Annotated in this window: 53 protein-coding genes (1 of these 53 cut by a window edge); 30 read left to right on the forward strand and 23 right to left on the reverse strand. The window is 60.0% G+C overall.

Annotated elements, in window-relative coordinates; translation table 11 throughout:
- A partial coding sequence (locus tag AC1RKH_RS07380; protein ID WP_493184043.1) for a beta strand repeat-containing protein occupies positions 1-3,355 on the forward strand: 3,355 nt, incomplete at its 5' end.
- 79 nt (positions 3,356-3,434) lie between these two features.
- The gene (locus AC1RKH_RS07385; protein WP_493063740.1) at positions 3,435-3,797 is read left to right on the forward strand and encodes a transposase; all 363 of its coding nucleotides are present in this window, start codon (positions 3,435-3,437) and stop codon (positions 3,795-3,797) included.
- A 322-nt stretch (positions 3,798-4,119) separates the two neighbouring features.
- Here AC1RKH_RS07385 and AC1RKH_RS07390 read toward each other — a convergent pair whose 3' ends face one another.
- The 4 genes from AC1RKH_RS07390 to AC1RKH_RS07405 form a co-directional block, all read right to left on the reverse strand.
- The gene (locus AC1RKH_RS07390; RefSeq protein ID WP_493063739.1) at positions 4,120-5,064 is read right to left on the reverse strand and encodes a class I SAM-dependent methyltransferase; all 945 of its coding nucleotides are present in this window, start codon (positions 5,062-5,064) and stop codon (positions 4,120-4,122) included.
- Positions 5,065-5,198: 134 nt separating this feature from the next.
- Positions 5,199-7,139 (reverse strand): cyclic di-GMP receptor LapD, encoded by a 1,941-nt coding sequence (lapD, locus tag AC1RKH_RS07395; protein WP_493063738.1) that lies wholly within the window; start codon positions 7,137-7,139, stop codon positions 5,199-5,201.
- A 177-nt stretch (positions 7,140-7,316) separates the two neighbouring features.
- A complete protein-coding gene (locus AC1RKH_RS07400) occupies positions 7,317-7,712 on the reverse strand; it encodes a YbaN family protein (RefSeq protein WP_493063737.1) in 396 nt (131 codons plus the stop codon).
- Positions 7,713-7,722: 10 nt separating this feature from the next.
- A complete protein-coding gene (locus AC1RKH_RS07405; RefSeq protein ID WP_493063736.1) occupies positions 7,723-8,310 on the reverse strand; it encodes a UPF0149 family protein in 588 nt (195 codons plus the stop codon).
- A gap of 276 nt (positions 8,311-8,586) precedes the next feature.
- Here AC1RKH_RS07405 and recQ point away from each other — a divergent pair, with 276 nt between their 5' ends.
- From recQ to AC1RKH_RS07425, 4 genes are all read left to right on the forward strand, one after another.
- Positions 8,587-10,716 (forward strand): DNA helicase RecQ, encoded by a 2,130-nt coding sequence (gene recQ / locus AC1RKH_RS07410; protein ID WP_493063735.1) that lies wholly within the window; start codon positions 8,587-8,589, stop codon positions 10,714-10,716.
- Positions 10,717-10,834: 118 nt separating this feature from the next.
- Positions 10,835-11,269 carry a MarR family transcriptional regulator gene (locus AC1RKH_RS07415; RefSeq protein WP_123423387.1) on the forward strand — a complete coding sequence of 145 codons (435 nt, stop codon included), beginning with the start codon at positions 10,835-10,837 and terminating at the stop codon, positions 11,267-11,269.
- Positions 11,270-11,395: 126 nt separating this feature from the next.
- A complete protein-coding gene (locus AC1RKH_RS07420; RefSeq protein ID WP_493063734.1) occupies positions 11,396-13,039 on the forward strand; it encodes a motility hub landmark protein FimV in 1,644 nt (547 codons plus the stop codon).
- Positions 13,040-13,095: 56 nt separating this feature from the next.
- The gene (locus AC1RKH_RS07425; protein WP_493063733.1) at positions 13,096-13,383 is read left to right on the forward strand and encodes an Rdx family protein; all 288 of its coding nucleotides are present in this window, start codon (positions 13,096-13,098) and stop codon (positions 13,381-13,383) included.
- On the opposite strand, the gene AC1RKH_RS07430 is transcribed toward AC1RKH_RS07425, so the two are convergent.
- On the reverse strand, positions 13,377-14,270 hold the full coding sequence (locus tag AC1RKH_RS07430) for a DMT family transporter (protein ID WP_493063732.1): 894 nt from the start codon (positions 14,268-14,270) through the stop codon (positions 13,377-13,379). The genes AC1RKH_RS07425 and AC1RKH_RS07430 overlap by 7 nt on opposite strands.
- Before the next feature lie 91 nt (positions 14,271-14,361).
- Entirely contained in the window at positions 14,362-15,120 is a 759-nt protein-coding gene (locus tag AC1RKH_RS07435; protein ID WP_493063731.1) for a helix-turn-helix transcriptional regulator, read from the reverse strand.
- Positions 15,121-15,254: 134 nt separating this feature from the next.
- Here AC1RKH_RS07435 and AC1RKH_RS07440 point away from each other — a divergent pair, with 134 nt between their 5' ends.
- Positions 15,255-16,076 (forward strand): UDP-2,3-diacylglucosamine diphosphatase, encoded by an 822-nt coding sequence (locus AC1RKH_RS07440; protein ID WP_493063730.1) that lies wholly within the window; start codon positions 15,255-15,257, stop codon positions 16,074-16,076.
- Between the two features lie 79 nt (positions 16,077-16,155).
- Here the strand turns inward: AC1RKH_RS07440 and AC1RKH_RS07445 are convergent, their stop codons facing one another.
- Together AC1RKH_RS07445 and AC1RKH_RS07450 are read right to left on the reverse strand one after the other, a co-directional pair.
- On the reverse strand, positions 16,156-16,746 hold the full coding sequence (locus tag AC1RKH_RS07445; RefSeq protein ID WP_493063729.1) for an HD domain-containing protein: 591 nt from the start codon (positions 16,744-16,746) through the stop codon (positions 16,156-16,158).
- A gap of 98 nt (positions 16,747-16,844) precedes the next feature.
- Positions 16,845-17,156: an Mpo1-like protein gene (locus AC1RKH_RS07450; protein WP_493063728.1), complete on the reverse strand. Its 312-nt coding sequence runs from the start codon at positions 17,154-17,156 to the stop codon at positions 16,845-16,847.
- A gap of 161 nt (positions 17,157-17,317) precedes the next feature.
- On the opposite strand from AC1RKH_RS07450, the gene AC1RKH_RS07455 reads away from it, so the two are divergent.
- Positions 17,318-18,379 carry an AraC family transcriptional regulator gene (locus tag AC1RKH_RS07455; protein WP_493063727.1) on the forward strand — a complete coding sequence of 354 codons (1,062 nt, stop codon included), beginning with the start codon at positions 17,318-17,320 and terminating at the stop codon, positions 18,377-18,379.
- Here the strand turns inward: AC1RKH_RS07455 and AC1RKH_RS07460 are convergent.
- The gene (locus AC1RKH_RS07460; protein ID WP_493063726.1) at positions 18,336-19,790 is read right to left on the reverse strand and encodes a TrkH family potassium uptake protein; all 1,455 of its coding nucleotides are present in this window, start codon (positions 19,788-19,790) and stop codon (positions 18,336-18,338) included. The genes AC1RKH_RS07455 and AC1RKH_RS07460 overlap by 44 nt on opposite strands.
- 121 nt (positions 19,791-19,911) lie before the next feature.
- On the opposite strand from AC1RKH_RS07460, the gene AC1RKH_RS07465 reads away from it, so the two are divergent.
- Positions 19,912-20,478 (forward strand): NAD(P)H nitroreductase, encoded by a 567-nt coding sequence (locus tag AC1RKH_RS07465; protein ID WP_493063725.1) that lies wholly within the window; start codon positions 19,912-19,914, stop codon positions 20,476-20,478.
- Between the two features lie 124 nt (positions 20,479-20,602).
- Here the strand turns inward: AC1RKH_RS07465 and AC1RKH_RS07470 are convergent, their stop codons facing one another.
- The 6 genes from AC1RKH_RS07470 to AC1RKH_RS07495 all read right to left on the reverse strand — a co-directional run bounded on the left by AC1RKH_RS07470 (position 20,603) and on the right by AC1RKH_RS07495 (position 24,723).
- On the reverse strand, positions 20,603-21,955 hold the full coding sequence (locus AC1RKH_RS07470; RefSeq protein ID WP_493063724.1) for a sensor histidine kinase: 1,353 nt from the start codon (positions 21,953-21,955) through the stop codon (positions 20,603-20,605).
- Between the two features lie 67 nt (positions 21,956-22,022).
- Positions 22,023-22,463 carry a Spy/CpxP family protein refolding chaperone gene (locus AC1RKH_RS07475; protein WP_123423375.1) on the reverse strand — a complete coding sequence of 147 codons (441 nt, stop codon included), beginning with the start codon at positions 22,461-22,463 and terminating at the stop codon, positions 22,023-22,025.
- A 158-nt stretch (positions 22,464-22,621) separates the two neighbouring features.
- The gene (locus AC1RKH_RS07480) at positions 22,622-23,299 is read right to left on the reverse strand and encodes a response regulator transcription factor (protein ID WP_493063723.1); all 678 of its coding nucleotides are present in this window, start codon (positions 23,297-23,299) and stop codon (positions 22,622-22,624) included.
- Positions 23,300-23,306: 7 nt separating this feature from the next.
- Positions 23,307-23,717, reverse strand: coding sequence for an SH3 domain-containing protein (locus AC1RKH_RS07485; protein WP_123583955.1), 411 nt, complete (start codon positions 23,715-23,717; stop codon positions 23,307-23,309).
- Between the two features lie 108 nt (positions 23,718-23,825).
- Positions 23,826-24,125 carry a YciI family protein gene (locus tag AC1RKH_RS07490; RefSeq protein ID WP_123423372.1) on the reverse strand — a complete coding sequence of 100 codons (300 nt, stop codon included), beginning with the start codon at positions 24,123-24,125 and terminating at the stop codon, positions 23,826-23,828.
- A gap of 1 nt (position 24,126) precedes the next feature.
- Positions 24,127-24,723: a septation protein A gene (locus AC1RKH_RS07495; RefSeq protein WP_123423371.1), complete on the reverse strand. Its 597-nt coding sequence runs from the start codon at positions 24,721-24,723 to the stop codon at positions 24,127-24,129.
- 87 nt (positions 24,724-24,810) lie between these two features.
- Here AC1RKH_RS07495 and AC1RKH_RS07500 point away from each other — a divergent pair, with 87 nt between their 5' ends.
- From AC1RKH_RS07500 to rluB, 5 genes are all read left to right on the forward strand, one after another.
- Positions 24,811-25,674: a PHP domain-containing protein gene (locus AC1RKH_RS07500; protein ID WP_123423370.1), complete on the forward strand. Its 864-nt coding sequence runs from the start codon at positions 24,811-24,813 to the stop codon at positions 25,672-25,674.
- A gap of 13 nt (positions 25,675-25,687) precedes the next feature.
- Positions 25,688-26,317 carry an L-threonylcarbamoyladenylate synthase gene (locus tag AC1RKH_RS07505; protein WP_493063722.1) on the forward strand — a complete coding sequence of 210 codons (630 nt, stop codon included), beginning with the start codon at positions 25,688-25,690 and terminating at the stop codon, positions 26,315-26,317.
- Positions 26,318-27,136 (forward strand): segregation and condensation protein A, encoded by an 819-nt coding sequence (locus AC1RKH_RS07510; RefSeq protein WP_493063721.1) that lies wholly within the window; start codon positions 26,318-26,320, stop codon positions 27,134-27,136.
- 12 nt (positions 27,137-27,148) lie between these two features.
- Positions 27,149-28,132 carry an SMC-Scp complex subunit ScpB gene (scpB, locus tag AC1RKH_RS07515; RefSeq protein WP_493063720.1) on the forward strand — a complete coding sequence of 328 codons (984 nt, stop codon included), beginning with the start codon at positions 27,149-27,151 and terminating at the stop codon, positions 28,130-28,132.
- Between the two features lie 298 nt (positions 28,133-28,430).
- Entirely contained in the window at positions 28,431-29,714 is a 1,284-nt protein-coding gene (rluB, locus tag AC1RKH_RS07520; RefSeq protein ID WP_493063719.1) for a 23S rRNA pseudouridine(2605) synthase RluB, read from the forward strand.
- Positions 29,715-29,914: 200 nt separating this feature from the next.
- On the opposite strand, the gene AC1RKH_RS07525 is transcribed toward rluB, so the two are convergent.
- Both AC1RKH_RS07525 and AC1RKH_RS07530 read right to left on the reverse strand, forming a co-directional pair.
- Positions 29,915-30,877, reverse strand: a complete 963-nt coding sequence (locus AC1RKH_RS07525; RefSeq protein ID WP_493063718.1) for a M29 family metallopeptidase — start codon at positions 30,875-30,877, stop codon at positions 29,915-29,917.
- A 67-nt stretch (positions 30,878-30,944) separates the two neighbouring features.
- On the reverse strand, positions 30,945-31,082 hold the full coding sequence (locus tag AC1RKH_RS07530) for a hypothetical protein (protein WP_185015267.1): 138 nt from the start codon (positions 31,080-31,082) through the stop codon (positions 30,945-30,947).
- A gap of 951 nt (positions 31,083-32,033) precedes the next feature.
- On the opposite strand from AC1RKH_RS07530, the gene AC1RKH_RS07535 reads away from it, so the two are divergent.
- Together AC1RKH_RS07535 and arfB are read left to right on the forward strand one after the other, a co-directional pair.
- The gene (locus AC1RKH_RS07535; RefSeq protein WP_493063717.1) at positions 32,034-33,455 is read left to right on the forward strand and encodes an amino acid permease; all 1,422 of its coding nucleotides are present in this window, start codon (positions 32,034-32,036) and stop codon (positions 33,453-33,455) included.
- Positions 33,456-33,685: 230 nt separating this feature from the next.
- The gene (gene arfB, locus AC1RKH_RS07540; RefSeq protein WP_071551323.1) at positions 33,686-34,099 is read left to right on the forward strand and encodes an alternative ribosome rescue aminoacyl-tRNA hydrolase ArfB; all 414 of its coding nucleotides are present in this window, start codon (positions 33,686-33,688) and stop codon (positions 34,097-34,099) included.
- Here the strand turns inward: arfB and AC1RKH_RS07545 are convergent.
- The 6 genes from AC1RKH_RS07545 to phhA all read right to left on the reverse strand — a co-directional run bounded on the left by AC1RKH_RS07545 (position 34,096) and on the right by phhA (position 38,480).
- Entirely contained in the window at positions 34,096-35,310 is a 1,215-nt protein-coding gene (locus AC1RKH_RS07545; RefSeq protein ID WP_493063716.1) for an MFS transporter, read from the reverse strand. The genes arfB and AC1RKH_RS07545 overlap by 4 nt on opposite strands.
- Positions 35,311-35,425: 115 nt before the next feature.
- Entirely contained in the window at positions 35,426-35,608 is a 183-nt protein-coding gene (locus AC1RKH_RS07550) for a hypothetical protein (protein ID WP_493063715.1), read from the reverse strand.
- Positions 35,609-35,682: 74 nt separating this feature from the next.
- A complete protein-coding gene (locus tag AC1RKH_RS07555) occupies positions 35,683-35,814 on the reverse strand; it encodes a hypothetical protein (protein ID WP_256676601.1) in 132 nt (43 codons plus the stop codon).
- Positions 35,815-36,070: 256 nt separating this feature from the next.
- Positions 36,071-37,264 carry an amino acid aminotransferase gene (locus tag AC1RKH_RS07560; protein WP_493063714.1) on the reverse strand — a complete coding sequence of 398 codons (1,194 nt, stop codon included), beginning with the start codon at positions 37,262-37,264 and terminating at the stop codon, positions 36,071-36,073.
- On the reverse strand, positions 37,264-37,620 hold the full coding sequence (locus AC1RKH_RS07565; protein WP_019692410.1) for a 4a-hydroxytetrahydrobiopterin dehydratase: 357 nt from the start codon (positions 37,618-37,620) through the stop codon (positions 37,264-37,266). The genes AC1RKH_RS07560 and AC1RKH_RS07565 overlap by 1 nt, the downstream gene beginning before the upstream one ends.
- Positions 37,621-37,688: 68 nt before the next feature.
- Positions 37,689-38,480, reverse strand: coding sequence for a phenylalanine 4-monooxygenase (gene phhA, locus AC1RKH_RS07570; protein WP_123423360.1), 792 nt, complete (start codon positions 38,478-38,480; stop codon positions 37,689-37,691).
- A gap of 279 nt (positions 38,481-38,759) precedes the next feature.
- Here phhA and AC1RKH_RS07575 point away from each other — a divergent pair, with 279 nt between their 5' ends.
- The 14 genes from AC1RKH_RS07575 to AC1RKH_RS07640 form a co-directional block, all read left to right on the forward strand.
- A complete protein-coding gene (locus AC1RKH_RS07575; protein ID WP_401115569.1) occupies positions 38,760-40,319 on the forward strand; it encodes a sigma-54-dependent transcriptional regulator in 1,560 nt (519 codons plus the stop codon).
- Positions 40,320-40,657: 338 nt separating this feature from the next.
- Positions 40,658-41,398 (forward strand): flagellar basal body rod protein FlgF, encoded by a 741-nt coding sequence (locus AC1RKH_RS07580; protein WP_493063713.1) that lies wholly within the window; start codon positions 40,658-40,660, stop codon positions 41,396-41,398.
- Between the two features lie 45 nt (positions 41,399-41,443).
- Positions 41,444-42,229, forward strand: a complete 786-nt coding sequence (gene flgG, locus AC1RKH_RS07585; protein ID WP_054596270.1) for a flagellar basal-body rod protein FlgG — start codon at positions 41,444-41,446, stop codon at positions 42,227-42,229.
- Positions 42,230-42,280: 51 nt separating this feature from the next.
- Complete coding sequence (gene flgH / locus AC1RKH_RS07590) at positions 42,281-42,961, forward strand: flagellar basal body L-ring protein FlgH (RefSeq protein ID WP_493063712.1); 681 nt, start codon at positions 42,281-42,283, stop codon at positions 42,959-42,961.
- Between the two features lie 15 nt (positions 42,962-42,976).
- Entirely contained in the window at positions 42,977-44,086 is a 1,110-nt protein-coding gene (locus tag AC1RKH_RS07595; RefSeq protein WP_019692404.1) for a flagellar basal body P-ring protein FlgI, read from the forward strand.
- A gap of 10 nt (positions 44,087-44,096) precedes the next feature.
- Complete coding sequence (gene flgJ / locus AC1RKH_RS07600) at positions 44,097-45,389, forward strand: flagellar assembly peptidoglycan hydrolase FlgJ (protein ID WP_493063711.1); 1,293 nt, start codon at positions 44,097-44,099, stop codon at positions 45,387-45,389.
- Between the two features lie 23 nt (positions 45,390-45,412).
- Positions 45,413-47,467, forward strand: a complete 2,055-nt coding sequence (flgK, locus tag AC1RKH_RS07605) for a flagellar hook-associated protein FlgK (protein ID WP_493063710.1) — start codon at positions 45,413-45,415, stop codon at positions 47,465-47,467.
- A 13-nt stretch (positions 47,468-47,480) separates the two neighbouring features.
- The gene (locus AC1RKH_RS07610) at positions 47,481-49,049 is read left to right on the forward strand and encodes a flagellar hook-associated protein 3 (protein ID WP_493063709.1); all 1,569 of its coding nucleotides are present in this window, start codon (positions 47,481-47,483) and stop codon (positions 49,047-49,049) included.
- 114 nt (positions 49,050-49,163) lie between these two features.
- On the forward strand, positions 49,164-52,760 hold the full coding sequence (locus AC1RKH_RS07615; protein WP_493063708.1) for a glycosyltransferase: 3,597 nt from the start codon (positions 49,164-49,166) through the stop codon (positions 52,758-52,760).
- A 708-nt stretch (positions 52,761-53,468) separates the two neighbouring features.
- Positions 53,469-54,242 carry a glucose-1-phosphate cytidylyltransferase gene (gene rfbF / locus AC1RKH_RS07620; protein WP_103315589.1) on the forward strand — a complete coding sequence of 258 codons (774 nt, stop codon included), beginning with the start codon at positions 53,469-53,471 and terminating at the stop codon, positions 54,240-54,242.
- On the forward strand, positions 54,224-55,306 hold the full coding sequence (gene rfbG / locus AC1RKH_RS07625) for a CDP-glucose 4,6-dehydratase (protein WP_493063707.1): 1,083 nt from the start codon (positions 54,224-54,226) through the stop codon (positions 55,304-55,306). The genes rfbF and rfbG overlap by 19 nt, the downstream gene beginning before the upstream one ends.
- The gene (locus AC1RKH_RS07630) at positions 55,303-55,863 is read left to right on the forward strand and encodes a dTDP-4-dehydrorhamnose 3,5-epimerase family protein (protein WP_493063706.1); all 561 of its coding nucleotides are present in this window, start codon (positions 55,303-55,305) and stop codon (positions 55,861-55,863) included. The genes rfbG and AC1RKH_RS07630 overlap by 4 nt, the downstream gene beginning before the upstream one ends.
- Positions 55,860-57,086 (forward strand): methyltransferase domain-containing protein, encoded by a 1,227-nt coding sequence (locus AC1RKH_RS07635; RefSeq protein ID WP_493063705.1) that lies wholly within the window; start codon positions 55,860-55,862, stop codon positions 57,084-57,086. Before AC1RKH_RS07630 ends, AC1RKH_RS07635 begins: the two co-directional genes overlap by 4 nt.
- Positions 57,083-57,241, forward strand: partial view of a DegT/DnrJ/EryC1/StrS family aminotransferase gene (locus AC1RKH_RS07640; protein WP_493063704.1) — the beginning only. Its footprint extends 963 nt past the window's final position; only the first 159 of its 1,122 coding nucleotides appear in the window; the start codon lies at positions 57,083-57,085; its stop codon lies beyond the right edge, outside the window. Before AC1RKH_RS07635 ends, AC1RKH_RS07640 begins: the two co-directional genes overlap by 4 nt.

Genomic DNA, 57,241 nt, shown 5'->3' on the forward strand with positions numbered 1-57,241 from the left:
ACACGGGGCGCTCTCGAGTTCCACGGTGGACGTGACCATCACCGGCACCAACGACGCGCCGGTGGCGGTGGCCGATGTGGCCGCCGGTACAGAGAACCAGACCCTGACCATCAATGTGCTGGCCAACGACACCGACGTCGACGACGGCCACGCGTTTACCTTGGTCAGCGCCAGTGCGCCGATCGGCCAGGGTACGGCCAGCGTGGTCGGCAACCAGTTGCAGTTCAACCCGGGGACTGACTTCGATCATCTGGCACAAGGCGCCACGGCCAGCGTCACGCTCAGCTACACCATGACCGACGAGCACGGCGCGCCTGCCAGCAGCAGCGTAGTGGTGACCATCACCGGCACCAACGATGCTCCGGTGGCGGTGGCCGATACGGCCGCCGGCACGGAAAACCAGACCCTCACTATCAACGTGCTGGCCAACGACACCGACGTCGACGACGGCCATCTGTTCACGCTGAATTCGGCCAGTGCGCCGGCGAACAAAGGTACGGCCAGCGTGGTCGGCAACCAGTTGCAGTTCAACCCGGGGACTGACTTCGACCACCTGGCGCAAGGCGTGGTTGAGCATGTGACGCTCAGCTACCAGATGCAGGATCAATACGGGGCGCTCTCGAGCTCCACGGTGGATGTGACCATCACCGGCACCAACGACGCGCCGGTAATGACGGCAGGTGGGTCTCTGTCGTACACAGAGAACCAGGCAGCGACGGCGATCAACTCGGCGCTGACGGTCACCGATGTCGACAGTAGCAACCTAACGGGCGCTACTGTATCGATCACCAGCAACTTTGCCTCGGGCCAGGACGTACTCGGGTTCACCAACCAGAACGGCATCAGCGGCAGCTACAGCGCAAGCACCGGCGTGCTGACACTAAGCGGGACGTCGTCGGTGGCGAACTATCAAGCCGCGCTACGCTCGGTGACCTACTCCGACACCAGCGACAACCCGTCGACGGCACCGCGCACAATTAGCTTCCAGGTGGATGACGGCTCTGCAGCTAACCACGCGAGCAACGTCGCAACGACGACCGTCACGGTGGCGGCAGTCAATGACGCGTCGATAGTGGACTTGAATGGTGGCGGCGCGGGCAATGATGCAACGGCGAACTATCCAACAGGCACCTCGCAGTTATTGATTGCGCCGTCGGCGACTGTCACCGACGTCGACTCGCCGAACCTGTCGTCGATGACTGTCACGTTGACGAACGCTATGGACAGCACCAATGCGAACGTCAGGGAAGCACTCTCCCTGAACACGCCGGCATCGACCGCTGCTACGGGGTTGACGGTGACCGGTGTTGCCAGTGGCGCAAACAACGGGATCTATACACTGACGATCACGGGCTCAGCTAGCCAGGCCACCTACCAGACTATCCTCAAAGGCGTTCAGTACACCGACACCAAGAGCGGAAGCCACAACGCTACCGACCGAATCGTGAACGTGGTGATCAACGATGGAGCGGCAAATAGCCTCCTGCACACAGTCACAATCCATGTGGCAGCTCCGGCTGGCGTAGCCGGCGAGGCTATCAACCTGGCACTGACCGATCCCACGCACGACACCTCCGACCTCATTACCTACACGGTGAGCGGGGTTCCGATAAATTGGGTGCTGAGTGCCGGAACCAAAAACAGTGACGGCAGTTGGACGATACAGACCAGCGACCCTTCTGCACTGACGGTCATGACGCCATCCACCTATGCCGGTGCGACGGAACTCACCGTAACTTACGGATGGAGCAATGCGGACGGCAGTACAAGCAGTCATATCGTTTCCGACAACGTCGAAGCCTACGCCCCCGGCTCGCCGATCTTCGCCTTGTCAGCGGACGACAACCTCACCGCCTCCAGCGGCGCCGACCTGTTCGTGTTCGCTCAGCCGATTGGCAACAACGTCATCCACAGCTTCGATACGGCAGCGGACAAGATCGACTTGATCGGCTTCACGGGCGTCACCGGCTTTGCAGATCTGAGCATCGCTAACGACGCAAATGGCAATGCGCTGGTCAGCATAGACTCCGGCCAGACGATCACACTCAAAGGTGTCGATGCGGCCGGCTTGAGCGAAGCGAACTTCCAGTTCGATGTGGATCCGCTCACCACCAATACCGGCACTATCAGCATTGCCGACGGGGCGATCATGCCGTTCGGTGGCAGCATCCATAACAGCGGCACCATCGAGCTCGGCTCCACCGGCAGTGAAACCAGCCTGGAAATCCTCTTCCGTGGCGCGACCTTGACCGGTGGCGGCCACGTGCTGCTATCCGACAGCGCGCACAACGTGATTTTCGGTGGCAGCGCCGACACCGTGCTGACCAATGCCGACAACCACATTTCCGGCGCCGGCCAGTTGGGCGCCGGGCAGATGGTGCTGGTCAATGCGGGGCTGATCCAGGCCGACGGGCTGAACAGCCTGGTGCTCGACACCGGCACCCACACCATAGTCAACAGCGGCGTGCTGGAATCCACGGGCGCGGGTGGCATGACGGTGGCCAGTGCGGTCGACAACTCCGGCCACTTATGGGCCAATGGCGGCGACCTGCGCCTGCTGGCCGACGTGACTGGCAACGGCAGCGCCACCATCGACGGTGACGCCAGCCTGATCTTCAACGGTGCCGCCCACGCGTCAGTCGCCTTCCACGGCGAAGGTGCGGGCACGCTGATCGTGGAGCACGCCTCGGATGCCGGCTCGCTGGTCGGCATTCTCGGACTCGAAAGCAATGACTCGCTGATGTTCGGCGATCTCGCCTTCGGCGCCCACACCCAGCTCAGCTACAGCGCCAACGCCCTTGGCTCCGGCGGCCTGCTGACGGTGGACGACGGTGTGCATCGGGCCGAGGTGAACCTGCTGGGGCACTACTCGGTGGCCGACTTCCAGGTCACCGACGGCGGCGGGGCCGGCACCCTGGTCGATTACCACGGTGCATCCAGCGGCACACAGGTGGGCAGCATGGCGGCGGACGTGCTCAGTGGCGGCGACGGCAACGACATCCTCGCGGGTCGTGGCGGGGCGGACACTCTCAGCGGTGGCGCGGGAGCCGATGTGTTCGCCTACCTCAACCCGAACGACGGCGGGGACACCATCCTCGACTACCACTACGCCGAAGGTGACGCGCTTGACATCTCCGCGCTGCTCAAAGCCAACTTCGTTAGCGGCAGCAGCCAGGTGTCCGACTTCGTCCAACTGGTGAAGTCCGGCAGCGACATCACCGTGAAGGTGGATACCGATGGTGCAGCCAATGGTGCGCATTTCACCGATGTGGCGGTCCTTGCCCACGCGGGCACGACCGGCGTCGATCTGGTGCGTACCTGGTTCGGGGATGCCGAGCATACGCTGACGGTCTGACAGACTATAGCTACCCGGGAGGGCAAACATGTGCCTCCCGGTCTGCCAGACAGGGTCTGACCTAAACGGCGAAGCGGGCATGACCTACGTTTTCGATAAGGGTCACTGCGATTACAACTGGTGGCACCAGATCGATCAGGTGAGGGCCTGCTTCGTTACTCGACTCAAGAAAAACGCCAATGTGGAACACGTAGAAAACATAAGGAAAGAGGGGGCGGCAGATTTCATTGAGACGGACGAGGCCGTGTTGTTCGGCAAGAAATACCTGAACACTCGACGCCTGAATCACTATCACGACCAAGCCGTACGCCGGGTCCAGATTCGTCGAGATGACCACGATACGCCGCTGATTTTGGTGACCAACGACTTTTCGCGCTCAGCCGAGGAAATCGCCGACCTGTACAAGCAACGCTGGCAGATCGAGCTGTTTTCAAGTGGATAAAACAAAACCTCAAGCTCAAACGGTACTTCGGTTTCTCCGAAAACGCCGTGCACTTGCCGATTTACAGCGCGTTGATCACCTATCTCTTGCTGCATCTTTATAAGCAACGCTCAGGCAGTTCGGATTCGATTTCAGACTTTACTATCCGGCTGACCCACAGCTTGTTCGAGCGCCCGCTCAGTGAGGCACACCGTGAATACCGAAGGCAAAAACGAACATGGCTGAAGGCCGCCCAAGGCAGCCTTCAGCTATGAGAGAGTTTTACCGGACACTCGTGACGCAGAGCATGGGAACGATCTTTACCTGGAGCGACTCCGGGCATTCAATCCATCAACGCCGACGCGAGGATCGCCGCGCTGGATTTAAGGATCGGTAGCGACTTGAGCACTGGAAAACACAGCCCGGTGTCCTGTGAACAATAGAACCCATCCAGGTTTTCCAGCGGCAGATTGGAGCCCGGCACCGAAAACACCTCGCCGGGACGGCGGACGGTTGGAGCGTGGCGGGTCGCGACGTCGGGAGGGGTGATGACAAAGCAGACCGTGGGATTGAGCGGGTTGGCGGACGTTTTTATCGGGATCTGCTCGACCAGGGTGGCACCGAGCTGTTCAACAACCCCGGCAATGTTCTTGATGTAGCCCAGCCGATCCATACGCTGTCGACCCTGCTCGCTGTTGATTTCGTAGCACGGCTCGAAGAGCACCAGTTTGTCGATCGTCACGCGGAACAACTCTTCCAGCAGTTCGCTGAGCGTTTCGCCATTGGGTTCCAGCGCATGGCTTGAAACGGTGACGTTGACGGATTTGTCGAGCAGGGGGATTTCGCTGATGTCGGCGATAAACGGCGTCAGTCGTTCGAAGGTGTCGCCCATGTGTTGCTGCGCGAATGCCATGCCCTTGTGCACCCGTGACCAACTGATGTCGAAGGCATAAAGGTGTTCGGGCGGGAAGGGTAATTGCCGGGCGATCAGGCTCAGGGTCGTCAATTCACCGGTCCCGATGTCCAGCAGTGAGTCCTGAGGCTTGAGGTGCTGGCTCAGCAAACCGGCCAGTTCTCCCGCGTAGGCCTGCGCCTGGGTGAGATTGTTTTCGACGTAATCGATGTACGTGCCGGCCTGCAAGTCGTAGGCGGCTTCAATGATCTCGGGGGAGTTGTAGCTCAGTTGTTTTTGCTGGCGAAGCAGCTCCGTTATGTTCTGGCCTTGTGCGTACGCCTGTCGGGCGGCCAGCATATTGAAGTGCTTGAGCGCAGTCCTTGTCGTGTTCATGGGCGGTCGCTGTGTCGAATGTGGAGGTCAAAAATGCGCACAGTTTGCCCTGCTTTGAACCCTGTCGGGCAACGGTGGGCTAAATAATCCTCCCGAACTGGCCAGCGCCACAGGGCGTTCGCCTGATGAGTCGCCTACATGGGCGCTGGCGGTCCGATCAGCCGGCCCATGACGCCGAACAATCCCAGCGACTTGATCGCCTCCAGTTCACCCTGTGTCTCTACCTGCTCGGCTATCAATGGTAAATCAATGCTGTTGGTGGCGCGGAAAATGGCTTCGATGAACAGGCGTTTGTCGTTTTGCTGATCGATGGCGCGAAGGTAGCTGCCGTCGATTTTCAGGTAGGCCAAACCCAGTTGGGTGAGGTTGCCGATCTGGCTGAAGCTGCCGCCGAAGTGTTGCAGGCCGATCCCATAACCGGTGTCGCGCAGGTTCTGACTCAGCTGACGCAACTCTTCGGGCGGCGGCAGTTGGCGCTCGTCGAATTCAAGGGTCAGCAACGGTGCGAGGGCGGGCAGGGCGTCGAGCATATCGAGGATCAGGCGCAGCTGTGCAGCATCGCGCAGGGTGCTGCCAGACACACTCAAGGCCAACGGCCAACGGTGTTCGGCCAGGTAGTCGAGGGTGTGTTCAAGCATGGCCACATCGAACCGTGCCGACCAGCCCAGACGCTCGATCCATGGAAGAAAGTGTCCGGCCGAAATGGCTTCGCCCTGCGGGTCGAGCAACCGCGCCAGCACTTTGTGATGCAGCACCTGGCTGGTGTCGGCACATAGCACCACGGGTTGGAAGTACAGCTGCATTTTGCCGTGGGTCAGGGCGTCATCGATCCAGGTGCGCCAGTCATGCTGCGTATGGTTCGGTGCATTATCGGACTGCTCCAGATGCACCCACGGCCGTTCTGGATGCCGCTGAGCTTCAGTCAGTGCCTGATCGAGGCGCAGCAGGACGTTAGTAGATGCCTCTCCCGGTGTGTAGGCGACTATTCCCAGATGCGCCACCGGCATGCAGTCGCTGGCGCCGGTCAGACGCAGGTTTTCCAGGGTGGCGCTGATCTCTGCGGCCAGGCGCGCCGCGTCCTTGCTGTCCAGGCCCGGGGTCAGCAGGCTGAACTCGCCGCCACGATTGCGCGCGGCCAGCCAGGTGTGACGATCCGGCTGCTGGATCAGACGCTTGAGTAGCTGGCCGACAGCAGTGATCAGCGCGTCGGTGCGCTGGCCACCCAGTCGCTGATTGAGCCCTGCCAGGTCATTGATCCGCAGCATCAGCAGATGCCCGGCGCTGCTTTGTTCGGTCACCAGCAACTGGTCAGTGAGTTGCTCATTGAGCAGGCGTCGGTTGGCCAATCCGGTGAGGCTGTCCTGATACGACTCGGCGTGGAGTTTTTCACTGCGCGCGACTTCTTCGGCAAACAGCCCTTTGAGTTTTTCGACCATCTGGTTCATCGCCAGCACCACGCGTTTGAGTTCCGGGGTGCTGGGCACCTTCGGCAGGCTGAGAAACTCGCGTTTGCTGATGGCTTCGGCCTGTTTGACCATGGCGTCCAGTGGGCGCAGTTGCCGGCGTAGCAACCAGCCGCCGAACATCGCGCTGAGCAACCCGCACAGCAGTAACCAGATCAGGCTGCCAAGGCTGCTGTCCCACAGTTTGGTCAGGGCAAACTGTGGGGTGCTCACTACTTCGACGCGCGCTACTTGCTCCCAATCGCGCATGACCAAGGCATCGCCCCCTTGCGGGTGCAGGTTCACCAGATCGACGAACCAGCCCGGCACGCCGCCGGTGGTGGCGGCCGCGTTGCGCTCCACCAATACATGTTCGTCCGCAATGTTGATGACTCGAATACTGGAAAAGTAGCCGCTGTCGAAGATCGAGCTGACCATCAACTCGATCATCGCCCGGTCGTCGATCTGAGTGCTCAACGACAGCCCCAGCGCAGTGGCGGCGTCCTGGGCGTGCGAACGCAATTGACCGAGCATTTGCTCGCGGGAGCTCTCCAGGCTGACAAAAAAACTGCCGCTGAAGGCCACGAGCAAGAACAGGCAGATGGCCAGAAACAACTGTTTGAGTAGCGACATGAAGCGCTCCCGAGACATGACTTTCCTCGGCGACAGGATTTGTCTGGCCGCTGACGTACAGATGTCTGGAGTTTAGGCGCTGTTTTGTGAAAAGCAGGGCAGGTCGTTGGAGGATGGGTGTATTGCCAGGATGGCTGGCATTAAGGTAAGTCCCCTCGCCACAAGGGCGGGAGGTATTCAGGATTTGGTAAGGGTTTTCTGCCGCAGAATGTACACCGTCACCAGCACCGCGCTGGTCAGCATGAAGCCGCGTGCCCAGGGCAGGGGGACGAGGACACAGGACAGGCCAATGCTCAGCCACATCAGGCCAATGGCGTAGACCTTGCCCTTGAGCGGGATACCATTGCCGTCCAGATAGTCGCGAATCCATGGACCGAGTCGTGGATGCTCGACCAGCCATTGATAGAAACGCGGCGAACTGCGGGCGAAACAGGCGGCCGCCAACAGCAGGAAAGGGGTAGTGGGCAGTACGGGCAGGAAAATCCCGATCACCCCCAGCGCTACGCTCAACCAGCCGATGGCCAGCAGCACGTAACGCAGGATCAGGGGGCGGTTGCCTATGGGGTCAGCCACAGGCAACGACTCAGTGGTGACGAGGCTTGAGGATCGCCGGTTTTTCGTCTGGTGCGTTGCACAGCAGGTACAGCGCGGTCAGGGCTTCCGGGATCTGCACGATCATGTCGTCCATCAGGTTGGCGTCGGCCGCAATGTCGGAGAACTCAGGCTGCTCATCGAACAGGCCGGAACCGACCATGATCGGCAACAGCATTTCGCTGACTTCGTCTTCGGCGGTTTCGAACCAGGCTTCTTCGCGCAGGAACACGCCTTCCATGAAACCGATGCACCAGCCGCGCAGGTCGGAATCATCCGGCTCTTCGCCCAGGTCGAGGTCGCACGGCAGCTCGAATTCTTCATCGGACGCCAGTTGGCGAGCGATATGAGCCTTGAGGGCAATCAGGGTCGATTCGATTTCTTCACGCTCGGCGTCGTCGCGATAATGCGGCTCTTCGGCGAATAGCGCGTCGATCCACTCACGATCAGGCACCGTCTCGGAACAGATCGACAGGGCCGTCAGATAGCCGTGGGCGGCCACATAGTCCAGCGCCTCGTCATGCAGCTCGTCGGCGTCGAGGAAGGCTTGCAGGCGGGTTAGTTGCTCAGCGAAGGACATTGAAGGGCTACCTTGGGAATATACGATGCCCAATTCTAGGCGTTCTTGAGCGGTCCGGCCAGCCGCGCGGCAGATTTGCGAGCATTGTGTGTTGTTGCGGCTATTCGTCAGGGGCGCCCTTTGCCCGGTATCGCTCGGGTATACTCGCGCGTTTTGCAAAGCCCTGCAGGTGTCGCGACGGCTCATGACAAATCCGCTTACGGATCTGTCCGTGAACAATGCGGTTTTTTGATCCAGCCTGCATGCAGGGATATTCAGCACCATTTGGAGTTTTTCATGCTCGAACAGGCTCAACGCGTCCTCAAGGACATCTTCGGCTACGACAGTTTCCGTGGCCGTCAGGGTGCCATCATTGAGCGCGTAGCCAGCGGCGGTGACGCTCTGGTGCTGATGCCGACCGGCGGCGGCAAATCCTTGTGTTTCCAGGTCCCGGCGTTGCTGCGCGATGGTCTGGCAGTGGTGGTTTCACCACTGATTGCGCTGATGGACGATCAGGTCGCGACCCTCGAAGAGCTCGGTGTCGCGGCGGCGGCGCTCAATTCGACCTTGAGCGCCGAGCAACAGCGCGATCTGGCGGCGCGGATCAAACGCGGTGAAGTGAAGATGCTGTACCTGGCGCCTGAACGCCTGGTTCAGCCACGGATGCTGGCGTTTCTGCAAAGTCTTGAAATCGCTCTGTTCGCCATCGACGAAGCTCACTGCGTGTCCCAATGGGGTCACGATTTCCGCCGGGAATACCTGCAACTGGGCCAGTTGGCGGAACTGTTTCCCAACGTCCCGCGCATCGCCCTGACCGCCACGGCCGACAAGCGCACCCGCGAAGAAATCGTCGAGCGCCTGCATTTGCAGAACGCCGAGCGCTTTCTGTCGAGTTTCGATCGGCCGAACATCTTCTATCGCATCGTGCCCAAGGAGCAGCCGCGCAAGCAGTTGCTGGCGTTCCTTGCGGAGCGGCGCAGCGATGCCGGCATCGTTTATTGCCTGTCGCGCAAGAAGGTTGACGAAGTAGCAGTGTTCCTCAGCGAGCAAGGTTTCCCGGCGCTGCCGTACCACGCCGGTTTGCCCAACGATACGCGGGCCCACCACCAGAAGCGCTTCCTCAACGAGGAAGGCCTGATCATGGTCGCCACCGTGGCGTTCGGCATGGGAATCGACAAACCCAACGTGCGCTTCGTTGCGCATCTGGACTTGCCGAAATCCCTTGAGGCCTATTACCAGGAAACCGGTCGAGGCGGTCGTGACGGTCTGCCGGCAGATGCCTGGATGGCTTACGGCCTGCAAGACGTGGTGATGCTCAAGCAGATGCTGCAGAACTCCGAAGGCGATGAGCGCCACAAGCGTCTGGAGCAGCACAAGCTCGACGCCATGCTCTCGTTGTGCGAAGAAACCCGCTGCCGCCGTCAGACCTTGCTGGCCTATTTCGACGAAGACATGCCGCAACCCTGTGGGCATTGCGACAACTGCGTCGACGGTGTGCAGACCTGGGACGCCACCGAGCCGGCTCGTCAGGCACTTTCGGCGATTTACCGCACTGGCCAGCGCTACGGCGTCGGGCATCTGGTGGATGTGTTGCTGGGCAAGGACAACGAAAAAGTCCGCAGTTTCGGCCATCAGCATCTGTCGGTGTACGGTGTCGGCAAGGCGCGGGCTGAAGGCGAATGGCGTTCATTGTTCCGACAACTGGTGGCGCGCGGTCTGGCAGACATTGATCTGGAAGGCTACGGAGGCTTGCGCTTGAGTGACAGCTGCCGGCCGCTGCTCAAGGGTGAAGTGACCCTGGAGCTGCGCCGCGACCTCAAGCCGCAAACCACCGCGAAAAGCAGCAGCACCAGCCACGCCAGCCAACTGGTGCGTGGTGAAGAGCGCGAGCAGTGGGAAGCCTTGCGCGCCCTGCGACGCAAGCTCGCCGAAGAACATGGCGTGCCGCCGTACGTCATTTTCCCCGATTCGACCTTGCTCGAAATGCTCCGCAGCCAGCCAAGCTCCCTGCCGGAAATGGCCAAGGTCAGCGGCGTCGGTGCGCGCAAGCTGGAGCGCTATGGCGAGGCCTTCCTCGAAGTGCTGGGCGGTCAGGCCGAAGCACCGAAAGTGGTCGCCGATCTGCGCCACGAATTGATCACTCTGGCGCGCGCCGGCATGACGCCGATGCAGATTGCCGGTCAGTTGCAATGCTCGGAAAAGAACGTGTACACGATGCTCGCCGAGGCCATTGGCAAGCAGCAACTGTCGCTGGAGCAGGCGCTGGACCTTCCGGAAGACCTGATGGGTGAAGTCCAGGACGCGTTCCTGGACGGCGAGGGCGAGTTACCACCGGTGTCGGAGATTTCCGCGTTGTTTGCCGGCCGTGTCCCTGAGGGCGTTTTGTACTGTGTGAGAGCGGCGCTGCAGTCGGAGTTTGAAATTTAAGTGCCGAATATCAAGATGTAACGATTCAGTACAGGCCGAACCTTGCTTAGAGTCGAGGGTCATGCTTAGCTGACTAATAATTAGTTTCAGCTTATTTCAGTCTAACCATGAGTTTTTTATGCCGTTAACCGATCAACACCGTTTTGGCATGCAGTTGGCGCAGATGTCTCGCGGCTGGCGCGCCGAATTGGATCGCCGTCTCGCCGGCCTCGGCCTGTCCCAGGCCCGCTGGCTGGTGCTATTGCACCTGGCGCGTTTCGAAGAAGCCCCCACCCAGCGTGAACTGGCACAGAGTGTCGGTGTTGAAGGGCCGACTCTGGCACGCCTGCTCGATAGCCTGGAAACCCAGGGCCTGGTGCAGCGTCAGGCGGTGGCGGAAGACCGCCGAGCGAAAAAGATCGTGCTGTGTGCGCCCGCCCGTCCCTTGATCGAACAAATTGAAACCATTGCCGCCGAGTTGCGCCACGAGCTGTTCGAGGGTGTCAACGAAGAAGACCTGCGGGTGTGTATGCGGGTTCATGGGCACATTCTGGCCAATCTGGAAAAATCTTGAGGCATAACCACACAGCAGACTTTTGAGAACTGGCGCAGAGCAGACTATAAGAACTACCAGGCAATAACGTGTTCGTACTGGAAGTGCGAATGCGCACAGGTGGTTCTGGTTAGCTAAGGGATGCTTATGCTCGAGAGTTTGCAGTCTGTGTTACGGCGTTCCGTCAGCCTGTTGGCGGTCGCTGGCGCCTTGAGTTACTCGGCATTGGCACCTGCGCTGGGGCTGGGCGACATCACGTTGCACTCAGCCTTGAACCAGCCGTTGAATGCCGAGATTGCGTTGGTCGATCCCGGTGATCTGGGCGAGGGTGAACTCTCGGTCAGCCTGGCGACGGCGGAGGAGTTCGCCCGCGCCGGTGTCGAGCGAGTGTTTTTTCTCAACGACCTGCGTTTTACCGCCGTTCTGCGTGGCGACCGCAGCGTGATTCGGGTGGTCTCCAGTAAACCGGTCAATGAACCTTTCCTGAATTTTCTGGTGCAGGTGAACCAGCCCAATGGGCGTTTGCTGCGCGAATTTACGCTGCTGATCGATCCCCCCGGCTCACCTGGGATCGTGCCGGCAAGCAGCGTCGAGCCGGCTCCTGCGGTCCGCCCGCAACCCACTGCCGTCATGCCTGCCAAAACGCCCACAGCCGCCCCGGCAAGCACGGTGCCTGCGGCTATCGACCCCGCTTCCGAGTTGCTGGCGGCCAGCGTTCTGGAAAACCAGCAGCTGAAACAAACCGTCGATCAGTTGAACGCCCGGCTACAGGCCCAGGATGAGCAGCTCGCCAGCCAGCGCAAGCAAGTCAGCGATCTGCAAACCGAGTTGGCCGAAGCCAAAAAGCCCCTACCTGCACCGATCATTTCTGCCGCGCCAGTCCCGGTGCCGGTTACCCCCATGGATGAGACGAACAGTGGATGGGCGTTGTGGCTGATCGTCGGCCTGCTGGTGCTTGGATCGCTATTGTTGCTGGGCCTGTTTGCGCTCCGTCAGCGGCGGGTACAGCCTGTATCGGAACCCGCGCCGCGACATGAGCCGGTGGTCAGTCGGGCCGCGCCCGAAACCGCGCAGAAATCGCCGATTGAGCTTTCTACGACGCAAACCACCCCCGCGAGCCGCGAAACCGTTCAAGGGGCAGAAGTGCTTGAGGGCGTCGGTATCTACCTGACCTATGGCCGCTTCGCCGAGGCGGTCGGTCTATTGCGCGAAGCGTTGCTCAAAGAGCCGCAGCGCAGTGATTTGAACCTGAAGTTGCTGGAAGTGCTAGGGCAGCAGGGTGACATCACGGGGTATACGGCTCAGGAACACAGCCTTCTCGAAGCCGGTTTCAGTGCCGAGGTGCTGGAGCCGATTCGCGCGCGCTCGCCAAAACTGTCCAGTGCGCAACCGTCTGCGGTCATTGCATCGAACGCAGATCCTGTTGCTTCAGCGCGGGATGAGTTCCAGTTGAATCTGGATGACTTGTCGATGGATTCAAGCTGGGATCTGGTCAGCCCGTCCGACATAAATGCGGCAATGGCTAAACCCGTGGATCAGTTGGAGCCGCTGGACGATGGCTTTCTCGATGATTTCTCCGAAGTCTCATCGCCCCTGGCGCTTGAGCCGTTGTCAGTAGAGTTCGCAGGGCAGGAACGTGAAGAGCTCCACGCCGGCAAACTGGAAGAGGCGCAGAACTGTATCGACGACGGCGATCTGGACAGCGCCATTCAGCTGTTGAACGAGTTACTCAAGGACAGTGATGAATCCTTGAAGCAAACCGCTCGCAGCCTGTTGGCGAGTATTCGCTGACCTTCCTGTAGGCGGCTATTATAGCGACGCCATTGAGCTCAGGAGTCCAGCGCACCATGACCACCAGCAAGCCGGAAGTTGTCATCACCTATTGCACGCAATGCCAATGGCTGTTGCGTGCCGCCTGGTTGACCCAGGAACTGCTCAGTACCTTCGGTGACGACCTGGGCAAGGTTTCACTGGTGCCGGGAACCGGCGGGGTGTTCCGGATTACTTGCGACGGGGTACAGATCTGGGAACGCAAGGCCGATGGCGGTTTCCCGGAAGCCAAGGTGCTCAAGCAGCGGGTTCGCGATCAGATCGACCCTGATCGCGATCTAGGCCACAACGACAGAACTCAGTGAGACGCCACTTCAGCCGCCACGGCTTTTTTGCTCGAGCTGCCAGACAGTCTGCTGGACACCACGATGGCGACGATGATCAGCGCGCCACCGATCAGCATCCGCAGCGTCGGGTTTTCGCCGAACAACAGCCACGCCACGGTGATGCCATACACCGGCTCCAGGGCAAACACCACCGCTGCGGTACGAGCCTTGATCACCGCCAGGCTGGCAACGAACAGGCTGTGGGCGACGCCGGTGCAGAACACCCCCAGCAGACCGATCCACAGCCAATCGATGGCACGCACGTCACTCAAGCCCGGTGCCGCCACCGGCAGCAGGCAGAGCGCGACCACCACGTTCTGACACAGCGCGGCCTGCACGGCCGGGATGCGCCCGGAACTGGCGCGGTTGGTCAGCGACAGCAGGGCGAACAGCAAGCCTGAACCTATGGCCCAGAGCAGGCCACTGGTGGCTTCACTGGCCAGGTCGAAATCCGGGGTGACCAACACCAGCCCAACACTCACCAGCACCACCAAAAGTATTTCATTGGCGCGAATTCGCTCGCGGAAAATCAGGCCCTCAAGGATCACGGTGAACGCCGGGAAGCTGGCGAAGCCCAGGGTCGCAATCGCCACGCCGGCGACTTTGACCGCAATGAAAAAGCTCACCCAATGCCCGGCCAATAGCAGGCCGCTGAGCAGCAGGCGACGCCAGTCCACGGCTTGCAGTTTCTGCCAGCCGGTGTTGCTGGCGAAACGGGCGAAGAATGCCAGAGCGATCACTGCGAATGCCGCACGGCCAAAGACAATGATGGCAGGGGAGGCAGCGGCGAGTTTGCCGAACACACCGGTCAGGCCAAACATCAATGCGCCGATATGCAGGGCGCCAAGGGCGGTACGCGGAGTCATTTCAATCCTTAATCCATAGAGGCAATTGCGACATTGAACCTCGTGATTGCCTGATCTGTCTGTCGCCAAACTCGCGTTTTTTATCGTCAGCCTAGCGCTTGCTCACCGTACGACGCAGCGCACCCGGGGAGGCGCCGAACTCGCGCATCACCGCTGCGGCGAAGGCACTCTGGGAGCCATAGCCGACACGGCTGGCAACTTCGCCGATGGGCAGTGCGGATTCACGCAGCAACTTCACCGCGATGTGCAGGCGGCGACTGCGGATGTAATCCATCGGCGTTTGTCCGCATTCGGCCACAAACCGTGCGTGCAGGCGCGCGCTGGACAGCCCGGCGATGCGCGCCAGATCGGCGACTTGTAGCGGATAGGCGGCGTATTGGTCGATGTGTGCATTGAGCGTGGCATAGGGCAACCGTCGCCCGGCGATGCTGCCCGGTGCGACGTTGTTGAGGCTGGCGAGCAACAACACGGCGCCTTGCTGGGCGATCAGTGGGTCACTGACCGGGCTGCTCGCCAGCCAGCTCACCAGTTGACTTTGCCCGGCATCCAGCGGCAAACGCCCGGGGTTGTCGAGCAAGCGCCGACTGGCATCGGCATGCTCGCCCAATGATTGCGAAACCCACTGATCGCTCGGTACATCGAGCACCAGGCAGCGGCTGCCATTCGGGCTGCCACAGGCGTGATGGGCACCTGACGGTACGACCACGAAACTTTGCTGCACCACCTGGCTGCCATGTCCACCGACCTCGAAGTCGAGCGCACCCGACAGGCCGAACACCAGTTGCGCGTGGTCGTGGCTGTGGACGATCAAGTCGTGGGTGTATTGGCGTAGCGTGAGGATCGGTCTCATCGCAGTCTCCTGGGCAGACTCGCAGTCTACACCGGCCGCGCCCGGGTTCGGGTTGTCATCAGACTGCCGCATTTGTGTCATGGGCTATTAATCGCTGGGGTGCAAGCTTGCGAAAAATCTCGCAGAGGTTGTCCATGACCAGCGCCGAACTCGCCAAACCCAGCCGTAAGCAACGCGTGCGCACCTTGTGGATCTCCGATGTGCACCTCGGCACCCGGGATTGCCAGGCAGAGCATTTGTCGCAGTTCCTCAAAGGCTATCAGGCCGACAAGATCTATCTGGTCGGCGATATCATCGATGGCTGGAAACTGCGCAGCGGCATGTACTGGCCTCAGGCTCACACCAACGTCATCCGCCGACTGCTGACCATGAGCAAGCGTGGCACCGAGGTGATTTACGTCACCGGTAACCACGACGAGTTTCTGCGGCGTTATTCGAAGCTGATCCTGGGCAATATCCAACTGGTGGACGAGGCGGTTCACGTCACCGCGGATGGTCGGCATCTGTTGGTGATTCACGGCGACCAGTTCGACGTGATCACCCGTTATCACCGCTGGCTGGCGTTTCTCGGCGACTCGGCCTATGAGTTCACCCTGACCCTCAACCGCTGGCTCAATCACTGGCGCGCGCGGTACGGCTACGGTTACTGGTCGTTGTCGGCGTACCTCAAGCACAAGGTCAAGACCGCGGTCAGCTTCATCAGCGATTTTGAAGAAGCCATTGCCCACGAGTGCGTCAAGCGCGAGCTGCACGGGGTGGTGTGCGGGCACATCCACCATGCCGAAATCCGTAAGGTCGGCGAGGTGGATTACCTCAACTGCGGGGATTGGGTGGAGTCGTGCACGGCGTTGATCGAGCATTGGGATGGCTCGATCGAGTTGTACCGGTTGGCGGATGCACAGGCGCGAGAGGCACAGCTCAAGGCAGAGTCGGTGAAGGTCACGGAACCGGTTTGATGCGGAAAAGATCGCAGCCTGCGGCAGCTCCTACGGGATCAGGATTGTAGGCGCTGCCGCAGGCTGCGATCCCTTGATCTCAGGCCGGCGCGTGTTCTTCCATCGCTGCCGTGTAGATCGAGTTTTTCGGCCGGGCAAACAGGCGTTCCATCATCGGTTCGAAGAAACTCAGCGGCAACGTGTCGTACGCTGGATCGAAGGCTGCTGCATCGTACTTGGCGCAGAATTCGACGGTCTGCCGGTACTGCGGGTGTTCGCGAAATTGCTCGCGCAGGTGCCGGTCCATGCCCAGGTGATGGAAAAAGTAGTAGCCCTGGAAGATCCCGTGTTTTTCCACCATCCACAGGTTTTCAGCGCTGACGAATGGCTTGAGGATAGCCGCCGCGATGTCCGGGTGGTTGTAGGAGCCAAGGGTATCGCCAATGTCGTGGAGCAGCGCGCACACCACGTACTCCTCATCCCGACCGTCGCGCCAGGCGCGGGTGGCGGTTTGCAGTGAGTGCGTCAGACGATCGACCGGGAAACCGCCAAAATCACCCCCCAGCAGTTTCAGGTGCGCCACAATCCGTGTCGGCAAAGTTTTGGCGTAGGCACTGAAGTCTGCGGCGATGATCGCCCAGTCTTCTTGCGTGCCATCCTTCATATGGGTGAAACGGGCGTGCGCATTCATCGGCTATCCTCTTATTGTTTTCGAAGGGACGTTCGCAGTGTAGAGCCTGGATCCAATGCTGCACTGGCCGCATGGGACGGCTTGATGGCCCGGCGAGCCTAGAAAGGAACTTTGCCGAGGATCATGTCGCGATACATCACGAAATCGCCGAGCAGGCTGTAAAGCGGGTGCTGGAATGTCGCCGGGCGGTTTTTTTCAAAGAAGAAGTGGCCGACCCAGGCGAAGCTGTAACCGGCGAGAGGCAGCGTCAGCAACAGCATCCAGGCGCCTTTGCCGATAGCGAAGGCCAGGATGAAAATCACCAGGCTGGTGCCGACAAAGTGCAGGCGTCGGCAGACACTGTTGTTGTGTTCGCTGAGGTAATACGGGTAAAACTCGGTGAAGCTGCTGAAACGTTTGATGTTTTCCACGACTGCGATCTCTGTGGTTTTTGTTTTGCTGACCGGATGTTCTGCGGGGAGCTTATTTGAGTCTAGAGTCATCAGTGGCAACAGCCAGTGACAATAGGCGCCACTTTAGTATCCTTCTGAAAATTGGCCGTGACACGCGGCTCATCAAGTAAGAAAACGCCATGAGCGAACGAACGACTTCTGCAAGCTGGGCGATGGGGATTGTCAAAGCACTGGAGATGGACGGCCTGGATTGCCGGGTCTTGTTCAAACAGTTGGGGCTCGACTACGCGGCACTGGATGATCCGGATGCGCGCTTTCCTCAAGATTCGATGACGCGGCTCTGGCAGCGCGCGGTAGAGCTGTCCGGCAACCCGGCAATCGGTTTGAACATGGGCAAGCTGGTCCGCCCGGCATCGTTTCATGTGGTCGGTTATGCGTTGATGTCCAGCCAGACCCTGGCTGAAGGTTTTCAGCGTCTGGTGCGTTATCAGCGGATCATTGCCGAAAGTGCCGACCTCAGTTTTCGACTATTACCCGAAGGTTATGCACTGATTCTGACGGTGCATGGCGACCACCTGCCACCGACCCGGCAAAGCGCCGAAGCGTCGCTGGCCTGCGCGCTGAGCCTGTGCGGCTGGCTGACCGGGCGCACCTTGCAGCCACGCAAAGTGTTGATGCAGGGCGATCAACCGGTAGACCTCGAACCCTATAAACAAGCCTTTCATGCGCCGCTGGAGTTCAACGCTCCGTATGACGCGCTGATTTTCGAACAGGCAGACATGGAGGCGCCGCTGCCCACCGCCAACGAGGCCATGGCGTTGTTGCATGACCGGTTTGCCGGCGAATATCTGGCGCGATTCTCTGAAAGTCGGGTCACCCACAAGGCGCGGCAGGTGCTCTGTCGCTTGCTGCCGCAAGGCGAGCCCAAGCGCGATACGGTGGCGCAAACCCTGCATTTGTCCCAGCGCACCTTGCAGCGACGCTTGCAGGAAGAGGGCACGAGTTTTCAGACACTGCTCGACGACACGCGTCGCGAGTTGGCCGAGCAGTACCTGGCGCAACCGAGCATGACCCTGCTGGAAATTGCCTACCTGTTGGGGTTCGCCGATCCGAGCAATTTCTTCCGGGCCTTTCGGCGCTGGTTTGATACCACACCCGGCGAGTACCGGGTGCGGCTGATGGAAGCCCCCAAAGAACTCAGTGACGCCAGAACGCCGGAATACACAGCACAAACACGGTAATGATCTCCAGCCGGCCGAGCAGCATGCCGAGGGACAGAATCCACTTGGCGGCGTCGGGCAGGCTGGCGAAGTTACCGGCCGGGCCGATGGTTTCACCCAGCCCCGGACCCACTCCGGAAACCGTACTGGCCGCACCGGTCAGGGCCGTCATCCAGTCCACGCCCAGCAACGATAGCGCCAGGGCGATGGCGCAAATGGTGATCGCAAAGAAGAACGAAAAGGTCAGAATCGAACGAACAATTTCTTCGTCGAGACGGTGACCGTTGTACTTCTGCTTGATCACCGCGCGTGGGTGGATCAGTTGGTTAAGGTTGGCCTTGAGCAGGATAAAGGCCACCTGGAAACGGAAGATCTTGATTCCGCCAGCGGTCGAACCCGAGCAACCACCGACAAAGCCCAGATAGAAGAACAGCATCAGTGAGAAGTTGCCCCACAGGCTGTAATCCCCCAATGCAAAACCGGTGGTGGTGACCACCGACGTGACGTTCAGCGCAACATGGCGCAATGCGTCCAGCCAATGCAGGTTGGTGGTCCACCAGTACCAGGTGCCGAGTACCAGCCAGGTCACCAGCAGCATGCCGAGCAATCCCTGCACCTGTTGATCCTTGATCAACGCCCGCCGATTGCCGCGCAAGGTCGCTACGTACAGGGTAAATGGCAGGCTGCCGAGAATCATGATCACCACTGCGACCCAATGCACGGCCGGTTGCGTCCACTTGGCCAGTGACTGGTCGGAGGTGGAGAAACCACCGGTGGAAATCGCCGACATCGCATGGTTGATCGCGTCGAACGGGCTCATGCCCGCCCACCAGAACGCCAGACTGCCGAGGATCGTGATGCCGACGTAGGCGGCGACGATCAGCCGAGCCACCATGTGCGAGCGCGGCATGACCTTTTCGGAACGGTCCGACGACTCGGTCTGAAACAGCCGCATGCCACCAATGCGCAGCAGTGGCAGAATGGCGACCGCCATGCCGATAAAGCCGATACCGCCCAGCCAGTGCAGCAACGAACGCCACATCAGGATGCCCGGAGACATAGTGTCCAGGCCGCTGAGTACAGTGGAGCCGGTGGCGGTAATGCCTGACATGCTTTCGAAAAACGAGTCGGTGTAACTGATGCGCTGGGTCAGCAGAAACGGCAAGGCGGCGAAGATGCAGACCACCACCCAGCTCGAAACGGTGAGCAGGTACATGTCCCGCGGGCGCAGGTGTATCTGCTCGGGGCGTCCGGGGATGACCAGCGCCAAACCGGCTAGAAAGGTAATCATGCTGGCCCAGAGGAACGACGGCAGGTCGCTGGTGCGGTCGTAAATCACTAGCGTCGCCATGGGCACAACCATGCTGACGGCCAGGGTGATCAGGAAGATGCCGATGATAAAACCAATAATCCGTAAGGTCGGCAACGCCATGAAATCCGCTCGGGCTGATAGGGGAAGGGCGCCATTCTACCTGCGAGGCAGGGCATGTAAACCGGCACCCCGGTGCCAGTTGCCGCTAGAATAGCCAGACATTTTTTTTAGGAGGTGGCCGATGCAGGCTCTCGACGCTTTGCTCAACCGTGTTTCCGTTCCGCGTTTGCTCGACCCGGCGCCCACCGCTGCACAACGGGAAGTGTTGTTTGCCGCAGCCATGCGCGCACCGGATCACGGGCATTTGCAGCCGTGGCGCTTTCTGACGGTAGAAGGTGCGGCGCGCGAGCAATTGGGCGAGATACTGGCTGAGGCTGCACGCCTGCAAGACGCCGATGTACCTCAGGCCCTGGTGGACAAGGCGCGTAATGGCCCGCTGCGCGCACCGCTGGTAGTCGTTGTGGTGGCACGCCTGCAAGACCACATCAAGGTGCCGAAGTCCGAGCAGATGCTGGCTGCAGGTTGTGCGGCTCACGCAATCTTGCTGGCGGCTTACGCTCAGGGTATCGGCGCTGTGTGGCGTACCGGCGAGTTGGTTTATTCGGCGCATGTGGCCAAAGGCTTGGGCCTGGCGGAAGGTGAAGAGGTGATTGCGTTCCTTTACCTGGGCACACCGCAGAACGATCCGCGTGTGGCCGGGAAAGTCGATCTCGCCGAGTTTGTCAGCGCTTGGCCTGCCAAGCCCTGAATCATTGGCAGATTGATTTAATGTGGGAGCGAGCTTGCTCGCGATAAGCCGGCACATTCAACATAGATGTGACTGTCAGGCCGCTATCGCGAGCAAGCTCGCTCCCACAAGGTCCCACAGGTTTTCAGGGTTGTACGACCGCGCCGGGTTCCAACGGCAACTCCAGGCTGGCGATAAATCCGCCCTCCGGGTGATTGGCCAGAATCAGGCTGCCACCGTGGCGCTCCGCCGCACGCCGGGCGATGGCCAGTCCCAGGCCATGTCCGGCAGCCGTCTGCCCGGGTGCCCGATAAAACGGCTCCCCCAGTTGGCTCAAATGCTCGGCCTCTACACCGGGACCATGGTCGCGCACACTGACCACAATCCGGTCCCCGTGACGCAACGCCAGAACTTCAATCGATTGTCCGATCGGGTTGAAGCGTTGGGCGTTGCGCAACAGGTTGTCCAGCGCGCGCTCGATCATGGTCGGCCAGCCCTTGAGGCGTAACTGCTGTTCAGCTTCGATGCGTATGTTTTGCTCCGGCGAGCCAAGTTGAGCGTCTTTTTGCAGCGAGTTCAGCAGCGCGTTGAGGTCAACTTCTTCGGCACTGGCGTTGTCGGCGTCGACCCGTGCCAGCACCAGAATTTCACTGATCAGCGCTTCCAGGCGATCACATTCGCGGGTCAGTCGTGGCCAGAGTTTTTCGCGTTCTTCGGAGCCGGCCCGTTCTGCGAGCGCCAGGGCGATACGCAACCGGGCCAACGGTGACCGCAGCTCGTGAGACACGTCGCGCAGCAATTGCCGCTGACTGCCGATCAGGCTCTGCAGGCGTGCGCCCATGCGGTTGAAGTCGTTGGCCAGCACCCCAAACTCGTCACGGCGGTTGGCCAGCCGCGCCAGGCTGTTTTGCTGATAGGTCGTCTGGCCGAGGTCATGCACCGCACCGCGCAGACGGCTCAACGGGCGGGTGATGGACAGCGTCACCAACAGGCTGAACAGCGTCAGCACGACCAAGGCAATCGTCAGCGCACTGAGGGGCCAAAGCAGGCTGCTGCGGTGCCAGGCGTTGAGCTCCGGGTGTGGAATACGGTAGATCAGCAAGTAAGTTTCAGCGCTTTTCGGGCTGGTGTACTCGACGGTCAGGCGTCGCCAGGGCAGGTGACGGTCGTTGTTGTCGGGGTTGTCGTTCTGTCGTGCTTCCAACGCCGCCGCGCGCCGAGGAAAGGTCCCGCGCACCACCGGGTCGCCACTCTCGTTCAGCACTTGAACGTCGATGTGGTAACGCCGTTTGCGTTGTTCGAGCAACGCTTGTGCGGCGTCCTCGCCTTTTTCTTCGTAGAGCTGCGTCCACTCTTGCGCCAGGGTACTGAGGCCCGGGTGGCGACTGAGAATCCAGGCGTCCTGGTTCAACATGTGCCCGAGCAGAATCGACAGCCCTGCAACCAGAGCGATAGCCAGCCAGAAACTGGCAAGGATGCGCCAGAACAGTGAACGCACGGGAAGTCCTCAAACAAGGAAAGCCCAATGGCGATCAACCATTGGGCTGGGAAGTAGCGCTAGAATATTATTGCGTTTTTTTCGGTTGTTGGGCTTTCCACGCCTGAAACTCGGCCCATTCGGCTTTGCGTTCGGCCTGCTTCTTTTGGATCGCATCGAACTTCTGCTGTTGGTCCGGCTTGAGAAGGGCACGAATGTCTTTCTCGGTTTTCTGGCGGCCGGCCGCCATTTGGTCTTTCATGGCCTGCTGATCGGCTGGCGAGAGTTTTTGCAGGTACTGCTCTACCAACTCTTTACGCGCATGCATCTGCTCGCCAATCAGTTTACGGATCTGCTCGCGTTGTTCGCGGCTCAGATCCAGTTCTCTGTACATGCCTTTGCCGCCATGCATGTGTTCGCTGTAACCGTGGCCTTCCATTGGGCCCATAGGGCCTTGGCCTTCTTGCGCGGCCATGGCAATGGTCGGCAGTGCGGCAGCGAACATCAAAGCGATAAGGGTCTTGCGCATGGTGTGTCTCCTGTCTCGTTCCCGGTGTGTTCCGGATGAGTACAGATTACGGAGATCAAGGTCAGCGGCGGTCAGCGGAGCGTAAAGCTTGAGTAAAGACGTTTTTCTCTCGTCCTGACAAAACAACCCCGCGTTGGGTTTAGAGGGCTGCGTCGGGTTTAGAGGCTGTAGTAGTAACCGCGGCTGCGCAGGGCAACGATGCGCGGCCGGCCGTCGGGGTGTGGGCCGATCTTTTTGCGCAGGTTGCTGACGTGCATGTCCAGGCTGCGGTCGTACAGGGTCAGCTTGCGCCCAAGCGCGATCTGCGCCAGTTCCTGCTTGTCCAGCGGCTCGCCAGGTTGCTTGAGCAGGGCTTCGAGCAGGCGACTCTCGGAGACGGTCAGGGTGAACTCCTGTTCGTCGATGCTGACTACGCCACGGACCGGGCTGAAACACAGATCGCCGAGTTCCATCTGGCTGGATACCGCCGCCGGATGACTGCGCCGCAGTACTGCGCGCAGGCGGGCAGTCAGCTCCCGTGGATCACACGGCTTGGCCAGGTAATCGTCGGCGCCCAGTTCCAGGCCGAGGATACGGTCCAGTGGCTCGCCGCGGGCCGAGAGCATCACCACCGGCAGATCCGGGTGGTCGCTGCGCAATTGCTTGAGCAGTTCCAGACCACTGCCATCGGGCAGCATCACGTCCAGCACTACCGCTGCCGGCGCGGATTCGGCCAAGGCGCGGCGCGCACTCAGACCGTCGTGGCAAGCGCGCACGACAAAACCTTCCTGGCTCAGCCAACTGCTCAGGAGCTCACACAGCTCCTGGTCATCATCAATTAGTAACAGCTCGCTCATGACTCACTCAATTTAGCCATTGCCGACGTTTTCTACGTCCACCACTGGCGAAGATACCGCAGAGCAGGGCCAATAGCGCTACTCCCGCGCCTGTGACGAACCACTGCTGTTGATCGGTCAGCAGGCGCGGCAGCGGGTTTGCCTGGGCTTCCTTGAGTTGCAGCTTGAGGCGCTGATTCTCTTGGCGCAACCGGCCCAGCAACGCGCTTTCGCGTTCGTTATCGGCATTTTGCAGTTGTTTGTTCAGCTCTTCCCGTTGCCGCTCGCTTTCTTTCAAGCGTTGCTGCAATTCAGTGATCTGGCTGCCGGCGCTTAACGACAGAGGCGTTGAATAGCCTGAATCCGAGTGCTCTTCGGCATGGGCGAAGGCCCCGATCGATAACGTGACCAACAGCAGACACAGCGGACCTTGGCGCATCGAAACTCCTGATTCCAATCGAGTGTTGGGCAGGTTGTCGGCCGTTGAACGAGAATAATGAGCAATTGAACGCGCGATGAACCGAAGGTTCATCGCGCAGATGCCGGGTTATGGCAGGACTTGCTTGAACGGTTTGACCAGAACGTTGGCGTAGACGCCTGCGGCGATATACGGATCGGCGTCGGCCCAGGCTTTGGCCGCTTCCAGGGAGGCGAACTCGGCGACGATCAGACTGCCGGTGAAACCCGCAGCGCCCGGATCATTGCTGTCGACGGCAGGGTGCGGACCGGCCAGTACCACGCGGCCCTCGGCCTTGAGCTGTTGCAACCGCTCGATGTGTGCAGGGCGAGCAGCCAGGCGGTTTTCCAGGGAGTTGGCGACGTCTGTAGCAATGATTGCGTATAGCATGTCAGTCCTCGGTTTTTTGCGTAGTAGTGTCGGCGTCGTGCAGGTGGCGGGACAGGTAAATGCCCTGGCCGACCAGGAACAGCAGGGTCATGCCCAGGCTGCCGAATACTTTGAAGTCGACCCAGTAGTCCTGGAAGGTGAACGCCACGAACAGGTTGGCGGCACCGCAGAACAGGAAGAAAGCGATCCAGGCAATGTTCAAACGCAGCCAGACCGGATCCGGCAGGGTCAGCGCGTGGCCCATGATGCGTTTGATCAGCAGGCGGTCACCGATGAAATGGCTGCCGATAAAGGCCAGAGCGAACAGCCAGTTGACCACCGGGGCCTTCCATTTAAGGACGGTTTCGCTGTGGAAGGCCAGGGTCAGGCTGCCGAAGACCAGGCAGGCGATGAGGGTCAGCCACTGGCTCTTCTCCAGCTTGCGCTGTTTGATGAACAGCGTGCCGTAGACCACCAGGGAGCTGATGATCAGCATCGCGGTGGCGCTGTAAATACCACCTACCGTCAGTTGATGACCGGCGATGTCGACGACCCGTGGATCGATTTTGTAGACGATGAAAAACAGCAGAAGCGGGATGAAGTCGATGAATTGTTTCACAGTGGCAGCCAGAAGCAGGATGTGGCGGCATAATAACAAACATATTGGGTCGCGAAAGCGCCAGCTGATTTGAGGTTACACAGTCCTGTGAATGTTGATTTGCACTGCCATAGCACGGCCTCCGATGGCGCACTGGCGCCTGCGGTACTGGTTGCGCGTGCGTTCGAGAAAGGCGTGCGAGTCCTGGCCTTGACCGATCACGACACCCTTGAAGGCCTCGACGAGGCCCGCAGCGCTGCGGTTGCGCTGGGGATGCAACTGGTCAACGGCGTCGAATTATCCTGCACCTGGGGTGGCGCGACCATTCATGTGCTCGGTTACGGATTCGACGTCAACGCGCCGGCGTTGGTCGAGGCGATTGCCAAATTGCATGACGGACGCTGGCTGAGGTCCGAAGAAATCAGCCGCAAGCTCGAACTCAAGGGTATGCCGGGCGCGCTGGAAGGCGCGCGCGCTATCCAGCAGGAACTCGGTGACAGCGGCAATGCGCCAGCCCGACCGCACTTTGCCGACTATTTAGTCCGCGCCGGTTTCGTCAAGGATCGCGCCGAAGCCTTCCGCAAGTGGCTGGGCGCCGGCAAGCTGGGGGACGTCAAGCAGCACTGGCCGACCCTGGAAGAAACCGTCGAAACCCTGCGCGCCGCCGGGGCCTGGGTCAGTCTGGCGCATCCTTGGCACTATGATTTCACCCGCAGCAAACGCCGTCGCCTGATTGCCGACTATATTCAAGCAGGTGGCCACGCAATTGAGGTGGTCAATGGCCATCAGCCGGCCGAGCAGGTCGGCAGCCTGGCTATTCTTGCTCGTGAGTTCGGTCTGCTGGTCAGCGCCGGCAGTGATTTCCATGGACCCGGAGGCTGGTCCGAGATCGGCGAGTACCGCCCACTCCCGGAGGACCTGCCACCGCTTTGGTGTCGGTTCAAACATGACCCAGCCGTTATTGCCGTCTGAACAGGTAGAAAATGTGAGTCAATTTTTCCAGATTCATCCGGAGAACCCGCAAGCGCGCCTGATTAAACAAGCGGTAGAAATCATTCGAGCCGGCGGTGTGGTGATCTATCCCACCGACTCGTCCTACGCAATTGGCTGCCAGATCGGCGACAAGAACGCTGTCGAGCGTGTGCGTCGACTGCGGCAACTGGACGAAAAACACAACTTCGCACTGATCTGCAGTGACCTGTCGCAACTGGGGCTGTTCGCCAAGATCGATACCGGCACCTTCCGTTTGCTCAAGGCCCACCTGCCGGGGCCTTACACCTTCATTCTCAACGCCACCCGCGAAGTGCCGCGCCTGTTGCTGCACCCGAAGAAGCGCACGATTGGTTTGCGGGTGCCCAGTCATCCGATTGCCCTGGCGTTGCTTGAAGAGCTGGGCGAGCCGCTGATGAGCGTGACCCTGATCATGCCCGGCGACACTGACCCGCTGAGCGACCCGTATGAAATGCGTCAGTTGCTCGAGCATCAGGTCGACCTGATCATCGACGGCGGTTTTGGCGGTATCAAAGCCTCCACGGTGATCAACCTCGCCGACGGCGAGCCAGAAGTGATTCGCGTCGGTTGCGGTGATCCCACGCCGTTTATGGTTGAGGTCTAGATGTCCGCAGTAGAGCCCGTCGATAGCCAGGCCGGCGCCCAGCAAGAGCTGCCGTTTGCCATGGTGTATGGCCAGGCGGTCATGGAAATGCCGCTGGACCTGTACATTCCGCCGGACGCGCTGGAAGTCTTCCTTGAGGCCTTCGAAGGCCCGCTCGACTTGCTGCTGTACCTGATCCGCAAGCAGAACATCAATATCCTCGATATCCCGGTGGCGGAAATTACCCGGCAGTACATGGGCTATGTCGAGTTGATGCAGTCGGTGCGGCTGGAGCTGGCCGCCGAGTACCTGGTGATGGCGGCGATGCTCGCCGAGATCAAGTCGCGGATGCTGCTGCCGCGCTCGGCCGAGATCGAAGAGGAAGAAGACGATCCGCGCGCCGAGCTGATTCGCCGCTTGCAGGAGTACGAACGCTTCAAGGCGGCCGCCGAAGGCATCGACGGCCTGAGCCGGGTCGGCCGCGATGTTGTGGTGCCCAAGCTGGATGCCCCGGAGGCGCGGGCGCGCAAGTTGCTGCCGGACGTGAGTCTGGAAGAGTTGCTGATGTCCATGGCCGAGGTGCTGCGCCGTGGCGATATGTTCGAAAGCCATCAGGTCAGCCGCGAGGCATTGTCGACCCGCGAGCGCATGAGCGATGTGCTGGAACGGCTCAAGGGCGGCGGTTTTGTGCCCTTTGTCGAGCTGTTCACCGCTGAGGAAGGACGCTTGGGTGTGGTCGTGACCTTTATGGCAATCCTCGAACTGGTAAAGGAATCCTTGGTCGAGCTGGTGCAGAATGAGCCTTTTGCGGCTATCCATGTGCGGGCGCGAGCCGAATAACGAGCAAAATCAATGAATCTGAGTGAACCCCGCGAGCTGGCGCCACTGCTTGAAGCTTTTCTGTTGGCCTCGGGAAAGCCGCAGTCGATGGAGCGTCTGTTCGAACTCTTCGAAGAGGGCGAGCGCCCAGAGCCGCCGGTCTTCAAGAAGGCCTTGGCGATTCTGGCCAAATCCTGCGACGGCCGGGCCTTTGAGTTGAAGGAAGTTGCCTCGGGCTATCGTCTGCAAATTCGCGAGAAGTTCGCGCCTTGGGTCGGGCGCCTGTGGGAAGAACGCCCGCAGCGCTATTCCCGAGCGATGCTGGAAACCATGGCATTGATCGCCTATCGCCAGCCGATCACCCGGGGCGAGATCGAGGATGTGCGCGGTGTAGCGGTCAACAGCCACATCGTCAAAACCCTGTTGGAGCGTGAGTGGATCAGGATCGTCGGTTACCGGGACGTACCGGGCAAGCCGGCGATGTTCGCCACCACCAAGGCGTTTCTCGATCATTTCAACCTGAAAAACCTCGACGACCTGCCGCCGCTGGCCGAACTGCGCGAGCTGGAGCCCGAGCCGATGCTCGAGTTCGACGACGCACCGGTGCCGCAAAGCCTGCAAGAACTGGCCGATGCCAGCGCCGAGCCGGAAGAACCGAAGGACGAAACCAGTTTCCATACGTTGTTGCTGGAACTGGACTCGATGGAGGAGGGGATCAAGACCGACTTCGATGACTTGCTGCGGGATGGGGCGGTGACCGACAGCGAGCCGCAGGCGCCAGTTGATGTGCCTGTCGAGGTTGCGGTAGAGACCGAACTTCAGGTCGAAGCCGAGGCAGAAGTTGAGGAAGAGGCTGAAGATGACATCCTGGGCGTTGCCGAAGCCCGCGAGAAACTGCTCGCCGCCGTCGCTGCGCTGGAACAGCCCAAGCCAGAACCCGAGCTGAGCGATGAAGAAGCCGAAGCCCAGGCCCTGGCCGAAGCAATCGAGAACGAACGCCGCCAGTTCGACGACTGACACATATCACTGTGGGAGCGAGCTTGCTCGCGAAAGCGGTATGCCAGGCGACATTGATGCTGAATGTGACGCCGTCATCGCGAGCAAGCTCGCTCCCACAATGATCCCAGTGTTTGATGAACCTCTGTGTCACCGGTCGGCGGAAAAACAATTAACCAACCGTTTATCCGCTAGTCTCTGATGCGCGAGCGGCGTCATGCGCGTATGATTCGCGACCCTTTGGCGATCCTTTCGCCCAAAGACCAGATTTCAAATCTTCAGGCCAAGGCCTGAACAGACCACACCGGGAGGTGCCCAGATGAGTATCAACGACCAGAAAGACGACCAGGAAATCGGCCCAACAGGCGAAAAACTGCAGAAAGTCCTCGCCCGTATCGGCGTTGGCTCGCGCCGCGACGTAGAAGCCTGGATCAGTCACGGCCGGATCAAGGTCAACGGCAAAGATGCCACCCTTGGCCTGCGAGTCGACCTGCACGACGCCATCACCATCGATGGCAAGGTGATCAAGCGTGAAGAAGCGGCCGAATCGGTCCGCCGCGTGATCATGTACAACAAACCCGACGGCGAAATCTGCACCCGTGACGACCCTGAAGGCCGTCCGACCGTGTTCGACAAAATGCCGAAACCAAAAGAAGGCCGCTGGATCAACATCGGTCGTCTGGACATCAACACCACCGGTTTGCTGATGTTCACCACTGACGGTGAGCTGGCCAACCGTCTGATGCATCCTTCCTACGAAATGGACCGTGAATACGCGGTACGTGTCCGTGGCGAAGTCGATGACGAAATGATCGAGCGCCTGAAGGCGGGCGTCGTTCTCGAAGACGGCCCGGCCAAGTTCACCGACATCAAGCAGGCTCCAGGTGGCGAAGGTTTCAACCACTGGTACCACTGCGTGGTGATGGAAGGTCGTAACCGTGAAGTCCGTCGTCTGTGGGAATCCCAGGGTCTGGTGGTCAGCCGTCTGAAGCGCGTGCGTTTCGGTCCGGTGTTCCTCAACTCTGACCTGCCGATGGGCCGCTGGCGCGAAATGAGCCAGTACGAAGTCGACGTGCTGAGTGCTGAAGTCGGTTTGACCCCGGTGGCCATGCCGCAAATGAACGCCAAGAGCAAAGACAAGCTTGAGCGTATGCAGCGCAAGTCGTCCCGTCCGGTCGGCAAGAGCGAGCGTGTGCGGACCTTGCGTCCAGCGGCCGGTGCTCCAGCAGCTGCTGGTCCGCGTCCAGCGCGCGAGCCGCAGATCGAAGGCGAGCGTCCGGCACGCAAGCCTGCGCCACGTCAGGACGGCGAGCGCGGTCCACGTACGCCGCGTCCGGCCAACGGTCGCACTGAGCGTGGCGAAGGCCGCGGTGCTCCAACCGGTGGTCGCAGCGATCGCGGTGCTCCGGCAGGTCGTGGTGAGTCGGGTCGCGGTACGCCAGTGGCAGACCGTCCATCCGACACCAAGCGCCCGGCCAAGCCAGCGCCGAAGAAGCGTCCAGGCATCGTCCTGGTCGACCGTGACGCGCCATCGGGCAAGCGTCGCGGCGCACCGGCCGGTTCCGGTCAGCGCCCAGGCTTTGGCCGTCGCAAACCGGAGTAATCGGTAAGCGCCCCATAAAAAACGCCAACCCTCGGGGTTGGCGTTTTTTTTGCCTTGGCTTTAGTGATGCAGTGTTTTTGAGTCTGTCATCGCGAGCAAGCTCGCTCCCACATTTGATCGCATTCTCTGGCAGAACTCGGTCACCTGTGGGAGCGAGCTTGCTCGCGATGAGGCCAGTAGCTGCACCACCATCTTTGGTGCTAAAACACAAACCGCCCATCAAACACCGGCTTGTCATCCAGCGCCAACACGCCGCTGGCGAAGATCAGGTCCAGGTGATGGCTGCCCTTGGCGCCACCGCCCAACCCCAGGTGCAGGCCGCAATGGCGCTCTTCGAAACCGGCGTTGCGCGCATACAGCTCCTTGACGCCCTCATTGGTACCGATCCCCAATTCCTCGATGCGTCGGTTGGACGGGTTGGCATCCAGGTACTTGTTGAAGTCATGTTCCAGCCCCGGCACTTGCGTGGCGATTCGGCTGATGGTCGAGTTTTCGATCCACAACTCCAGCGGCGATTCGAGTACGCCATATTTGCGGGCGAAGGGGATGGTGCCGAGGAAGGTGCCGACGAACTTCACCTGGCCATTGATGGCTTCGCTGTGAGTGGCGATCTCGCCGGGCGCGAGGTCGAAATTGCCGACGCCGTTGATATTGGTCCACTTCTTGATGCTGCTCAGCGGCGTTTCGAAACAAGAGCCGTGCCGATCACTGAAGCTCAGGGTGGTGGCCTGGGACATGCGCTGGATCAGGTGGCTGTTGAGCCCGGCGATACGTTGCGGTGTAACGCTGAAGGTGTCGTAGAAGTAATCGCCGTAATCCTTGAACAACAGCGACTTCTTCCAGTTGTCGGCCATGACGCTTTGCAGGGCACGAACAAACTCCGGGCCGTCCGGGCGCGGGTTGGGCAGGGTCGACGAGTCGTAGAAGAAAATATACAGATCGCAGTCGGCAATCGCCTGCACCAGGGTTTGGGTCGGTTCGAGGTCCAGGCGCATGGCGCTGAACCGGAACGGCTCGTTGGACGCTTGCTCGATGATTGCGCCGGTCAATGCCTCGTACGGTGCGGTATGCCCAAGCAAGACCTTGGCCGGATGTACGCCTACCAGCGCGGGATGGTGTTCGAGGTAGTAAAGGAAATGCGAAATGGCGCGGTGTCTATCCATGAGTCCTCCCTGACAGTCAGCGAAAAGTGGCAGGTACGCCCGGCCGGCTCGTACCTGCCTGGATGTCTTACATCGGCCACATCGCCGTGCCGAACGGAACGACCGCATCGGCTTGCATCATTTCAACGGCAGCGTCATGGGTAGGCGCTTCAAACCAATCGTCCAGTTGCAGTTCAGTTTCCAGGTCTTTATCCATTGCTTGCATAGTGAATCTCCCAGATGACTTCAAGGTTGAATGGCGGTGCTGTTTTCAGCGCATGAATAAATCATGCTGACCGAATCAAGCTGCCGCTGACTTGTCGGGCGTTGGATCCCGGCAAGTGGCTGGAAACCTAGTCCAGTGCTTTTTAAAGTGCAATTTAATATTTAAATTCAACTTTTATGAAACTATTATTCTGTTTTTTATTGTCGATTTTTCCAATTAAAAACAAAACGCTAACGCGACCTAGCCTGTAGGAATAGGACTACCGTCAATTTGCAGTCAGCCTACAGAAAGATCTGTAATGGAAAAAATACGTTACGCCTCGTAAAGGAGGCTTTACGAAAAGCCGCGTTCGGAACCATAGATTCGCGTTGATACGATGGTTGTAAGGAAAAGCTTCCGGTTGGCGCCCGGCAATGCGGTTTTCAGGGCTCTGGTCCGCTTGTTTCAGGACGCTTTCAACGGTGAGATGCGCCCATGCCTGTCGTGCAGGTGCATAACAAGAAGGAGGCGCAATGTACGCCGTGAGTCATCTCCAACTCTCCTCAAAGGGCGATTTTTCCATCGCTCCTGTCAACGACCCGCAAAGGTCTGACCCCATTTTTGCAGCCGCCCGAGACCCTCGGGGTGGACCCAGGCAATCCCGGCAAACGACGCGCTGATTCAGCGGTGTCTGGCAGCAGGGGGTTACAGGTGTACAATGCGCCGCGTTTTAACTGTGACCTCCCTGCGTAACTGCGCAAAACTCAAGGCTATCCGCTTTGTTAACTCCGCCGCGCCACAAGCGTGTCGGGTTCGATTTCGTCACAGATAAAAACAAACAGGTGACGCATGACCGGTAAAACAACGCTGAACTCCTGGTGCCTGCGCTGGGGTTTGATCCGCGCTGCTTGATCCTGATCCGAGCAGCAACGTCTTAACGAAAATCATCAAACCTTGCGTGAGACCCTTTTCATGAGTGGACAAAACTCGCATTCAGGCGAGCTTAAACGCGGCCTGAAAAATCGTCATATTCAACTGATCGCTCTCGGTGGCGCGATCGGTACCGGATTGTTCCTGGGCTCTGCCGGCGTACTGAAATCGGCCGGCCCGTCGATGATCCTCGGCTACGCGATCTGTGGCTTCATCGCTTTCATGATCATGCGCCAACTGGGCGAAATGATCGTTGAAGAACCGGTGGCCGGTTCGTTCAGCCACTTTGCCCACAAGTACTGGGGCGGTTTCGCCGGCTTTCTGTCGGGCTGGAACTGCTGGATTCTGTACATTCTGGTGGGCATGTCGGAGCTGACCGCCGTCGGCAAATACGTGCATTACTGGTGGCCGGACGTCCCGACCTGGGCCTCGGCTGCGGTGTTCTTCGTGATGATCAATGCGATCAACCTGGCGAACGTCAAAGTCTTCGGCGAAGCGGAATTCTGGTTCGCGATCATCAAAGTCGTGGCCATCGTTGGCATGATTGCCTTGGGCAGCTACCTGCTGGTCAGCGGCAACGGCGGCCCGCAAGCCTCGGTGACCAACCTGTGGGAACACGGTGGGTTCTTCCCGAATGGCGTCAGTGGTCTGGTGATGGCCATGGCGATCATCATGTTCTCCTTCGGCGGTCTGGAAATGCTCGGTTTCACCGCAGCTGAAGCCGACAAGCCGAAAACCGTGATCCCGAAAGCCATCAACCAGGTGATCTACCGGATCCTGATTTTCTACATCGGCGCACTGGTGGTTCTGCTTTCGCTGACTCCGTGGGACAGCTTGCTGGTGAGCCTGAACGCGTCCGGCGATGCCTATAGCGGCAGCCCGTTCGTTCAGGTGTTCTCGATGCTGGGCAGCAACACCGCGGCGCACATCCTCAACTTCGTGGTACTGACTGCAGCGCTGTCGGTGTACAACAGCGGCACTTACTGCAACAGCCGCATGTTGCTGGGCATGGCTGAACAGGGCGATGCGCCGAAAGGTCTGGCGAAGATCGACAAGCGCGGCGTGCCGGTGCGTTCGATCCTGGCCTCGGCTGCGGTAACGTTCGTTGCGGTGGTGATGAACTACCTGATCCCGCAGCACGCGCTGGAACTGCTGATGTCGCTGGTGGTAGCAACGCTGGTGATCAACTGGGCGATGATCAGCTTCTCGCACTTCAAGTTCCGCCAGCACATGAACCGCACCCAGCAAACACCGCTGTTCAAGGCGCTGTGGTACCCGTACGGCAACTACATCTGCCTGGCGTTCGTGGCCTTCATCCTGTGCATCATGCTGATGATTCCGGGGATCCAGATCTCGGTGTACGCGATTCCGGTGTGGGTCCTGTTCATGTGGGTTTGCTACAACATCAAGAACAAGCGCAGTGCTCAACAGGCGCTGAATGCTGCTGCTCCTGCGGTGAAATAAGCGCACCTCGCATAAACAATAAACCCGGCATTGGCCGGGTTTGTTGCTTCCAGGGTTCATACAAAACCCTGTGGGAGCGAGCTTGCTCGCGATGAGGCCAGTACAGTCGAGATTGATGCTGAATGTGATGCCGCTTTCGCGAGCAAGCTCGCTCCCACAGTTGATCTTCGGCGTGCTGAATATCTCATTCAGGGTATCCTGATGCCCCCCTAACGCGGACACGCTTTTCCATGCTGGTGATTTCCAACAACGTGCATCTGCCGGATGCCGAGATCGAATTGACCGCCATTCGCGCGCAAGGCGCGGGTGGGCAGAACGTCAACAAGGTCTCCAGTGCGGTGCATCTGCGCTTCGATATTCCGGCTTCGTCCTTGCCGGAGTTCTACAAGGAACGCTTGCTGGCGCTACGTGACAGTCGGATCACCAGCGAAGGCGTGATCATTATCAAGGCTCAGCAATACCGCACGCAGGAAGCCAACCGCGCCGATGCGCTGGCGCGTTTGACCGAGTTGATCCTCAGCGCCACCAAGGTTGAAAAGAAGCGTCGTCCGACCAAGCCGACCCTGGGGTCGAAGAAGCGTCGGCTGGAGTCAAAAACCAAGCGTGGCTCGATCAAGGCCGGGCGTGGCAAAGTCGACTTCTAGCGCGCTTCGCGTTCTTCTCGATATTTTTCGTTTAGATGCTGTGGCGCTTGGCGGTACAGATAGAAGCTGAGCATCAAACCGCTCAGGGCGGCCAGGGCGGCGAACAGGAAGATCGAGGCAAAACCGAATCCGGCCGCGATGGCGCCCGCCAACGGCCCGGTGATTCCCAGCGACAAGTCGATGAACAGCGAGTAAGCCCCGACCGCCGCGCCACGGCTGGAAGCGGGCACCAGATTCACCGCTTCCACGCCCAGTGCCGGGAACACCAGCGAGAAGCCGAACCCGCTCAACGCCGCGCCCGCCAGTGCCCAATGGGCGTCCGGAGCTATCCACAACAGCAACAAGCCGAGGGTTTCGACCGACAGGCAGGCCATCGCCACGCGAAAGCCGCCGAGGCGATTGATCAGGTTGCCGAACAGCAGGCGCGCACCAATGAAACAGCTGCCGAACAGGCTCAGGCAGAGCACGGCATTGTCCCAGTGTCGGGTGGCGTAATACAGGGTGATAAAGGTGGCGATGGTGCCGAAACCGATCGATCCCAGCGCCAGTCCACAGCCGTGGGGTAGTACCCGCCCCAGGACATGCATGAAGGGCAGGCGTTCACCGGCAACGATCGGTGCAGCGGTTTTTGGCCACGCCAGCAGCAGCCCCAGCGCTGCGAGCAAGAGAATGCTCACCCCCATGCTCCACAGCCCGAAATGCTGAACCAGTAGCACGCCGAGCGGTGCGCCGACGGCCAATGCACCGTAACTGGCGATACCGTTCCAGGAAATGACCTTGGCGGTATTCGCTGCGCCGACCCGGCCGATGCCCCAGCCAATCGATCCCGAACCCACCAGGCTTTCGGCGCTGCCCAGCACCAGTCGACCGATCAACAGGCTGATCAGGCTCAAGGTCGGCAGGCTTTGTGTCCAGGCCGACAGGAGCATGAACACCCCGCTCAAACCGCAGCCAGCCAGGCCATACATCACTGCGCGTTTGCTGCCCTGGTTATCGATGATCCGTCCCGCGTACGGGCGGCTGAGCAGGGTGGCGAGGTATTGCACGCTGATCACCAGGCCTGCGATCACCGCGCCAAAACCCAGGTCGCTGTGCACATAACCCGGCAACACGGCCAAGGGGATGCCAATGTTCAGATAGCCGATAAAGGTAAACAGGACGATAGAAACGACTTGCAGCGTGACCGCCATGGGGCGCTGGGGATCTGGCATGGGAAAAGGTCCACGGGACAGCAGGATAGATAGGCTGCTTATGATACCGGTGGTTGGATGCGGTGAGGGGGAGAAATTGGAACTCTACGCGTGCCGTCGTTTTGTCAGCGCGAAATCAGGATGTGGCGGGTGCGACCAATTGCGTGGTGACCAGTGCCGCGAGGGCGTTTTCCTGGCTGCCGAAGCGAGCCAGCAGTACGGCTTGTTTCTCGGGTGTCAGGCGGTCCCAGACATCGATCATCTTTTCAGCAGTGCCGATCAGTACGCTGGCCTGGCTTTCGGTGAAGGTGTCGGTCATGTGCGGGTCCTTGATTCAGGCTGTGTGGAAAGCGCATGAGTTAGCGCTTTCCACACGGTCTGGGTAGTGCTTTTTCAGTCTTCGCTGTCGGCCTTGCGGCTACCAGTGGCTTCTTTCGGCTCGGGCTGTTGGGCGCCGGCTTGTTGCGGGGTTGTCTGCGCAGTTTCGTGCAGGCTTGGGAAGGGGAGATTAGGAATCTCGTGCATGTTGGTTGCTCCTCGCAAGGTCTGTTTTTAAATCGCTGTGTAGATCCGCGCTTTTAAAAAGCCTTGGCAGGATACAGCAGGGGAGATGACAAAAAGACTTTTATCTCCCTTTGTTGCGACGGATGGGATTGTCTAGACAGGTCAGGAGGAGGGGCGAAATTCAAATGTGGGAGCGGGCTTGCTCGCGAAGAACGATAACGCGGTTTTTTTGATAAGCCGCGTCGTCTCATTCGCGAGCAAGCCCGCTCCCACAGGGTTACTTGCAGACGTCAGCGATGGCTTGCGCCAGCAAATCCAGGCGTGTGGCATCAATCCCGGCGACGTTGGCGCGGCCGGAGTTGACCATGTACACGCTGTGGTTGTCGCGCAGGTTTTTTACCTGAGCCGGTGTCAAACCGGTGTAGGAAAACATCCCGCGTTGCACACCGATGTGCGCGAAGCGTTCGCCCAAACCGTGCGGCTCCAGCGCCTCGACCAAGCCCGAGCGCAGCTGCGCGATACGCATACGCATGGCTTCCACTTCATCGGCCCACAGCTGTTTCAGCTCCGGGTCGCCAAGGATGGTCGCCACGACGGCAGCGCCGTGATCCGGTGGTGTCGACCACAGGTTGCGAGCGATGTTGGCCAATTGGCTGCGGATATCCACCAGCTTCTCGGCATCCTTCGCGCAGACGATCAGCGCTCCGGTGCGGTCGCGGTACAGGCCAAAGTTTTTCGAGCAGGAACTGGTGATCAGCAGCTCGGGCAGTTCAGCGGCAAACAACCGCACTGCCCAGGCGTCCTGCTCCAGACCATCGCCAAAACCCTGATAGGCGAAGTCGATCAGCGGCAGCAGTTCGCGGCTGCGAACCACCTCCAGCACACGGCGCCAGTCATCGTGAGACAGGTCGAAACCGGTCGGGTTATGGCAGCAGGCGTGCAGCAGTACCACATCGCCTTCAGGAATCAGCTTCAGGGTTGCCAGCATCGCTTCGACGTCGAGGCGGTTGTCGCTGCCCACGTACGGGTAGTGGCTGACCTTGAGGCCGGCGGTGGCGTAGATGGTTTCGTGAATCGGCCACGTCGGGTTGCTCAGCCAGATGCCACGTCCCGGCAGGCATTGTGCAATGAAGTCGGCGCTCAAGCGCAGGGCGCCAGTGCCGCCCGGGGTCTGGGTGGCGCCGACACGCTGCTCGGTGATCAGCGCTGAATCAGCGCCGAGCACCAGCTCATTGATCACTTTGCCGAACGCCGCGTCACCGTGACCACCGATGTAGGTCTTGGTGGTCTGCCGATCCACCAGCCGCAGCTCGGCGAGTTTCACCGACTGCGGAATCGGGGTCAGGCCCTGGGCATCCTTGTAGACGCCCACGCCAAGGTCGAACTTGCGCGGATTGCTGTCCTGCGCATAGGCCTCCATCAGGCCGAGAATCGGATCGCCGGGTACTCGGCCGATGGCGTCGAAATGCATTATTTGCGGCCCTCGGCGTCTTTCGCTACTTCGTCAGTGCGCGCAGCCATGATGAAGTCGTTGCGGTGCAGGCCTTTGATTGAGTGGCTCCACCAGGTCACGGTGACTTTGCCCCACTCGGTGAGCAGGCCCGGGTGGTGACCTTCGGCCTCGGAGATTTCACCCACGGCGTTTGTAAAGGCCAGGGCGAATTTGAAATTCTTGAACAGGAAGACTTTTTCCAGCTGCATCACGCCGTCGCGAACTTCGATGTTCCAGTCCGGGATCTGCTTGATCAGTACCGGCAGTTCTTCGTCGCTGACTTGTGGGGCATCGGCACGGCAGGCTTCGCAATGGGCTTGGTTCAGAGCGTTCATGGTGGGTTCCCAAATCAATTCTTGTTAGACGTTACTATTTTTTGAGGGGCGCCGCGACTGCGGCGCTCTCAGGCCGCCTTGGGTTTAGGCGGAAATTTCGGTGCGTGCAGGCCTAGCTGCATGCCTTGCTGGACCATGCCCATGATGTCCTCGTGGGCCAGATCGAACAGGCGCTTGAGGTTGGGCAGGACGAAGTACAGCGGTTGCAGGATGTCGATGCGGTACGGCGTGCGCATCGCTTCCAGCGGATCAAAGGCTTGATGCTCTGGCTCGCCGGACAGGCTGTACACGGTTTCTTTCGGCGAGGAGAGGATGCCGCCGCCGTAGATGCGTTGGCCGTCCGGGGTGTCGACCAGACCGAACTCGATGGTCATCCAGTACAGGCGCGCCAGATAGACACGTTGTTCCTTGGAAGCCTGTAGGCCGAGTTTGCCGTAAGTGTGGGTGAATTCGGCGAACCAAGGGTTGGTCAGCAGCGGGCAGTGGCCAAAGATCTCGTGGAAAATGTCCGGCTCTTGCAGGTAATCCAGTTCTTCGCGAGTACGAATAAAGGTCGCGACCGGAAACTGCTTGTTGGCCAGCAATTCAAAGAAGGTCTGGAACGGAATCAGCGCCGGCACCCGGGCAACTTGCCAGCCGGTGGTCTCGCCGAGGACTTTGTTGATTTCGTCGAGTTGCGGAATGCGGTCATGGGGCAGGCCGAGCTTTTCGATGCCGTCCATGTATTCCTGGCACGCACGACCCTCGAGCACTTTCAGCTGGCGAGTGATCAGCGTATTCCACACCGCGTGTTCTTCAGCGGTGTAGTGAATAAAACCTTGCGCATCGGGCTCGCGGGCCACGTATTGCGTCTGCTTCATGCTGCTCTCCTGCAAAGGGATACGTTCTTGTTATGTCTTGCCTATGGACCTAGAGATAACCCCAAGTGTGAGATTTTGCAGCAGGGTTTCGGCGTTGTGTGTAGGAGGATTCCTGTTTTTTCGTAAAGTATTCGTTACGGATTGACGGCTATGGCGCAGGTATTGATATTTCCGGGTTTGAAAAGGCCTCGAGCTGTCACATAATCTTGACGACTAACTTTGCGTCTTGGCAGAAAAAACCTCGCCACGCGCTCTATCCACTACCGTTCGGGCCTTTATATGCGTATCAAAGTCCATTGCCAGAACCGCATCGGCATCCTGCGCGACATCCTCAACCTGCTGGTGGAGTACGGGATCAACGTCGCTCGCGGTGAGGTCGGCGGCGAGCATGGCAACGCGATCTACCTGCATTGCCCGAACCTGATCAACATTCAGTTCCAGGCGTTGCGTCCGAAGTTCGAGGCGATAGCCGGTGTATTCGGCGTCAAGCGTGTAGGGCTGATGCCCAGCGAGCGTCGGCACATGGAGTTGAATGCCTTGCTCGGTGCGCTGGAGTTTCCGGTGCTGTCGATCGACATGGGCGGTTCGATCGTTGCGGCCAACCGCGCGGCCGCGCAGTTGCTCGGAGTGCGGGTGGACGAGGTGCCGGGCATTCCCTTGTCGCGCTATGCCGAAGACTTCGATCTGCCGGAGCTGGTGCGTGCCAATAAGTCGCGGATCAACGGCTTGCGGGTCAAGGTCAAGGGCGACGTATTTCTCGCCGATATCGCGCCGTTGCAATCGGAGCATGACGACAGCGAGGCCATGGCGGGTGCGGTGTTGACGCTGCACCGGGCGGATCGGGTCGGTGAGCGCATCTATAACGTGCGCAAGCAGGAGTTGCGTGGCTTCGACAGTATTTTCCAGAGCTCCAAAGTCATGGCGGCGGTGGTTCGTGAAGCGCGGCGCATGGCGCCATTGGATGCGCCGCTGCTGATTGAAGGCGAGACTGGCACCGGTAAAGAGCTGTTGGCGCGCGCCTGCCATCTGGCCAGTCCGCGTGGCCAGTCGCCGTTGATGGCGCTCAATTGCGCCGGGTTGCCGGAGTCGATGGCCGAGACCGAGTTGTTCGGCTACGGCCCGGGTGCGTTCGAAGGGGCGCGGGCCGAAGGCAAGCTCGGGCTGTTGGAGCTGACGGCGGGCGGTACGTTGTTTCTCGATGGTGTCGGGGAAATGAGCCCGCGCTTGCAGGTGAAGCTGCTGCGGTTTTTGCAGGACGGATGTTTCCGCCGGGTCGGCAGCGATGAAGAGGTTTATCTGGATGTGCGGGTGATCTGCGCCACCCAGGTCGATTTGTCCGAGCTGTGTGCGAGCGGCGAATTCCGTCAGGATCTTTACCATCGCTTGAACGTGCTTTCGCTGCACATCCCGCCGCTGCGTGAATGCCTCGACGGTCTGACGCCGCTGGTGGAGCACTTCCTCGATCAGGCCAGTCGGCAGATTGGTTGTCCGTTGCCGAAACTGGCACCGGCGGCGATGGACCGGCTCAGCCATTATCACTGGCCGGGCAATGTCCGGCAGTTGGAAAACGTGCTGTTTCAGGCGGTTTCGTTGTGTGAGGGCGGCACGGTCAAGGCTGAACATATTCGCCTGCCGGATTACGGCGTGCGCCAGCCTCTGGGGGATTTCTCGCTGGAAGGCGGGCTGGACGAGATTGTCGGGCGTTTCGAAAAGGCCGTGCTGGAGCGGCTGTATTCCGAGCACCCGAGCAGTCGCCTGCTGGGCAAGCGCCTTGGCGTGTCTCACACCACCATCGCCAACAAACTGCGTGAATACGAGGTTGGCAAGACCGAGTCATAGCGGGTACCCGCTGTGTTTGTGCTGGCCTCATCGCGAGCAGGCTCGCTCCCACAGGGTTATGGAGTGCTCACAAATTATGTGGCCACTGAAGACTCAATGTGGGAGCGAGCCTGCTCGCGATGGCGGTAGTGGCCGCTGCCCAAGATCAAAGGTTGCCACCAAACGGCATAACCGCGCCGGTTTTTCGTCTTTGACACAATCGCCCATTCTCCTCTGATTCCTCTCAAGTCCTTTGTTTAGAGGGCTTCGAACCCCTGTGTGGAAGTTGGTCTGCAAATTGCTTGAGGCTCAGCAGTACAGCGGTGGGCGGCAAACGTCCGACATGCAGAGGAAAGACTGTGGACAAGTACCTTTATGTGGCAATGACCGGCGCCAGCCAGAACGCACTGGCGCAAAAGGCTCATGCCAACAACCTGGCGAACATCTCCACCAACGGTTTTCAGAAGGACCTGGAGCAGGCGCGATCGATGCCGGTGTTTGGTGACAGCTTTCCGGCGCGCGCGTTTGCCATGACTGAACGCCCGGCCACCGACTTCTCTCCTGGCGCGATGATTCAAACCGGTCGCGACCTCGATGTAGCGGTCCAGGGCAACGGCTGGATTGCCGTACAGAACCCGAACGGTGGCGAAAGCTATGTGCGCACCGGCAGTCTGAATGTCGACGCTCTGGGTGTGCTGCGCGCCGGCAACGGTATGCCGGTGATGGGCAATGGCGGTCCGATCGCCGTGCCGCCCGAGCAGAAAATCGAAGTGGGTCAGGACGGCACGATCAGCATTCGGGCGATGGGCGAAGGCCCACGTGTCATGGCCGAGGTCGACCGTATCAAGCTGGTCAATCCGGACATCAAGAACATGACCAAGAGCCTGGACGGCACGATCCAGACCGCAGACGGCAAGCCGGCACCGGCCGATGCCAATGTGCAACTGGTGTCGGGTTTCCTTGAGGCGAGCAACGTCAACGCCGTTGAAGAGATGACCTCGGTGTTGGCCTTGTCCAAGCAATTCGAGCTGCACATCAAGATGATGAACACCGCCAAAGACGACGACCAGGCCATGGCTCGGGTCTTGCAGATCAGCTAATTATCAGAACGTCGCGCCGTAAAACAGGCGCACGAGGAGAATCGAATGCTTCCGGCTCTATGGGTTGCCAAAACAGGTCTGTCCGCCCAGGACACCAACCTGACGACTATTTCCAACAACCTGGCGAACGTATCGACCACGGGTTTCAAACGTGACCGTGCCGAGTTCCAGGACTTGTTGTACCAGATCAAGCGTCAGCCAGGCGCCCAGTCGACCCAGGACAGCGCACTGCCGTCGGGTCTGCAATTGGGTACCGGTGTGCGCATTGTCGGCACTCAGAAAAACTTCACCGCCGGTAGCCTGCAAACCACCGACCAACCGCTGGACATGGCGGTCGATGGTCGCGGTTTCTTCCAGATCCTGCAGCCCGATGGCACGACCGCCTACACCCGTGACGGTACGTTCCACCTGGACTCCAATGGCCAGATCGTCAATGCCAGTGGCTTTGCTCTTGAGCCGGCCATCGTGATTCCGAACAACGCACAGACCTTCACGGTCGGTCGTGACGGCACAGTGTCGATCACTGTTCCAGGCGCCGCCGCCGCGCAGGTGATCGGCAACCTGCAAACCGCCGACTTCATCAACCCGGCCGGCCTGCAGGCCATGGGTAACAACCTGTTCCAGGAAACTGCCGCCAGCGGTGCGCCGCAAATCGGCACCCCGGGCCTGAACGGTTTTGGTACCACGCTGCAGAACACCCTGGAAACCTCCAACGTCAGCACCGTTGAAGAGATGGTCAACATGATCACCACTCAGCGTGCCTACGAGATGAACTCCAAGGTGATTTCCACCGCCGACCAGATGCTCTCGTTCGTAACGCAGAATCTGTAATCAAGTCTATGAGGCGGCATGAAGCCGCCTGCAACACCGTGAGGTAGGGTCATGAATCGCTTTGTATCTGTTCTCGCACTGAGTGGGATCGCGTTGCTCGCGGGCTGCGTCGGCCCGACGCCGAAGCCCAATGACCCGTATTACGCGCCCGTGTTGCCTCGTACACCACTGCCGGCAGCGGCGAACAACGGGTCGATCTATCAGGCCGGTTTCGAGCAGAACCTGTACGGCGACCGCAAGGCTTTCCGGGTCGGTGACATCATCACCATCACCCTGAACGAGAAGACCCAGGCCAGTAAAAACGCCAACTCCCAGGTGGACAAAACCAGCAAGGCCGGAATCGGTCTGACCTCGCTGTTCGGTGGCACCCCGGCCGCCAACAGTCCTCTGAGTCTGGGTGCCAATTACAATGGTGACCGCGCGACCAAGGGCGACAGCAAGGCAGGGCAGGGCAACAGCCTGGTCGGTTCGATCACCGTCACCGTGGCCGACGTGCTGCCCAACGGCATCATTGCCGTGCGTGGCGAGAAGTGGATGACCCTCAATACCGGTGATGAACTGGTGCGTATTGCCGGTCTGGTCCGGGCGGACGATATCGCTACCGATAACACGGTGTCGTCGACGCGTATCGCTGATGCGCGCATCACCTATTCGGGCACCGGTTCGTTTGCCGACGCGAGTCAGCCAGGCTGGTTCGACCGTTTCTTCTTAAGTCCGCTGTTCCCTTTCTAGGTGATGAAACGACTCATGTTTAATTTCAAGCACCTGATGGCGGCCATGTTGTTGCTGTCCACCTCCCTCGGCGTTCAGGCCGAGCGGTTGAAGGACATCGCCAGTATTTCGGGCGTGCGTTCCAACCAATTGATCGGCTACGGCCTGGTCGTCGGGCTTAACGGCACGGGTGACCAGACCACGCAAACCCCGTTCACCCTGCAGACCTTCAACAACATGCTCTCGCAGTTCGGCATCAAGGTGCCGGCGGGTTCGGGCAACGTGCAGTTGAAGAACGTCGCGGCAGTGTCGGTCAGTGCCGATTTGCCGGCGTTCGCCAAGCCGGGTCAGCAGGTCGACATCACCGTGTCCTCGATCGGTAACTCCAAGAGCCTGCGCGGCGGCACCTTGTTGCTGACGCCGCTCAAGGGTATCGACGGTAACGTCTATGCGATCGCCCAGGGCAACCTGGTGGTCGGTGGTTTTGATGCCGAGGGTCGCGACGGTTCGAAGATCACCGTCAACGTTCCGTCGGCTGGTCGCATTCCGGGTGGTGCTTCGGTCGAGCGTTCGGTGCCAAGCGGTTTCAACCAGGGCAACAGCCTGACCCTGAACCTCAACCGCTCCGACTTCACCACCGCCAAGCGCGTCGTCGACAAGATCAACAACATGCTCGGCCCTGGTGTTGCGCAGGCGATTGATGGCGGTTCGATCCGCGTCACGGCGCCGCTCGATCCGAGTCAGCGCGTCGACTACCTGTCGATTCTGGAAAACCTCGAAGTCGATCCGGGTCAGGCGGTGGCCAAGGTCATTATCAACTCGCGGACCGGCACCATCGTGATCGGTCAGAACGTCAAGGTTTCACCGGCCGCCGTGACTCACGGCAGCCTGACCGTGACCATCACCGAAGACCCGATCGTCAGTCAGCCAGGGCCTTTGTCCAACGGTCAGACGGCAGTCGTGCCGCGCTCCCGGGTCAATGCCCAGCAAGAAGCCAAGCCAATGTTCAAGTTCGGTCCTGGCACCACGCTGGACGAGATTGTCCGGGCGGTGAATCAGGTTGGCGCGGCGCCGGGTGACTTGATGGCGATTCTCGAAGCCTTGAAACAGGCTGGCGCCCTGCAAGCCGACCTGATCGTGATTTGATATGGCGAACATGGATCTTCACAAGAGCGGGTTGGTCAGCAGCGGCGATTCGGGTTCTTACTCGGACCTGAACCGGCTTAACCAGCTCAAGGTCGGTGACAAGAACAGCGATGCGAACATGCGCAAGGTGGCGCAGGAGTTCGAATCGCTGTTCCTCAGTGAGATGCTCAAGTCCATGCGCTCAGCCACCGAAACGCTGGGCAAGGACAATCCGCTCAACACACCTGCGGCCAAGCAGTACCAGGAAATGTACGACCAGCAGCTGGCGGTTTCAATGTCTCGTCAGGGTCATGGTATCGGTCTGGCCGACGTGCTGATGCGCCAGATGTCGAAGAACAAGCCGCTGGCTCCGGGCGAGGCCGCGGCGATGTCTGCCGCCAAGCAGGAAGCGGCGAAAGCGGCGGTGACGACTCCGGTGGCTGCCGGCACCGTGGGCACCAGTGGGCCGTTGTCGCGGGTTAATGGCGAGCGTCCGTTGTGGGCTTCGCGATCGGTCAAGGCGCCGCTATCAACGGCCGATCACCGTAATGACGTGGCGCTGCTCAACCAGCGGCGTCTGGCGCTGCCGCCGAAGCTCGCGGATCGCTTGCTCGCCGGTCTGGTGCCGTCGGCATCGACCACCGCTGCGACCACAGCGACGGCGCTCAACAACATCCCATCGCCTCAGGGTACCAAGACCGGTTCAGGTCCCCTGTTCAATGGCGATTGGCTGGCCTCGCAAACGGATTCGGCATCGAGCGGGCAGATGCAGATTTATGGTCGTGCCATGGCTCAAATACCACTGGCGCCGGCGAAGAAAACCTTCAGCTCTGCCGACGAATTCGTCAACACCATGATGCCGATGGCCAAAGCGGCCGCCGACCGCATTGGTGTCGATCCGCGCTATCTGGTTGCCCAGGCCGCGCTGGAAACCGGCTACGGCAAATCGGTCATGCGCGCCCAGGATGGCAGCAACAGTCATAACCTGTTCGGCATCAAGGCCGGCAGTAGCTGGCAGGGCGATTCGGCGCGGGCGATCACCAGCGAATTCAGAAATGGCGCGATGGTCAAGGAGACGGCCGAGTTCCGTTCCTACGACTCTTATCAGGACAGCTTCCACGACCTGGTGACTTTGTTGCAAAGCAATAATCGCTATCAAGATGTTGTGAAGTCGGCCGATAACCCAGAACAGTTTGTACGCGAGTTGCAAAAGGCCGGGTATGCAACCGACCCGAACTACGCCAGCAAGATTTCGCAGATTGCCAAACAGATGAAGAGTTACCAGAACTACGCTGCGGCGGGCTCTTCCACGACGCCTTTATAGGCATAAGGTATAAGGTCTGAACCATGAGTTTGCTCAATATCGGGATGTCGGGGTTGAATGCGGCCTCATCGTCTTTGGCGGTGACCGGCAACAACATTGCCAACGTTGATACGGCCGGCTACTCGCGCCAGCAAACCGTGCAGACCAGCAAGTCCTCGATTCAGTACGGCAACAACGTATTCATTGGCACGGGCACGACCCTGGCGGACGTGCGTCGGGTGTACAGCGCGTACCTCGACACCCAGTTGCAGACCAGCACTTCGCTTAACGGCCAGGCATCGTCCTACCTGGGGCAGGTCACGCCGGTCGACACGCTGCTGTCCGACAAGGACACCGGCCTCAGTGGTGCGCTGCAGAAGTTCTTCACTTCCCTGCAAAGTGTCGCGACCACGCCTTCCGATGATGCGTCCCGCCAATCGGTGATGACCAATGCCAAGGCCCTGAGCGATCGCTTCAACTCGATTTCCAAGCAGTTGAACGACCAGAACACCGGCATCAACTCCAACCTGTCGGACATGGCGTCCCAGGTGAATAAGCTGGCGAGCTCGATCGCCCAGTACAACCAGCAGATTTCTCAAACATCGGGTAGCAACACCAGCAACAGCAGTGGGCCGAGCGACCTGCTCGACAAGCGCAACGAGGCGGTTCGTCAGCTGTCCGATCTGGTCGGTACTCAGGTTGTCGAGCGTGGCACCAACTACGATGTCTACATCGGCAGCGGTCAGCCGCTGGTGATGGGCAGCACCACCAACACCCTGCAAACCGTACCGAGCAAGACTGATCCGAGTCAGTCGATGCTCCAGATGAACCGCGGTTCGAGCGTCATCGATATTACGTCGGTGGTGACGACGGGGCAGATGGGTGGTTTGCTGAGCTATCGCAGCGAAGTGCTCAACCCGGCAATCAATGAGTTGGGACGGGTGGCGCTGGTTGTTGCCGATCAGATGAACCAGCAGCAGGCCCAGGGCATCGACAAGAACGGCAACTTCGGCTCGGCGATCTTCAGCAACATCAACAGTGCCACGCTGATCTCTCAGCGCAGCATTGCCCAGGCAGGTAACAGCGCCGGTTCCGGTAACCTCAATGTCACCATCAACGACACGGGCAAGCTGACCACCAACGATTATCAGGTGACCTTCACCAGCGCCACGAACTACAGCGTCACGCGCTCCGATGGCACCAACATGGGTGCCTTCAGCACCACCACGACACCGGCTCCGGTAATCGACGGCTTCAGCATGGCACTCAATGGCGGCGGGGCCATGAGCGCCGGCGACACCTTCAAGGTGACGCCGACCCGCAGCGGTGCCAGTGATATCCAGACCGTGATCACCGATCCGAAAACGCTCGCCGCGGCCGCGCCTCTGAGCGGTGTCGCCAGTGCCAACAACAAAGGCACCTACAGCCAGCCAACGTTGACCAGCACCCTGGATATCTACAACCCGGCGGCCAATGCCGACCTGCAAACCGGGCTCCAGTATTCGACACCGGTCAAAGTGGTGTTCGATCCCGCGGCTGCCGGGACTCAGGGTTATAAGCTTTACGATGCCAAGGGCGTCAGCATGGGGACGGGCACCATCGTTCCCGGTCAAAGCAATACCCTGAACCTGCAAGTGAACATGGTCGATGGCACGGGTGCCCCGATCCTGGACGGCGCGGGGGTACAGAAGACGTTCTCGGTTCAAACCACCGTCAGCGGCTCGCCTGCTTCGGGTGAAAGCTTCAGTATCTCGTTGACCGGTGCCAACTCTTCGGACAACCGTAACGGTACCGCGCTGGTCGGCTTGCAGACCAAACAGACGGTGGAAACCGGCTCGGCGAGCAAGGGCGTCAGCATCTCGGATGCTTACGGCAAACTGATTTCCAATGTCGGTGCCCAGGCTGCTCAGGCCAAGTCTGACGGTGACGCCGCCTCGGTGATTCTGACCGGCGCCAAGAGTGCCCGCGATGCCCTGTCGGGTGTCAATCTCGATGAAGAGTCCGGCAACCTGGTGAAATACCAGCAGTACTACACAGCCTCATCGCAGATCATCAAGGCTGCGCAGGAAACCTTCAGCACGCTGATCAACAGTCTTTAAGGAGTCGTAATTCATGCGCATTTCTACCGCCCAGTATTACGAAACGACCGCTGCCAACTATCAGCGTAACTACAGCAACGCACTGCAGACCAGCGCCGAAGCGAGCAGTCTGACCAAGGTCAACACTGCAGCCGATGATCCGATTGGTGCTGCGCGTTTGATTCAGCTCGGGCAACAGAGTTCGATGCTGGATCAGTACGCCGGCAACATCAGCAACCTCAAGGGCTCGTACAGCCAGGCCGAAACCGCCTTGAGCGCCATTGGTACCGCCTTGCAGCGAGCCAAGGAGTTGACGTTGGGTGCCAGCAACGGCACGCAGACCGATGCCGATCGTCAGGCCGCGGCCCAGGAGTTGGGGCAGATCCAGGACCAGGTGTTCGGTCTCATGAACAGTCAGGACGCCAATGGCAACTACCTGTTCGGCGGCTCCAAAACCAGCACGCCTCCGTACACGGCAAACTCCGATGGCACCTACAGCTACAACGGTGACCAATCCGATCTGAATCTGGCCATCGGCGATTCCATGTCGGTTGCCAGCAACATTACCGGCTGGGATGCTTTCCAGAAGACCGTCAACACCAGTCGCTCTCTGACCACCATGACCGCACCCGCGGTGGATGACGGTCGGGTGACGCTGTCCAGCGGCCAGATCAGCAATAGCGCAACGTTCGATTCCAAGTTCGCGGCAGGTCAACCTTATACCGTGAGTTTTGTCAGCAGCACGCAGCTGCAGATCACCGATGCGCTGGGTACCGATGTCACTGCCGAGGCCAGCCAGAACGGTGTGATCAGCAATAAAGACGCGTCTAACCAGACGGTCAGTTTCCGCGGCGTGGACATGACGCTGAACATCAATCTGAAGCCTGGCGATACCGTTCCGGACGCAGTGATTGCCGGCCATAGCTTCCAGTTGGCGGTCAAGCCGGACACTATCAACACTTCGCGCAGTCCGGGCAACCCGTCCGTGGCGGTGATCTCCGGTGCCACCCAGACCAACTCGACCGCCTATAACAGCACCTTCCCGACGGGCGGGGCGATCCTCAAGTTCACCAGCGCCACCGCTTACGATCTGTATGCATCGCCGATCACGGCTAACAGCAAACCGGTTTCCTCGGGTGTCATGGCGGGCTCTACGGCGACAGCGGCAGGGGTCACTTTCACGCTCGGCGGTACTCCGGCCGCGGGCGATCAGTTTATTGTCCAGCCCAATGATCACCAGACCCAGAACGTTCTGGACACCCTGAGCCAGTTGCGTACGGCGTTGACTACCCCGGCGGATAACAACGCAGTGGCCTTGCAAAAAATGCAGGCAGCTGTCGCCTCGGGCATTGGTAACCTGGACACTGCGCAGGCGCAGCTGGGTTCAGCCATCACTGCTGTGGGCGTGCGTGGTCAGGCCCTGGATGATCAGACGGCAACCAACCAGAGTCTGAGCCTCGCCAACACGGCCAGTCAGTCGGCTATCCGCGACTCTGATCCGGCGGCGGTCATGACCCGTCTGACGTTGCAGCAAACCATGTTGCAGGCCGCGCAACTGGCGTTCAGCAAAATCAGTCAGCTGGGTCTGTTCAACAAGATCTAAGGGGGCCTGGCGCGAAAGCGTCCGGCCGTAAACCGCCGAATACCAATCGCCTTTTTTCAGCGGTTTCAGGGGCTCACCCGACCGGGTGAGCGTCCGCCGCTTGAGAGCCCCGCCGTGAATCCAGTCCCGTTAGTCAGCCTCGTCATTCCCGCCTTCAATCCACGCTTCTTCGCCCAGTCCCTGCGCAGTGCCCTGATCCAGCAATACGCCAACCTCGAAATCATTGTGTGCGACGACAGTCGCGGCGATGAGATCCAGCAGGTTGTCGAGTCGCTGACGGGCGACGCAGCGGAGCGCGTGCGGTATGTACGAAACCCTCAGACATTGGGGTTTGTCGGCAATCTGCTGGCGTGTCTGGGTGAGGCAAAGGGCGAGTACATCAAGTTCCTCTGCGATGACGATCAGCTATCTCCTGCGTGTATCGAGCGTCAGGCGCAGGTCCTGGCCGAGCAGGCGGACATCAATCTGGTGCTGGCCCAGCGGGTGTTCTGGGATGCTGACGATCACCCGTTGCCGTCACGCCTGGAAAACAGCACGCTGTCGCCGGTTTGCGGGATATTCAAGGGCGATGACCTGCTGGCGATTTTCGAGAGCTTCCCGGTCAACTTCCTCGGTGGTTTCAGCAGCGCGCTGTTCCGCCGCAAGGATATGCAGGAGCTGATGCCCGCCCTGACTCAGCCCGGCCATTGCTTTGTCGCGTCGCTCGATCTGGCCTTGTACATCTGCCTGATGCGCCGGGGCAACATGGCGCAGCTCAACTACGTGTTGAGTGTCGAGCGCTTGCATCCGGAGCGTTTGATTCGTCAGCAGCCGATGATAGATGCGGCGGCGCTGGAAAAACACTGGCTGGTGCAAATGCTCAAGGTTCGTGGTGGCGAGGGCGCGCCTGCGGCGGGTTGGGTCCGTTACCTGCCGTTGAGCCGCGCCAGCGAGGCACCGCGCGTCTGGGACGAGTTGCCGCTGAGTCGAACCCTGGGCACCCGCCAGGCCAACCAGGAATATCGGATTGGCATCGCCAGCGAGAGTTTTCCCCAGCTGTACACGCAATGGCTGGCGTGCCGCACACTCAGTGAGACTCAGCGGCGTCTGTTGCCGGAAACCGTGGCCGGTTGGGCGCGGCAACCGAAAATCGTCCCGATCATCATCGATGAGCAGGCCAGCCGAGCCAATCTGGATCTCACCCTTAAAAGCCTTGCCGGTCAGCTTTATGCGCCGGAGCTGACCCTGGTGTTGTCCAGCGCCTGTACCGAAGCTCAGCTCGATGAGCGGGTGTTCAACCTGCCGTTGCAGGATGACCTGTATGAGCAGCTCAACGCCTTGCTGGCGCAACTCGACGGCGTCGACTGGTTCTACGTGCTGCGTGCCGGCGATCGTCTGGTGGAGCCGGCGCTGTTGCTGCTGGCCGAGCGCATCAGTGCATCACCGAGTGCATTGTGTGTGTATGGCGACGAAGGCGGATTGCGCGACGGTGAGTCGGCAGACCCGGTCTTCAAGCCGGATTTCAACCTGGACCTGATGCGCAGTTATCCCTACGTCGGGCGATCCCTGGCGTTCCAGCGTGAGCGTTTCCTGGCGCTGGGTGGTTTCAATTCAAGCTACGGCGAGCTGGCACCTCACGATGTGCTGTGGCGCATGGTCGAGGATGACGGCATCAAGGTCGTCGAACATATTGCCGAGGTGATGCTGGAGTCGACATTCGGCCTGGCACAGTGGCTGGCGCTGCCCGAAGTCATTGAGCTCAACCCGCAAGTGTTGGAGGCGCACCTTCAGCGATTGGACGTTGCCCACGAGATTCGCCAGGGCAGTTTTACCTTGCTCAATCGTGTCGATTACCTGCACGCGGATCGGCCGCTGGTGTCGATCGTCATTGTCTGCAAGGACCAGTTGGCGGTGCTGCAGCGCTGTGTCGAAAGCCTGTTGGAGAAAACTGCCTACAGCGAGTACGAGTTGCTGCTGGTCGACAACGGCAGTGAGTCTGCGCAGACGCTTGAGTGGCTGAGCGCCATGGCGCAGCTGGGCTCAGACCGGTTGCGGGTGCTGACGTTTGCGCAGCAGGGGAATGTCGCGGTGACGCGCAACTTCGCGGCGCAACAGGCTCGTGGTGAATACCTGCTGATGCTTGACCCGTATGTGGTGGTCACCCGTGCGGACTGGCTGGATGAGCTGCTCAATCATGCGCAGCGTCCAGAAGTCGGTGTGGTCGGGGCCAAGCTGTTCAATCCTGACGGTTGCGTGCTGCATGCCGGTCTGATTCTCGGGCTGCATGGGCCGGCCGGTTCACCATTTTTCGGTGACTCGCTGAACGCCGCCGGCTACATGCACCGGTTACAGGTGGTTCAGGACTTGAGCGCGGTCGGAGCTGATTGCCTGATGGTGCGCAAGGCGATATTCGAGAGTGTCGGTGGGCTTCAGGCGGAGGATTTTGCCTTGACCCTCAACGAGGTGGACCTGTGTTTGCGGGTCCGTCAAAACGGCTATCTGGTGGTGTGGACGCCGTACGCCCAACTGGCCCTGGGGACACAGCCCACGGCGGCACCGGACAAAGCCGAGCAGGCGCTGCGCACGCAAGAGCAGGAAACCTTCTACCGGCGCTGGCTGCCCGTCGTTGCTCGCGACCCGGCGTACAACCCGAACCTGATGCTGAATACGCTGGGGGGCTCCAGTTACAGTCTGGAGCCAGGCTTGCGCACCGGCTGGAGCCCGTTTTCCGTTCGCCAGTTACCGAAGGTTATGGCGTTGCCGGTCAATTCCTCGGCGGTCGGTCACTATCGGGCGATCCAGCCGCTGGTCGAGCTGGAGAAGGCCGGTCGGGCGACCGGGCGGATCTACTACGACCTGCCGTCGGTGATCGAGATCGAGCGTGAGTCGCCGGACGTGATCATTTTGCAAGGGCGCTACAGTGAAGGGCCGATCAACGAGATCGCCGCCTTCAAGCCCTATACCAAGGCCCGGCTGATTTACGAACTGGATGACTATGTCATCAAGGCGCCGAAGAAGAACTTGCACATTCGCAATATGCCGGACAACGTCGAGATGGAGCGTCTGGTCCGTCGCGGCATCGGCCTGTGCGATCGGGTGGTGGTTTCAACTCAACCACTGGCCGATGCGTTGTCGTCGATGCATCACGACATTCGGGTCGTACCGAACATGCTCGCGACTCATCTTTGGGATGGTCTGCGCAGTCAGCGTCGCACCTCGAAAAAGCCACGGGTTGGCTGGGGTGGCGGTACCAGTCACTCGGGCGACCTTGCAATCATTGCCGATGTCGTTCGCGAACTGGCCAACGAGGTAGATTGGGTGTTCTTCGGTATGTGTCCCGAAGAGTTGCGCCCTTACATGCATGAGTTCCATGGCGTGATCGACCTCAGTGTCTACCCGGCGAAACTGGCCAGCCTGAACCTGGACCTGGCACTGGCACCGCTGGAGTTTCATATCTTCAACGACTGCAAGAGCAATCTGCGTCTGCTGGAATACGGCGCCTGCGGCTACCCGGTGGTCTGTACCGATACCGAGGCGTATCGGGGTTATCTGCCATGCACTCGGGTTGTCAGCAACAGCACCGATGAGTGGTTGCAAGCCATCCGCATGCACCTGGCCGACCCGGACGCCAGCTACCGCATGGGCGATGAACTGCGCGAGGCGGTGCTGCGCGACTACATGCTGCGCGGAGATAACGTGCGGTACTGGGAAAATGGCTGGTTGGCCGACTGACGCCCGCTTACCTTCGTAGGAGCTGCCGCAGGCTGCGATCTTTTGACCTTGGCGGCCTGGCAGCCGACCAAGCTCTCGCAGATGTACACAGTCCAACTGTGGGAGCGAGCCTGCTCGCGATGGCGGCCTGACAGCCGACCAACCTCTTGCAGGTGTACATATCCATTTCTGCGGTAACGGCCGCTTACGGTTTCGCCCTTACGGCGAGTCCCTTTTTCAAACGCCAAAAAGGAACCAAAAGGCTTCGCCCCAAGCGTACGGCACCTCGCCTAGGCTCGGCGTCCCCTCGCTCCGGCATTCATCAGGGGGCATCGCCTACGGTCTGCTTCGCGACGACCTCCTCTCGATGTGTCCGGCTTCGCCGTACGGCGCTGCGCGCCCACCCCCCTGATGAACGCCTCCACTCGGCCTCCCGAAGGGGCGGGTGGATCAAGATCAAGAGCTGCAGGCGAGCTAACGCTCGGCCTGTTGAGTGGTGAAGGCGAGCCACTTCATTGCGGGCGGTTGATATCCGTAGCTGACGCAGGCTTCGGTTCCCGTGTCAGCGCCAGCTGGCGCGTTTCCTGCAAGTCCCCCTGAAAATCGCCATAAATCGAGCATGTGCGGTGCAGCCGGAAGGTGATGGGTGCAGCCTCATACGATTTATCCAGACGGTCGCAAAGCCTTGCAGGGCTTGGGCTGGCCCTGTGACGAACAAGAGGGGACAAGATGAAGGCAGTTATTCTGGCGGGAGGCCTGGGCACGCGGATCAGCGAAGAGTCGCACCTCAAGCCCAAGCCGATGATCGAGATCGGCGGCAAGCCAATTCTCTGGCACATCATGAAGCAGTATTCCGCACACGGAATTCACGACTTCGTGATTTGCCTGGGCTACAAGGGCTACGCGATCAAGGACTTTTTCGCCAACTATTTCCTGCATACCTCTGACGTCACGTTCGACATGTCGAACAACCGCATGGACGTTCACCAGAACTACAGCGAGCCTTGGCGTGTCACCTTGATCGACACCGGCGAAGAGACCATGACCGGTGGCCGTTTGCGTCGTGCCAGTCGCTATCTGGAAGATCAGGAAGCGTTCTGCTTTACCTATGGCGACGGTGTTTCGGACCTGAATATTGGCGCGCTGGTGGATTTCCACTTGAGCAGCGGCAAGCTGGCCACGGTCACGGCGGTGCAGCCACCCGGACGTTACGGCGCGCTGGAACGCGACGGCGATCTGGTGCGCGGTTTTACCGAGAAGCCTCGCGGCGATGGTGGCTGGATCAACGGTGGCTTCTTTGTCTTGTCACCCAAAGTGCTGTCGCTGATCAAAGCCGACGAGACGGTCTGGGAATCCGAGCCGTTGATGACGCTGGCTGCCGAGGGGCAACTGAACGCCTTCCAGCACGATGGTTTCTGGCACCCGATGGACACCCTGCGTGACAAGAACCATCTGGAGCACCTGTGGCAGAGCGGGGAGGCCCCATGGAAACAGTGGGACTGAGTTCGCAATTCTGGCGCGGCAAGCGGGTACTCGTCACCGGGCATACCGGTTTCAAAGGCGGTTGGTTGACGCTGTGGCTACACAGCCTGGGGGCTGAGGTCACAGGCTTTGCCCTGGACCCATCCACCGAGCCGAGTCTGTTCGAACTGGCGCGCGTTGCTGAAGGCATTAATGACCAGCGCGGTGACTTGCGTGACCTGGGTGCGTTGCTGGAGCTGATCGCCGAGGTTCAGCCAGAAATCGTCCTGCATCTGGCAGCGCAACCATTGGTGCGCGAAGGCTACCGTGACCCGCTCGGGACTTACTCGAGCAACGTCATGGGCACGCTCAATCTGCTGGAAGCCATTCGCCAGATCGGCGGGGTACGTGCGTGCGTGCTGGTGACCACCGACAAGGTCTACGCCAATCAGGAATGGCTGTGGCCCTATCGCGAGAACGAAGCCCTTGGCGGCCATGATCCTTACAGCAGCAGCAAGGCATGCTGCGAATTGTTGGCACAGTCTTACGCGGCCTCGTTTTTCCCTGCCGAGCGGCATGCCGAGCACGGTCTGGCATTGGCCACGGCGCGGGCCGGGAATGTGCTCGGTGGCGGTGATTTCGCCCCGGAACGGTTGATTCCCGATGTGCTCAAGGCGTGGTCGGCGAATGAGCCGGTGACCCTGCGTTACCCACAAGCCGTTCGCCCTTGGCAGCACGCGCTGGAACCGCTGGCCGGTTACCTGCAATTGGCGGCGGGTCTGTATGAGCACGGCCCGCAATTCGCCGGTGCGTGGAACTTCGGGCCGAGTGAAGGCGACATGTGCAGCGTCGGTGAGGTGGTCGAACTGCTCTCCAGGCGTTGGCCGCACGCGCGAGGTTTGCGCGTCGAACCGAGTGAGTTGCATGAGGCCGGCCTGTTGCGCCTGGACAGCAGTCGCGCCCGTCAGTTGCTGGCATGGCAGCCGCGCTGGTCGCTGCAAGATTGTCTGACGCACACTCTGGATTGGCACCTGGCCTGGGAAAATGGCGATGACATGCGAGCCATCACGCTGAACCAGCTGAACCTGTATCGGGGGCTGCGGTGAGTGAATTTCGCATCAGTGCATTGCCGCTCCAGGGCTTGTTCAGTGTTCAGCACAAACGCCATGAAGATCAGCGCGGGCACTTCGCCCGGCTGTTCTGCGAGGGCAGCCTGAGCGCCTTTGGCGAGCCGTTCCATATTCGTCAGATCAACCAGTCCTGCACCCGTGAACGCGGTAGCGTGCGCGGTTTGCATTATCAGAATGCCCAGGCCCCGGAAGCCAAGCTGATCACCTGCCTGCGCGGTGAAGTCTGGGACGTCGCGGTCGATCTGCGACCGGATTCTGCGACCTTTTTGCAGTGGCACGCCGAGCACCTGCGCGCCGGTGATGGTCGCAGTCTGTTGATTCCTGCCGGTTTCGCCCATGGCTTTCAGACCTTGAGCGACGATGCCGAGCTGCTCTATTTGCACAGCGCCGATTACGCCCCGGATCACGAGGGCGGCCTGTCGGTGCTCGATCCGCGTCTGGCGATTGCCTGGCCTGAGCCTGTCAAAAATCTGTCGACCCGGGATGCCGCCCATCCCTGGCTTGATGACCATTTCCCTGGAGTGCGTCTATGAACTGCCGAGGTTGCGGCACCCCGTTGGCGTTGCCGTTGATCGATCTGGGCACCTCGCCGCCGTCCAATGCGTACCTGCGGGCCGAGCAGTTGGAGCAGGCCGAGCAATGGGTCCCGTTGAAAGTTGCGGTCTGCCAGGAATGCTGGCTGGTACAGACCGAGGACTACACCAGCGCCGACAGCCTGTTCGATGCCGACTATGCGTACTTCAGTTCCTTTTCCAGCACCTGGCTGGCCCATGCCGATCGGTATGTGGCCGAGATGGTCGAGCGTTTCGGGCTGACCGCCGACAGTCGTGTCGTGGAAATTGCCGCCAACGATGGCTACTTGCTGCAGTACGTTGCACAACGCGGTATCCGTTGCCTCGGCGTCGAGCCAACCCGCAGCACGGCACAGGCCGCGCGGGAAAAAGGCCTGGACATACGCGAGCTGTTCTTCGGTCGCGACAGCGCCTCGCAGTTGCTGAGCGAAGGCTGGGGCGCGGACCTGATGGCCGCCAACAATGTGCTGGCGCATGTGCCGGACATCAATGATTTCCTCAGCGGTTTCGCGACGCTGCTCAAGCCCACGGGCGTGGCGACGTTCGAGTTCCCGCAACTGCTGACGCTGATGGCCGGGCAGCAGTTCGACACCCTTTACCACGAGCATTATTCCTATCTGTCGCTGACCGCCGTACAGCGTTTGTGCGAGAGCAATGGCCTGGAAGTTTTCGATGTCAGCGAGTTGCCGACCCATGGCGGATCGCTACGGGTGTTCGTGCAGCGCGCCGATGGTCTACGCCGTGAAGTGACGCCTGCGGTGCAACAACAGTTGCAGGTCGAGCAGGCGGCCGGCGTGAAAACCCCTGCCTACTACGCGACCCTGGCCCCGGCCGCGGAACAGATCAAACACGGACTGCTGCGTTTCCTGTTGCAGGCCAAGGCCGAAGGTAAACGCGTAGTCGGTTATGGCGCCGCCGCCAAAGGCAACACCTTGCTCAACTATGCCGGCGTCAAGCCAGATCTGCTGGCCTGGGTGGCGGATGCCAACCCGCACAAGCAAGGCAAGTTCTTGCCGGGCAGTCGCATTCCGGTGGTGTCTCCCGAGCGGATTGAAATCGAGAAACCGGACTATGTCCTGGTGCTGCCATGGAACCTGCTGGATGAGATCACCCAGCAATACGCGGTTGTCCGCAGTTGGGGCGCGCGTTTTGTCGTTGCCATTCCGGAGTTGAGCTTCAGATGAGCCGAATTCACTACACCAAGCCCAGTGTGGGCGAGCTGGAAGCCAAGTATGTGCTGGATGCTGTGCAGCATGGCTGGGGCGAGCGTTGCTACGAATACATCACACGTTTCGAGAAGTCCTTCGCGCAGCACATGGGCGTGCCCTATGCCATCGCG

It is taken from the genome of Pseudomonas sp. GW822-FHT06B12 (genome assembly GCF_058799675.1).

What these genes read in the sequence shown, in the direction of transcription:
- AC1RKH_RS07385 (WP_493063740.1), top strand. Translation starts at nt 3,435, where the DNA reads ATGACCTACGTTTTCGATAAGGGTCACTGCGATTACAACTGGTGGCAC.
- AC1RKH_RS07390 (WP_493063739.1), bottom strand. Translation starts at nt 5,064, where the DNA reads ATGAACACGACAAGGACTGCGCTCAAGCACTTCAATATGCTGGCCGCC.
- lapD (WP_493063738.1), bottom strand. Translation starts at nt 7,139, where the DNA reads ATGTCGCTACTCAAACAGTTGTTTCTGGCCATCTGCCTGTTCTTGCTC.
- AC1RKH_RS07405 (WP_493063736.1), bottom strand. Translation starts at nt 8,310, where the DNA reads ATGTCCTTCGCTGAGCAACTAACCCGCCTGCAAGCCTTCCTCGACGCC.
- recQ (WP_493063735.1), top strand. Translation starts at nt 8,587, where the DNA reads ATGCTCGAACAGGCTCAACGCGTCCTCAAGGACATCTTCGGCTACGAC.
- AC1RKH_RS07415 (WP_123423387.1), top strand. Translation starts at nt 10,835, where the DNA reads ATGCCGTTAACCGATCAACACCGTTTTGGCATGCAGTTGGCGCAGATG.
- AC1RKH_RS07420 (WP_493063734.1), top strand. Translation starts at nt 11,396, where the DNA reads ATGCTCGAGAGTTTGCAGTCTGTGTTACGGCGTTCCGTCAGCCTGTTG.
- AC1RKH_RS07425 (WP_493063733.1), top strand. Translation starts at nt 13,096, where the DNA reads ATGACCACCAGCAAGCCGGAAGTTGTCATCACCTATTGCACGCAATGC.
- AC1RKH_RS07430 (WP_493063732.1), bottom strand. Translation starts at nt 14,270, where the DNA reads ATGACTCCGCGTACCGCCCTTGGCGCCCTGCATATCGGCGCATTGATG.
- AC1RKH_RS07435 (WP_493063731.1), bottom strand. Translation starts at nt 15,120, where the DNA reads ATGAGACCGATCCTCACGCTACGCCAATACACCCACGACTTGATCGTC.
- AC1RKH_RS07440 (WP_493063730.1), top strand. Translation starts at nt 15,255, where the DNA reads ATGACCAGCGCCGAACTCGCCAAACCCAGCCGTAAGCAACGCGTGCGC.
- AC1RKH_RS07445 (WP_493063729.1), bottom strand. Translation starts at nt 16,746, where the DNA reads ATGAATGCGCACGCCCGTTTCACCCATATGAAGGATGGCACGCAAGAA.
- AC1RKH_RS07455 (WP_493063727.1), top strand. Translation starts at nt 17,318, where the DNA reads ATGAGCGAACGAACGACTTCTGCAAGCTGGGCGATGGGGATTGTCAAA.
- AC1RKH_RS07460 (WP_493063726.1), bottom strand. Translation starts at nt 19,790, where the DNA reads ATGGCGTTGCCGACCTTACGGATTATTGGTTTTATCATCGGCATCTTC.
- AC1RKH_RS07465 (WP_493063725.1), top strand. Translation starts at nt 19,912, where the DNA reads ATGCAGGCTCTCGACGCTTTGCTCAACCGTGTTTCCGTTCCGCGTTTG.
- AC1RKH_RS07475 (WP_123423375.1), bottom strand. Translation starts at nt 22,463, where the DNA reads ATGCGCAAGACCCTTATCGCTTTGATGTTCGCTGCCGCACTGCCGACC.
- AC1RKH_RS07480 (WP_493063723.1), bottom strand. Translation starts at nt 23,299, where the DNA reads ATGAGCGAGCTGTTACTAATTGATGATGACCAGGAGCTGTGTGAGCTC.
- AC1RKH_RS07485 (WP_123583955.1), bottom strand. Translation starts at nt 23,717, where the DNA reads ATGCGCCAAGGTCCGCTGTGTCTGCTGTTGGTCACGTTATCGATCGGG.
- AC1RKH_RS07490 (WP_123423372.1), bottom strand. Translation starts at nt 24,125, where the DNA reads ATGCTATACGCAATCATTGCTACAGACGTCGCCAACTCCCTGGAAAAC.
- AC1RKH_RS07510 (WP_493063721.1), top strand. Translation starts at nt 26,318, where the DNA reads ATGTCCGCAGTAGAGCCCGTCGATAGCCAGGCCGGCGCCCAGCAAGAG.
- scpB (WP_493063720.1), top strand. Translation starts at nt 27,149, where the DNA reads ATGAATCTGAGTGAACCCCGCGAGCTGGCGCCACTGCTTGAAGCTTTT.
- rluB (WP_493063719.1), top strand. Translation starts at nt 28,431, where the DNA reads ATGAGTATCAACGACCAGAAAGACGACCAGGAAATCGGCCCAACAGGC.
- AC1RKH_RS07525 (WP_493063718.1), bottom strand. Translation starts at nt 30,877, where the DNA reads ATGGATAGACACCGCGCCATTTCGCATTTCCTTTACTACCTCGAACAC.
- AC1RKH_RS07530 (WP_185015267.1), bottom strand. Translation starts at nt 31,082, where the DNA reads ATGCAAGCAATGGATAAAGACCTGGAAACTGAACTGCAACTGGACGAT.
- AC1RKH_RS07535 (WP_493063717.1), top strand. Translation starts at nt 32,034, where the DNA reads ATGAGTGGACAAAACTCGCATTCAGGCGAGCTTAAACGCGGCCTGAAA.
- arfB (WP_071551323.1), top strand. Translation starts at nt 33,686, where the DNA reads ATGCTGGTGATTTCCAACAACGTGCATCTGCCGGATGCCGAGATCGAA.
- AC1RKH_RS07545 (WP_493063716.1), bottom strand. Translation starts at nt 35,310, where the DNA reads ATGCCAGATCCCCAGCGCCCCATGGCGGTCACGCTGCAAGTCGTTTCT.
- AC1RKH_RS07550 (WP_493063715.1), bottom strand. Translation starts at nt 35,608, where the DNA reads ATGACCGACACCTTCACCGAAAGCCAGGCCAGCGTACTGATCGGCACT.
- AC1RKH_RS07555 (WP_256676601.1), bottom strand. Translation starts at nt 35,814, where the DNA reads ATGCACGAGATTCCTAATCTCCCCTTCCCAAGCCTGCACGAAACTGCG.
- AC1RKH_RS07560 (WP_493063714.1), bottom strand. Translation starts at nt 37,264, where the DNA reads ATGCATTTCGACGCCATCGGCCGAGTACCCGGCGATCCGATTCTCGGC.
- AC1RKH_RS07565 (WP_019692410.1), bottom strand. Translation starts at nt 37,620, where the DNA reads ATGAACGCTCTGAACCAAGCCCATTGCGAAGCCTGCCGTGCCGATGCC.
- phhA (WP_123423360.1), bottom strand. Translation starts at nt 38,480, where the DNA reads ATGAAGCAGACGCAATACGTGGCCCGCGAGCCCGATGCGCAAGGTTTT.
- AC1RKH_RS07575 (WP_401115569.1), top strand. Translation starts at nt 38,760, where the DNA reads ATGCGTATCAAAGTCCATTGCCAGAACCGCATCGGCATCCTGCGCGAC.
- flgG (WP_054596270.1), top strand. Translation starts at nt 41,444, where the DNA reads ATGCTTCCGGCTCTATGGGTTGCCAAAACAGGTCTGTCCGCCCAGGAC.
- flgH (WP_493063712.1), top strand. Translation starts at nt 42,281, where the DNA reads ATGAATCGCTTTGTATCTGTTCTCGCACTGAGTGGGATCGCGTTGCTC.
- AC1RKH_RS07595 (WP_019692404.1), top strand. Translation starts at nt 42,977, where the DNA reads ATGTTTAATTTCAAGCACCTGATGGCGGCCATGTTGTTGCTGTCCACC.
- flgJ (WP_493063711.1), top strand. Translation starts at nt 44,097, where the DNA reads ATGGATCTTCACAAGAGCGGGTTGGTCAGCAGCGGCGATTCGGGTTCT.
- flgK (WP_493063710.1), top strand. Translation starts at nt 45,413, where the DNA reads ATGAGTTTGCTCAATATCGGGATGTCGGGGTTGAATGCGGCCTCATCG.
- AC1RKH_RS07610 (WP_493063709.1), top strand. Translation starts at nt 47,481, where the DNA reads ATGCGCATTTCTACCGCCCAGTATTACGAAACGACCGCTGCCAACTAT.
- rfbF (WP_103315589.1), top strand. Translation starts at nt 53,469, where the DNA reads ATGAAGGCAGTTATTCTGGCGGGAGGCCTGGGCACGCGGATCAGCGAA.
- rfbG (WP_493063707.1), top strand. Translation starts at nt 54,224, where the DNA reads ATGGAAACAGTGGGACTGAGTTCGCAATTCTGGCGCGGCAAGCGGGTA.
- AC1RKH_RS07635 (WP_493063705.1), top strand. Translation starts at nt 55,860, where the DNA reads ATGAACTGCCGAGGTTGCGGCACCCCGTTGGCGTTGCCGTTGATCGAT.